Raw genomic sequence first — 55,421 nt, forward strand, 5'->3', positions numbered from 1 at the left:
CCGATGTCGATGGCGGTGACCAACGCGGCATTGGCATCGCCGCTGACGAAGGCGCGCTGGTCCTGGCGAATGGTCGCCCAGCCGGACGCCGCCGGCGCCAGTTGCGCTGGTCCGTAATTGGCAAGCTGCACCACCAGCATGCGCAGGTCCTTGCCGAACTGGTGACGCCATCCTGCCGCAAGCGCGGTGAGGCGGCGGGCATAGCCGGGGACGTCCACGTCGCTCTCGCCCTGATACCAGGCAGCGCCGCGCAGGGCGATCTGCCCCAAAGGCGCGACCATGGCATTGTGCATGACGCCCAAGCCGCCATTGCCGTCCCATGGCGGGCGCGGCGGGAAGCTGGGGACGGGGGCGATGCTGTAGCGCCAGCCTTGCGCTAGCGGGATTTCAGCGCCGCCGGCGATCGTCAGCTTCAGCCGTTCCGGGCCGGTGGTGAAACCGCCCTTGTCCCAGCTGTTGCTGATCGCGACCATGATCTCATTATCGCCCGCATGGAGAAACGCAGGCGGGACGGTATAGCGGCGCGCCTCGTCCCAGCTGAACGTATTGCCCACCGCGCGGCCGTTGACGAAGGTCATGTCCATATCGTCGATGATGCCCAGTTCCAGCGTCGCGCCGGCCTTGGCCTGTGCGCCGGTCAGCCGCACGGTGCGGCGCAGCCAGACGGTGCCGGTGGCATCCTTGGCGAGCGGCGTGCCCGCCCAGTCGTTCCAAACGCCGATGGCGGGCACATCCTGCCAGCTGAGGATATCCGGCTTACGCCAGGGCTCGCTCTTCTCGGCTTCGTCCCGATACCAGCGCTCCCATTGCGGGGCGAAGGCGGTGATGGCGCCGAGCGGATCGGTGGCATGTTGGCGCAGCATTGCCAGATCGTCCTTGCCGTCCAGCGCTTCGGCGGCATCCGGCGTGAGCCAGGGCCGCAGCCGCGAGCCGCCCCAGCTCGCATGGATGAGGCCGATCGGGATATGCTGCTGCGCCCGCAACGCCTCGCCCATGAAGTAGCAGGCAGCGGAGAATTCCGGCGTCGATTGCGGCGTCGCGGCTGTCCATGCCGTCGGGCTGCCGAAGCGCGTTGCGGGCAGGCTGGCTGTCGCCTTGGGAATTTGCATCAGGCGCAGGCCGGGGTCGCCCGACTGCATGACGACCATCGGGCCGTTCAATGCTCGCGCGACCGGGAACTCCATGTTGGACTGGCCCGAGCACAGCCACACATCGCCGACCAGTAGATCGCGCACCGTCACGGCGCTGCCATCTGCGCCCGAGAGCTGAAGCGTCAGCGGCGTTGCGCTGGCCGGGCGCGGAGGGAAGCGCAGGGTGAAGGCACCGGTGGTATCCGCCGTGGCTGCGGCCTGTTCAGTGCCGAGGGTCGCGTGGATTGTCTCGCCTCGGGCGGCGGTGCCGGCGATGACGATAGGCGCGTCGCGCTGGATGACGGCCTGATCCGTCCAGACCGGGGAAAGCTGAGGGGCGGCCAATGCGCCGCTGGCCGTAAGCAGACAGCCGAGCGCCAGAACAGGTCGGGCATATCCCAAGCCCCGCCTCGCGCCGCACACGCTCATCGTCCTCTCCCCACTCTTTGTTGGTAGCGTTATCATGATTGGCCGATCAGGATTCGGCAACCCCTTACAGTCAGATTTTCCGGCTCAATCCTCGAAGGCTTCCACCTGCACGCGTTGGCCGCGCAGGAAACTGTCGGCGACAATGCAGAGCGGCGCGGAGTCAACATCGCTGCGCCCATCGCGCACCAGTTCGGCGAATCGAGCATAGAGGCCGGGATATTCGACATCGGGGCTCTCGACCGTGCCCTTGGGCAGGGAGAGCACAGCGCCGCCCTTGGCCAGATGCACAGTGCCGGCGTCGGTCTCTATGATGATGTCCCAGCTCTGCGGCCCGGTCTGGCGCCAGTCGAGGTCCATGTGGATCGGCGTGCCGAGCGTGTCGGACAAGCGCAGATCGGCGGCGATCGGCGCAGCCCGGTTCTCGGGGAATTGCAGCGTGGCATCCTTGAGGAACACCGGGCTGGGCAGGATCTGCGTGAGGATCGACAGCGCATTGATGCCGGGATCGAATACGCCCAGGCCCCCCGGTTGCCAGATCCAGTCCTGCCCCGGATGCCACACGCGCACATCCTCGCGCCAGATGATCGACACATGCTCGATCCGCCGCTCGGCCAGCCATTGGCGCGCCGGCTCGACGCCGGCGGCATAGCGCGAATGCCAGGAGGCGAAGAGGGTGACGCCTGCCGCCTCCGCCAGACCTTGCAGCGCAATGACTTCCGACAGGGTGGCGCCGGGCGGCTTTTCCAGAAATACATGCAAACCGGCCTCGATAGCGCGGGCGGCGAGCGCATAGCGCACCTGCGGCGGTGTGCAGAGCGCGATCGCATCCACCGCCGGGCCATGGGCGATCAGCGCCTCAAGGTCGCTGAAATGGGGGATATCGTCCAAGCCGGCGGGATGGCGGCTGACGGTCGCGGTCAGCGCGAAATCGGGATTGGCGGCAATGGCGGGAAAATGCTGGTCGCGCGCGATCTTGCCCACGCCCTGCAGGGCGATGCGAATGGGGCTGGCGCTCATTACAGCACGCCCGGGCTGACGCGGGTCTCTGCCATGCGCGTGAGCGGGTTGGAGACCGGCAGCGTGAAGGGCGCCGCGCTGATCTCGAACACGTCACCTTCCTGCGCGCTCACGCCATCGCTGAAGGACAAAGTGGCCGTGCCGAAGAAATGCACGTGTAGATCACCCGGCCGGCGGAAGAGCGCATATTTGAAGTGATGATGCTCGAGATTGGCGATGCTGTGGGACATGTTCGCCTCGCCCGAGAGGAAAGGCTTCTCCCAGATCACGTCATCCCCCCGGCGGATGCGGCTGGTCCCTTCGATATGATCTGGGGAAGGGCCGAGCAGCAATTCCGGCCCGAGCGCGGCCTTGCGGAGCTTGGAGTGGGCGAGCCAGAGATAATTGTGCCGCTCGGTCACATGATCGCTGAACTCGTTGGCAAGCGCGAAGCCGAGCCGCCACGGCTTGCCGTCTGCATCGATGATGTAGATGCCGGCCAGCTCCGGTTCTTCGCCGCCATCCTGCGCGAAGGCTGGCATGTCCAGCGGCTGGTGCGGGCCGAGGAGCTGGGAGCCATCGCCCTTATAGAACCATTCCGGCTGCTGGCCGATCTGACCGGGCGCTGGCTTGCCGCCTTCCAGCCCTTCCAGGAAGATGCGCATCGAGTCTGTCAGCGTTTCGGCCTGCAGCGCCTGCTTGTGCATCTTGTCCCGCCCTTCCGCGGAGCCGAGATGGGTAAGACCGGTGCCGGTCATCAGCAGATGGGCCGGGTCTTCATGATCGATCGGCGCGAGCAATTCGCCGGCCGAGAAGGCGGCGGCGAGATCCACAGAGGCACCTTTGGCATAATGCTGCACGGTCTCCAGCAACGATTGGCGCCGGGCGAGGGCGTCCTGCGCCAGCGCTCGGATGTTGCTGCTGCCCTGCAGCAGCCAAGCCTCGTCATCCACGGCGAGAATCACGGATCGCGCGCCAGAAGGTGCCTGATGTTGCAGCAAACGCGTGGCCATTGGACGTCCTCTTCCATTCCTCATGCGCCGCGCGGGCGCCGGTTCGTGCTGTCTCGTCGGGGAGTGCCGGCCTCAGCGACCGGCGAGCACAGTGCCATCATACAGGCGCGGGATGCCATCCCCCAGCGCGGTATCGCGCAGCGGCTCTGGCAGCACCGACTGGGCGAGATTCTGGTAGCTCACCGGCCGCAGAAAGCGATCGATGGCGAGGCTCCCCACCGAGGTGGTGCGCCCGTCCGACGTGGCCGGGAAGGGGCCGCCATGGACCATGGCGTGGCAGACCTCGACGCCCGTGGGCCAGCCATTGGCGAGGATACGCCCCACCTTGCGTTCCAGCACCGGCAGCAGCCGCGCAGCAAGCGGCTCATCCTCGGCGTCCATATGGAGCGTCGCGGTGAGCTGACCTTCGAGCGCCTTGAGGATCGCCATGACCTCGGCCTCATCGGCGCAGCGCACGAGGATGCCGCTCGCGCCGAACACCTCGTCGGCGAGATCGGGATTGGCGAGGAAAGCCTGCGCGCTGGTCTGGAACAAGATGGCGCCGCCGCTCGTGCCCTCACCGGGATCGCCACTGGCCAATGTCTCGACGGCCTCATGATCGGTTAGCGCCGCAACGCCTTTCCCATAGGCATCGCGAATGCCGGTGGTGAGCATGGTCTGTGGCGCGGCCGCTGCCACGCCCTCGGTCGCGCTGGCAATGAAGGCATCGAGCCCGTCGCCCTCCATGGCGATCAGCAGGCCCGGATTGGTGCAGAACTGGCCGGCGCCCATCGTCAGCGAGCCGACGAAGGCGGTGCCCAGCGCCGCGCCGTGCGCCTTGAGGGACTGCGGGAGAAGCAGAACCGGATTGATGCTCGACATCTCCGCATAGACCGGGATCGGAACCGGGCGGGCCTGCGCCAACTTGACCAGCGCAAGGCCGCCGGCGCGTGAGCCGGTGAAGCCGACCGCCGTGATGCGGGGGTCTTGGACGAGCGCGGCGCCGAGTTCGTGCGACGGCCCCATGATCTGGCTGAACACGCCTGCCGGGAGATCGCAGGCCTTCACCGCCGCCGTCAGCGCCTGCGCCATCAGCGAGGCCGTGATCGGGTGGGCCGGGTGGCCCTTGACGACGACAGGGCATCCTGCTGCGAGCGCGGAGGCTGTGTCGCCACCGGCAGTTGAAAAGGCGAGGGGGAAGTTGGAGGCACCGAACACCGCCACCGGGCCGAGCGGGATCATCCGCATCCGCAGATCGGGGCGGGGCAGCGGCTGGCGTTCAGGCATTGCCGGATCGACGCGCAACTGCTGCCACCAGCCTTTGCGCACGACATCGGCGAACATTCGCAACTGGCCCACGGTGCGTCCACGCTCGCCTTCGAGCCGGGCGCGCGGCAGGCCGCTCTCGCGCATGGCGGTTTCGATCAGGCCATCGCCCAGCGCCATGATCTCCTCGCCGCAACGCTCCAGGAAGCGCGCACGATCTTCGCGGCTCGTCGCACGATAGACCTCGAAGGCCGCCTCGGCAGCAGCGCAGGCCGCGGCGACATCCTGCGGGCCGTGGACGGGAAGTGGATCACCATAAGGCGCACCGGTTTCGGCAGTGATCGAGCGGAATTCGGACATGAGGGACTCCCATTATTACTCCGACATATGAGGCCGGGCGCGCAAAGGCAACGGGGTGCGGCTGCGCTCGGGAAGTTTTTGTATCGCCGGATTTCCGATGCCTCCCCAGCTCGCCGGACAATCTATAGGCAGCGCGTAGCCGCGTTTTGTTGGGCCAGACGCGCCAGTTGGCCATTCACAGGCGCTGCAGTCCTCGCTTCCAATGATAACGCTACCATGGTAGCTTCTGGTCAGGCGCGGTACAAGCGGGCCATCGGGGAGGACACATGGAGCAGGGCGCGATGCAGCAATCGCTTTGGGGTGAACTGGGCCGCGTCTTGACGCCCCACGGCCCCGCCGTTCAATCCGCTGTGAGCTTCACGCCATCCGACTACAGCGTGCACTTCTTCCTACAGATCGCCGTCATCCTTGTGACCTGCCGGGTGGTTGGATGGCTCGGCCGCACCTTGTTCCGGCAACCGCAGGTGGTCGGGGAAATGATCGCCGGCGTCGTGCTGGGTCCGTCGCTCTTCGGCCTGTTCGCGCCCGATCTGCAAGCCGCGATTTTCCCCAAGGAAACCAGCAACGTCCTTTATGTCGGCGCGCAGCTTGGCGTAGGCCTCTATATGTTTCTGGTTGGATTGACGCTCCGGCTCGATCACGTCCGCTCGAAGGCGCGCGCCGCCGGCGCGGTGTCGGCGGCGGGCATCGCCGTGCCGTTCATGCTGGCGGCGGTGATCACCCCCTGGCTGTTGACGATCGACGGGCTGTTCACGGCCGGGGTGGGGCGGGGGAGCGCCACCTTGTTCCTCGGCGCGTGCATCGCGCTCACAGCCTTTCCCATGCTGGCGCGGATCATCAACGAGCGCGGCCTCGCCAACACGTCGCTGGGCACGCTCTCGCTGACGGCGGGCGCCTTTGACGATGCCGCCTCCTGGTGCGTGCTCGCGGTCGTGCTGGCGACCTTCGGCGCCGGGCCGGGGGTCGCGGTGATCGCCATTGTCGGCGCGCTGCTCTATGCGGGGTTCATGCTGATCTGGGGCCGTCGGCTGCTCGTCCCGCTCGGGCGCCTCGTGGAGGCGGAGGGCGGGCTGAGCATGACGGTACTCGCCATCGTCCTTGCGCTGTTCAGCCTCTCGGCGTTTCTCATGGATGCAATCGGCATACACGCGATCTTCGGCGGTTTCCTCCTCGGCGCCTGTATGCCGCGCGGGCTGATTGCGCTGGAAATCAAGCGCAAGATCGAGCCGCTGGTGGTGGTGTTGCTCTTGCCGATGTTTTTCACTTATTCCGGCCTCAATACGCGGATGGACATGGTGAACTCCGTGCCGCTCCTCCTGACGGCGCTGGCCATTCTGCTCGTCTCGGTGATCGCCAAATTCGGGGCCTGCTGGGCCGCCGCACGGCTGGCGGGGGAGGATCATCGCACGGCGCTGGGCATCGGCGCGCTTATGAACGCCCGGGGGCTGATGGAGCTCATCATCATCAACATCGGCCTGCAAAAGGGCATTATCGGTCCGACGCTGTTCGCGATGCTGGTGCTGATGGCCATCGTCACGACGGTGATGGCGGGCCCGCTGTTTGAGCTGGTCTACGGTCGGCAGGCACGGGCGCGCGGCGATCTGGCGGCGCTGGACAAGGCAAATGGTCCATCGCCCGCCATGGCCCCGGCGGAGTGACGGTGGCGCGACCAGTGTGATGCTGCGCTTGATAATGAGGGAAAGTCTGAGTGGTGACCCCTACGGGAATCGAACCCGTGTTTCAGCCGTGAAAGGGCCGCGTCCTAACCGCTAGACGAAGGGGCCATCCATGTCGGTCCGTTGTGGAGCCGTCATCAGGTCCGGCGCCTATGCCGTGGGATGGCCGGAGTGGCAACCCCAAAAAGGCGGACCGGTTCACAGAAAATGCGTCTTCCCACCGCGCGGCTTAAGCCGGGGAGGGAGCGATAGCGTGGCTGGAAGAAAAATCCCTGGTGGAGCTGAGCGGGATCGAACCGCTGACCTCGTCATTGCGAACGACGCGCTCTCCCAACTGAGCTACAGCCCCCAGGGAGGGCTGCCTATAGGCAAGGCCCGCGCCGATTGCAATCGGGTTTTGCGTGTTGGTGGCGCGTCGCGTTGCGATAGCGACCTGAGTGTCGGATAGCACCGAAATCGCCGGTTTGCGCACCGCCAATTGGCAGGCGTGGAGACGCGCTGCCGCGTCCCCGAGCCTCCCGTCTGTATCGTCGGCAGGTTTAGTTGTTGAAGCCTACGGAGAGGAAATCCGGCATGGGGCCGTTCCATCCGTCATCCGGCTCCTGATCCGCGCGATTGCGTTGCTGCGGGGCCTTGGGACGCTCAGCGTCAGACCGGGCATCCTGGCGCCGTGGCTGGGGCTGGCGATCCTCACGGGTCTCACCCGGCGGGCGCGCATCCTCGCGCGCGGGGCGTGCCTCGCGGGCGGGCGATTCGGTTTCACGGTCACCCTTGGCGTCGGCGCCACGTTCACGCCGAGCCGGTGCCTTCGCCGGACGCTTGGATGCGCCTTTCGCACCGCCGCGACGATCGCGTCCGCGCCCTTCGTCCTCACCATCGTCGACGGCCTGCGTGCCCATGTCGAGGCGCGGGATTTTCGTGCCGATCAGCTTCTCGATATTCTCGACAGCTTCGGCATCGCTGTTGGTGATAAAGGTGAATGCCTTGCCGGTCGCGCCGGCACGGCCAGTGCGGCCGATGCGGTGCACATAATCGTCCGGGTGCCAGGGCGCATCGAAGTTGAAGACGTGACTGACGCCCTTGATATCGAGCCCGCGCGCGGCAACGTCGGAGGCGACAAGCAAGTTGATCTCACCGGACTTAAAGCGATCCAGCTCCGCGATGCGCGCGGCCTGATCGATATCGCCGTGGATTTCGCCAGACCGGAAGCCGTGGCGCTTGAGGCTCTTGTTCAGCTCCCGCACCATCGTCTTGCGATTGCAGAAGATGATCGCGCTTTCCGCGCTCTCGCTCCGCAGCAGCGAGCGCAGCGTCTCGCGCTTGGCCCGCTCGGCGACGGGCACGAGCATCTGGGTGATGTTGGCGCTGGCGGTTGCGGGGCGCGCCACCTCGATCGACTTGGGATTGCTCAGGAAGCGATCCGAAAGCTTCTTGATCGGCGGCGGCATCGTCGCCGAGAACAGCAGCGTCTGCCGGTTCGCGGGGAGCTTGGTGCAGATATTCTCGATATCGGGGATGAATCCCATGTCGAGCATCCGGTCGGCCTCGTCGATGACTAGCAGTGAGCAGCCGGTCAGCAGGATATTGCCCCGCTCGAACAGGTCCATCAGGCGACCAGGCGTCGCGATCAGCACGTCGACGCCCTTTTCGAGCGCCTTGATCTGGTCGCCCATCGAGACGCCACCGATGAGCAACGCCATCGAGAGCTTGTGATATTTGCCGTATTTCTCGAAATTCTCAGCGACCTGCGCCGCGAGTTCGCGCGTCGGCTCGAGAATGAGGCTGCGCGGCATCCGCGCGCGGCTGCGGCCCTGCGCCAGAATGTCGATCATCGGGAGGACGAAACTGGCCGTCTTGCCGGTGCCGGTCTGGGCGATACCGATGATGTCCCGCATCATCAGGACCGAGGGAATTGCCTGCGCTTGAATCGGAGTCGGCTCTGAATACCCCGCCTCGCCGACGGCTTGCAGCAATTCGTTCGAAAGGCCGAGATCGGCAAAGGGCATCAGAATTCCGTGAATAGAGGGCGCGTGACTCTTGTGGGTCACACGGGCAACCGCTTGCGCCATGATGAAGGCGGGCGCGGATGTCAAGATTTTCTAGGGATGCGGGCGCTCGTCGAGGCTGCGTCACGGCGCGTGTCTACGCGACCTTTGCCTGTCCGAGGCGAAGGAGGGGATCTGGCACCACCGGGCTAGCAGCATCTAAAATAGCCTGATGGTGCCAGATCTGCCCGTTAAACGAGCTATAGACGGGTTCGTTCCGGCCTTCGAAAACTTTCTCGCTTAATTTGGCAGAGAATGGTTTTCGCTTATTAACCCTCTGAAGAATCGCCTGATTCTTCAGTGTCTTGCTGCGCGCGCCATGCGAGATATCCCACCGTCGCAGCGGTCAGTCCGACGGCAACGAGCAGGGCGGGGTGGCGGCGGACGAACCGGGCGGCCGGCGAAGCCGCGAGCCCTGAGGGTTTCATGCCGGGCACATGATCGCGCACATTCTCAACGAGGGATTTCGAGCCCTTCGAAACCTTGCGCGCTGTGTCCTTCCCCAACCGGGATGCCCGGCGGCCGGCCTCGTCCGCCAGCGTTGTTGCCCTGGCAAGACCACGTTCGGCAATATCCTCCGCGCGGGAGCGAAGCGTTATGATCACGTCGCGGCCGTCTTCCAGAGGCGTGGAACGGTTTGTGCGAATGTGCATGGCTTAACTCCTCGTGATAACCTTCCTGAACCCAACGGTGGTTCGGACGGATGGTTCCTCTGTTCGCCGCGCGCGTACGGGCTCAGCAGAGGAAGGACGAGAGATAATGTGGGGGTGGTTGACCGGTTTCCGCACTTTGGGGGGTGAGGAGGAGCGGAAACCGGTCAAGTGACGCTGACATTATCGGGGGCAGACTAATGTCAATGCTGATCCTCAAATGCACCTGAATCGCGTTGGTTCCCGAGGCTTGCAAAAATAAATTTCTTGTGGGGAACCCTGTCGAAACCGTACATCCCGCGCACTTTTGGTGCTCCACCGCGTCATGCGGTGTTCTTGGTTGTGAGCGCTGGCTGAAATGCAGGAGACACGTTCATATGGCTCTATCCGACCTTATCGCGCGGCAACTTCCTTATCTGCGGCGATATGCTCGAATTCTGACGGGGTCTCAGTCGCTGGGTGACAGTTTCGTGCGGGAGCTTCTGGAGGCGGCTTTGGCCGATTCCAGTCTGCGCGAGCAAATCTCCACATCGCGGACCGGGCTGTTCAGTGCCTTCTCACGCATCTACGCTTCAGCCGGTGCTGAGCTGTCGATGAGCGGCGGCCTCGGCTCGGATGAAGGCACGGCTGCCAGCAATCGCCTGGAACTGGTGACGCCACTGGCACGTCAGGCACTGCTGCTGAACGCCGTCGAAGATTTTTCGGAAAGCGAGATCGCTGAGATTCTCGACTGCCCCGAGGACGACGTTCGCGAGATGATCGACAGCGCGCTGGCGGATATCGATTCCAGCAGCCGTCTCAACGTGCTGATCATCGAGGATGAGCCGCTCATTGCCTTCCAGATCGAGGAGATCGTGACCTCCATCGGCCATGTCGCGGTGGGCACCGCTGCGACGCACGCGCAGGCGGTAGCTTTGTTCGATCAGCACCGACCGGATCTCGTGCTGGCCGATATTCAGCTGGCGGACGGCAGTTCGGGGATCGATGCGGTCAACGAGATCCTGGGCAAGTTCTCGGTCCCGGTGATCTTCATCACCGCTTTCCCGGAACGCCTGCTCACCGGCGAACGCCCCGAGCCGACCTATCTGATCACCAAGCCGTTCAGCGACGATTTCGTTCGCGCGACGATCGGGCAGGTTGCGTTCTTCGGATCAACGGCGCCGCTGCGTTAAGCGGCGCCATCCTTCCTGCGCAACTGGAACGATTTCGGTTTGCGCAGGGGGATATCGAACGTGCACATGAGGCCGCTCGACAAAAAGTCGATGCGGATCGGCGTGCCCAGCTCGTGGGCCAATGCCCGTTCGATCAGGTTCAGGCCAAAGCCGCGCTTGACCGGTTCCACAACCGGCGGACCGCCGCGCTCTTCCCACGATACCGAGATCTTCTCATCTCCCACCGACCAGTGCAGATGCACTTCGCCCTGATCGGCGGACAAGGCGCCATATCGTGTTGCGTTGGTGAGCAGCTCGTGCAGTGCCAGGCCGATGGACAGCGCATCGTTGGGCGAGATCAGCACATTGGGGCCATCGGACACAATACGACCGCGGGCGTGCCCATGCGATCCCAATTGCGTCTCGATCAACGCCTTGAGGTCCGTTGGCCCCCACTGCGCGCCATCCAGCAATGAGTGGCTGGCGGCCAACGCGCGCACTCGCTCCATCAAATTGTCGGCAAAGCTGTTGATGTCGGTCGCGTTTCGCCGGGTCAGGGCGATGATTGACGTGACGTTGGAGAGCGAGTTCTTCACCCGGTGGTTAAGTTCGCGCACGAAGGCGGCGCGTTCCGCCTCGCGCTCGGCCTGCGCATTGACGAGCGCGACGAGATCCTCGTTGCGGCGCTGCACGAGCAGAATGTAGGCGAGCAGCAACATCGAAAAGGAGACGCCGCCGACCAGTACGACCAGTGTGAGGGGGTAGAGCCAGTGCTCACCGGCCGGATAGAAGCGCACGGACCATTGCTGATCGAACAGGGAAAAGCGCTGCTCCAGCGGCCTTTCCACTCTCTCGCTATCGCCGGCGGCAAAGATGCGCTCCTGCCCATCCGGTGTGGTATCGAAAATCTCGATCCGGCCGGTTTCCAGCAGGGATGGTTTCACAGCGGCGCGAATGAATTCCTCGACCCGGATGGCGCCATAGATGAAGCCATTGACTGGGCCCTCATCATTCTGCGCGACCGGGAGCAGAACGACGATGCCGGTGTTGTGGTCGGCATTCTCGTCGACCTTCAGCTTGACCGGGTCTGTTGCGGCCATCGAGCGGGTGCGCAGAGCCCGGTCGATGGCAGCAGCGCGCCGTGCGTCGCTGTGAATATCGAAGCCGAGAACGCGGCGATTGGCCAGGGAATTGGGCTCGACGATGGTGATGATATACATCGGCTGCTTGGATTGCGCGGGGGCCGGGTTGACGGCAAAGTTCTCATATCCCGCTTCCCGCATTCTTGAGGTCAGTTCCGGCAGTTCCGCGGCTGTGGTGTGGCGCGCCCAGCCAATGGCCACGACACCCGTAAAATCATAATCCTGGCGCAGCCGGGTGATGAAGTCGCGAAAGAATTCGGGGCTGACCCCGTCTGCGCTGAGAAAGAGCGCGCTGGTGGCTTGGAAATAGGCGGAACTGGCGGCTGCCTGCCGCTGCAGAGCGGCCACGATCTCCCCAGCCTGCATAATGGCCGCCGCTCGCCGCGTCCGCTCGGACGCGACTTCGACAGACCACGCGCTGGCCCCAACAAGCGTAAGCGAAAACAGGAAGACCCCGATCGGCGTCGCCCGGGGATACTCTCTTAACCAGCTATCGAAGCGTCGCTTGGCACGTTTGCCAATATCCCAATTCACCATGAACCCAAATTACCAAAGAGGTGCCAAAGCGCCGTGATCCGTTAGATCGGAACTCTTTCCCCTTGGGATCGTTCCCCCACTCGTACGCCCCCAGCGGAGATCAGTGATGGCGAATAGCGCCCTGAATGCAAAACCGAAAGATGCGGCCTTCAACACCGGGATCGATCGGCAGAATGTCGATGCGATTGCCGAAAAGCTTGCCGATGCTCTGGCTGACAGTTTCTCGCTGTATCTCAAGACGCTGGGTGTACATTGGAACATCGTCGGGCCGAGCTTCTTTGGTCTGCACAAGCTGACCGAAGCCCAATATGAGGATCTGGCGCTGGCCATCGACGCGCTGGCGGAGCGCATTCGGGCGCTTGGCCACATCGCTCCTGCAGCCTTTGGCGACTACGCCGAGCGCAGCGTGGTGGAGAGCAGCAAGACGGTCCAGTCCTCCGCCGAGATGATTGATGCGCTGATCAAGGATAACGAAGCGGTCGCCCGGCGTCTTCGTGAGGCTGTCGCGGTCGCCGAAGAAGGCGACGATGTCTTTAGTGCAGACATGTTGACAGCTCGCATCGGAAAGCATGAGGAAAATGTCTGGATGTTGCGCGCTGTCGCGGCGTGAGTTGCGCTCCGGAATGCACATCAGTCACTTTACGAGGGGGCGGGAATTGGATTTCAGAGGTTTTGGGAACGGTTGTGCAGTCACATCTCAACAATTCTATATTCTGCGAGGCAAGTAGGGGCATGTCCAGCACGCCTGAAAAGCCCGGAAAGAACTCCGTGCAGCGCAGTGGTCGCGCAAAACCCGTTTGGGCCGAAGGCTTGAGGCGGATGTACGATGAAGTCGTCGAAGAGCAACTGCCGGACGACTTCGTGGCGCTCCTCAAGAAGCTGGATAAAAGCGGTGACAGCCAGTAACATCCCGAAAAATTATGATTTTCGTACGGAGATGACCGGCGTTCTTCCGCACCTTCGCGCTTTCGCGAGAGGCTTGTGCGGTCGCCCGGACTATGCCGACGACCTTGTTCAGGAGACGATGCTCAAGGCTTGGGCCGCGCGGGATTCCTTCCAGCCCGGCACCAGCATGCGCAGTTGGACATTCGTCATTCTGCGCAACGTCTATCTGAGCGAAGCGCGACGCAACCGGTTCCGCGGCGATTATGATCCCGACCTTGCCGAAAAGCTGCTGAGCCAGCCCGCCGGGCAGGAAGACGGCCTTCACATGGGCGATCTGCGGGCCGCAATGATGCGCCTGTCGCCCGAACGTCGCGAGGCATTGCTGCTCGTCGGGGCCGGTGGCTTCAGCTATGAGGAAGCCGCGGACATCGCCCAATGTGCGGTCGGCACGATGAAAAGCCGCGTCGCCCGCGCTCGCCGGAGCCTGGAAGACATGCTGGGCGACGAGGGTGAGAAGGGCGGGCGCTCGAAGAGCCGCGCCGTCTCCCACACGGAAATGCTGGCGGATCTCGACAAGGTCGCCAGCCTTTAATCTCGAAACAAGCGTAAAGACCCGCCCTTGGTTCGGTCCATCGCAACGCTGTGGATCGCCTCGGGCGGGTGCGCATAGTCATCCCGTCAATCCTTGCTAACAGGCTCGCCCTTGTCGCCACGCCCCCACGCCGTTCTTCTGGTCGAAGATAATCCGATCATCGCGATGAATACCGAAGCCCTGCTCGAAGACCTGGGCATCACGGATGTGCGGGTGGCCGCCAACCTCGCCGAGGCGCTGGCATTCGTGAACGAGGTAGCGTTCGATTTCGGGCTGCTCGATCTCAAGCTAGGCGATGAGGAAGACAGCCTTCCCGTCGCGGCGCGTCTCGCGGACAGGGGCATCCCGTTCGCCTTCGCCACCGGCGCGGGTGACGCCATGGACGGGGCGGAGCATCGGAACGCGGTCGCCATTCTCAAGAAGCCCTATCGCCTCGAAGACTTGCGGCGCGTGATCGAGGCGCAATTGGGCCTGTAACTTGTGTAAAGTTACGGCCGCAAGATGGGCCATGTCACAACCTGTACTCGATTCAAGATGACGGCCTTTGTTAACTATCAGTTCAGCAAGAACGGAACGAATTCCTCAGACAATTGTTTTGCCTTCAACATCACTGAGGGAGACGGAATATGGGCCTTATCATTCTTCTTATTGTCGGTGGCATTGTCGGTTGGCTTGCCAGCCTGATCATGCGCACCGATGCCCAGCAGGGCATTTTGCTGAATATCGTAGTGGGTATTGTCGGTGCGGTTCTCGCCGGCTTCCTGCTTTCCCCGATCCTCGGCGCCGCCCCGATCACGTCGGGCGTGATCAATCTGACCTCGATCATCGTTTCGCTGCTTGGCGCCATTGTGCTGCTCGCGATCGTCAATCTGGTTCGTCGCGGTTCGGTACGGTAAATAGACCGACATAAATGCCAAAAGGGCGCCGGGTCTGATGGCCCGGCGCCTTTTTCTTTGCCTGTTAGGCTGCGGAAAGGGCGCTCTTGCGGGCCCGGCTCGCAGCCTTGCGGTTCGCCGCCTGCAGATTGGCGAGAAAGTCGGGAAGCGCCACTGGCCGCCCGATGTGATAGCCCTGGATGATGTCGCATTCCATCGCGGCCAGTGCCTGCAGGACGTTCTCGTCCTCCACGCCCTCGGCAACCACCTGCATGTCCAGCTCATGGGCCAGCTTGATGGTGGAATTGATCAACACAGCATCGCTGCGGCTGGTGAGGATTTGCCGCACGAAGCTCTGATCGATCTTGAGTTCCGAGGCTGGCAAGCGCTTGAGATAGGACAGGGTCGATTGGCCGGTGCCATAGTCATCGATGGAGATATGCACGCCCATCGCCCGGAGCGACTCCAGTTCGGCGATGCCCTGTTCGTCCGCCATGCTGGCCGATTCTGTAATCTCCAGCGTAAGATTTTCGGCGGGCATTCCGTAGGTATCCAGCAGCAGGCGAAGCGGCGCCTCCAGCTTGTTCTTGCCGACCATGCGCATCGAGAGATTGACTGCGACCGAGAGATTGAGCGGCGCGAAGTCGGCAATGGCGCGTTCGAGCACATAGAGCGTCAGCCGCTCGATCCGCCCCGCGTCCTCGATGGCGCGGACGAACCGGTCCGGCCGGATGAAGCCGCGCTCGGGGTGGATCCAGCGGATCAGCGCTTCGGCGCTGGTGATGCGATTGCCGTGCAGGTCCAGCTTGGGCTGGTAGGCCACCCACACATCGCCGCGGCGCAGCGCCTGCTCGAACTCGTTGAGGATGGAGAGCTTCCAGAACAGCTCGTCCTCCTCGGTCTCGTAGCGCTCCCACAGTATGCCGCGATTGGTAGCGTTGGTCGCCGCGAGGACTGCCTTGGGAATGGCTTCGGACACGCTCATGTCCGGCTTGTCGCAAAAGCCTGCGTGCAAAGTGATGTCGACGGTGAGCTGTTCGACCTGAACCCCCGGCGCGAACAGCGCTTCCAGACCCTCGAGACTGTCGACCACCTGAGGGACATCTTCGCGGCTCCGCCAGGCAAAGCTGTGATTGTCGATCTGGTAGATCCGCTCGTGGCCTGCGGCGAGGATGAGGCGGTCGCGGATCTTGGCGAGCAGCGTCCCCTGCGCCGCCAGGCCCAGCAGCGCGGTCGTTTCCACGTAATTGCGCAGGCTGACAACGATCGTCACGCCTTCTTCGCCCTCGTTGAGAACCATGGCGGCGAGATTGGGGAGCCCCGCCTCGGCCGACTTGGTGCTGCGATCCAGCAGGGCCTGCGCGACGCTGAGGAGCGACTGGGCGACCAGCGCCGCGACCAGCGTCAGGATTGCCGGGCCGACGTCCGGCCGCCAGAGCGTCAGATGTTCCGTGTAAATCTGCGCGGGCACCAGCCCTATGGTCCCGGCCAGATAGAGCGGATAGCGAAAGCGGGGCTTGAGCAGGAAAGAGAGGCAGATCAGCGCCAGCGCGAGCACCATAGCCGGCCACGGCCCCACCTCGACCGGCAGTCCGGCGATCAGCGTTTCCGCTGCGGCTGCAAAGACATAAAGGCTGGAGAGCTTCTCATGATAGGGGACGTTGAACTGGTCGCCGAAGCCGAAGGCATCAATGCCGACCAGGACCTTCTTGCCCTTGAAAAAGTCCTTGGGGAATTTGCCGGCCAGCACGTCCGAATAGGAAATATGGTCGATCTGGTTCCACCAATAGGACCAATCGATGGGGAAGGAGCCTTCACCCGGATAGCTGGTGCCGGCAAGCGCCTGGGAAATATCGCGCAATTCCGTACCCAGGACCGGAGCATTGAGCACCAGTCGCCGATAATATTGGTCGGGATCGCTATGCAGCCACACGTTGACGGGCGTGACATAGGGCAGCAACGCCTCGGTCGGCAGCGCCTCGTAGGTTGCACGCCCATTGGAGCGATTTTCCAGTAGCGCGGCCAGATAGACATCGGCCTTAGAGGCTGCGAGTGCCTTGATGAGCCGGTCGTCCTGCGCCGGGTCCGCCGCCGGTTGGTCGAAAATGATATTGGAGACGATGCGCTCGGCGCCTGCGCGATTCAGGGCATCGATCAGCTCGCCATGGCGCCCCCGCGGCCAGGGCCACGTACCCAGCGCCTTGATGCTGGGCGTGTCGATCTTAACGATAACCAGCTCGCCGCTCGGCTGCTTGGGAAAGTGCTGGTAGCGCTCGGTGCGCGTCAAATTGTCCAGCGACGTGCCGGCGCCACTCATCATCACGATCATGCCGATGAGGCACGCCGCGGCGAGGATGAGGCTGCGAGCCGACCGGGTCAGTCTCGCAAGGAGGCGCAATCGCAACATGGGTCCACACTCGGGCGGTTCAGTCGCCAGTGGACGTCAATGTCAGGAAACTATGAACAAGTTGTTCACAAGAGATGGAAAGGCTTGTGAGAGTGGACAGGCAGCGAGTTTGTTGCGGCGGTCTTCGAGAGCTTGGGCCGACTGTTCGTCGCGACGCGCTGGTGTACCGTCTGCGGTGTGAAACCGGCGTTCTGCTTGCTCTAGCTTGTCGTCGACCGCGGCTGACTATCGCTCGTGACCACCCCGTTCTCCACCCTGATCACCCTGTTGGCGGCGGCAATCGTCTCCGGCCGATGCGCGATAATGAGCCGGGTGATGCCCAATGCAGCGACGGCGCGATTAACCATGGCCTCATGCTCCAGGTCGAGATGGGCGGTGCCTTCATCCAGCAGTAGCAGTGCCGGCTCACGATAGAGCGCGCGGGCAAGGAGGATGCGCTGTTTCTGTCCGCCGGACAGGGTTGAGCCCATATCCCCGACCAGCGTCTCGGTCCGCATCGGCATCGCCTCAATGTCCTCCAGAATGGCAGCGGCTTTGAGGCAATCCCGCAGGCGATCAGGGTCGATCTCCCCAAATGCCGCGACATTATCGGCGATGGACCCAGCATAGAGGACATCGTCCTGCAGCACCGCAGCGACATGCTGGCGAAAGGCGCGGCGGCCGAACTGCGGCAGTGGCTGGCCGTCGATCAGCACCTCCCCCTTGGTCGGGTCGATCAGGCCAAGGATGATCTTGGCTAGGGTCGTCTTGCCGCTGCCGGAAGCGCCGGTGATCGCGACATGATCGCCCGGCTCGATGACGAGATCGACGCCCCGGAGCACCGGCGGATCGTGCGGGCCATAGGAGAAATGCACATCCCGCAGCTCTACCCGACCGGAGAAGTCGGCATGATTTAGCGGTTCGGCAAAGCCTGCGTCCTCCTCGCTCTGCACGATGTCCGCGAGCTGATCGAGGTGGAGTTCGAGCAAGCGGAGCTTGACGCCTTCATCCAGAAGGGACTGGCCGGCCTGCACAAATTGCGTGCGAAAGGCGAGATAGGCGAACAGGGTGCCGAGCGTGATGGCGCCATCCAGATTGGCGCGCACGGCGACGAAAATCACGATCACCAGCTCCAGAGCAGGGATCATCGTCTTGGCGGTCTCGTGCCAGGCCTTGACGCGTTCGTGCTGGTAGCGCGCGCCGAGCGCCTCGGTCAGTCGGTTCTGCCAGTAGCTGTGGCGCATCGCTTCGCGGCCGGCGAGGCGCAGCGTGACCATGCCTCGCAAGGTCTCGATGAGCGTCCCCTGTTCGCGGGCGAGGGCCTTCACATATTCCGCCTCACGCTGTTTCTCGCGTGCGAGCAAGGCCAGCCGAACGCCGGAATAAAGGACGAGCCCGACCAGCGTGATCGGCGCAAGGTTGGGCGCAATCAGGAACATCATCACCAGGGTGAGGACCGAGAGCGTGCCATCGATCAACGCGAGCGGCGCGCTTTCGATGAGGAAGCGCTGGATCGGCAGCACGGATTGCACGCGGGTGAGAATGTCTCCCACCTTGCGTTTCTCGAACCAGGCGATGGGCAGGCGAAAGAGGTGGCGGACGATGTTGGAGGTGATGCCGAAGGACAGCAGGGCGCCTGACGACAGCAGCACATATTTCCGCAGCAGCGCCGCGCCGGCGCCGATGAGCGCGAGCGCGCCAAATCCCAGCGCCAGCGTGAGCAGCAGGCCGCCGTCCTGCGCCGGCAGAACCTCATCGATGGCGGTGCGCAGATAGAAGGGGCTGGCGAGAATGAAGGCCTGCATGACGATGGAGAGGATGACCGTCTGCGCAAAGGTGCGGCGCGCGCCGGTCATGCCGCTCCACAGATCGCGAAAGCGCAGGCGCCGCCTAGCCCGTACGGACTGGAAGTCCTGCGAGGGGCGCAGTTCCAGTGCGACACCGCTGAAATGGCGTCCAAGCTCGTCAAACTTGTACCAGCGCGCGATGCCGACCGGGTCGACGACATAGGCCCGGCCCGGCTCGACGCGTTCGAGCACGACAAAGTGGTTCAGATCCCAATGGAGGATGGCGGGCAGATGCAGAAGATGCAGGCCGGCCAGATCGAGCTTCAGCGGGCGAGGCAGTAGCTGCATGTCATCCGCAGTCTGCATCAATTGGCGCAGGGTCATGCCCCGCGCGCTCACGCCAAAGCGCTGGCGCAGGGCATTGAGATCAAGCTCATGCCCGTGCCAGTTGGCGACCATCGCCAGCGAGGCGAGGCCGCATTCCGCCGCTTCGGTCTGCAGGATCGGGCGAATGCGCCGCCGGCCCGTGAGTTTGGCAATCAGCGCGTTCATCTAGGGCTCGCTGCGCGGAAGGACCGGCGCGAACAGCCAGCGCCACAGGCGGACCCGTTCGATGAGGATGGTCGCGGTGACAGGCTGCCCGTCAATCGCCCTGACCCTGACGTTGCCCGGCTCTGCGCCTGGCGCTGTCAGATGGATCTCGACCGGCACCGTTGTTTCGCCGGGGTCCATGCGCGTCGCGATTGCCATGATCGTGCCGGTCAGCGTCGTCGCGTCGGCAGCGCTGCCGCCAGCGAGCGAGACCCGGGCTTGTTGGCCTTGATGAACATCCTTGATCTGGGCGATCGGCACGGTGACGCGGGCCGTCCACTCCGGCGAGGGGCGCGCTGCGGGTTGGGAAGGGGAGGGCGACTGCATGTCTGACATGTGCAGGCTTCCCTCGGCCTTGATGGTCCGGCTGAAGCTGCCGAACGCGAGACAGGCTACACCGGCACAGACCAGACCAAGCAACAGCCAGCCGATGGCCTGCCAGCGCAGTGGAGGGACGAGGAAAATGTCCCCATGAAGCCGGTTGTGATGATCGAGTGCTTGTCGCCTGAAGAGTGGCATCCGGTCCCCCTGAGCGGCTTTCTAGGATGCTCTGCTGTCCCGAGGCGATGAAAAAATGCCGTGTCAGGTCATGGCAAATAAAAACCGGGCGGACGATCGCTTATTCGCGCGCGCCCCCCCGGCCATAGGATCAATCTGATCGTGGTGACCAGAAGCGACTGACAAATCAGCCGCGAATGCCACCGCTCGATTCGTGGCTCGGACCACCGCCCGCAACCAGATCGACTTCCTGCTCGCTGAGTTCTTCAACGATCACTTCGTTTACCATCGACGACTCCTGTATTTGGTCGGATCACCCGACCTCGACGACAATAAACTATGGTTAACAAGACGTAAACCAAGTTTACCTTTTTGCACTTAAGGAGCCGCTTGCGTGGAAATTCCACTAAAAATCACAGAAATTTAGATACTTAACGGAATTTTGACTGGCCTCGCTAATCGTTGGGCGTCTCAGGGTGAAACAGAGGCGGCCCTGGCGGCCGATTTCATGATTCGTTCTATCGCCTTGGCCTATGCAGGGCGCCGCCGGGCGCTATGTTGTGGCTGCAAGAGGAGAGAGGCCGGATGACCCAAGCAACGCTGGACGAGCGCTTACAAAGCTTCGCAGACGAAGCTCAGCGTGGTGCCCAGGTCATCGCGCGCCTCCGCCAAGCCTTGGGCGCTGATATCGTAAAGGATGGGACGGACGGCGATTTCGCGCGCCATGTCTCTGATTTCACGAATGTCATGCCGGCGGACATTCCGCTCCCCGGCATCGCCTATCCGCGCACGACCGAGCAGGTCTCGCAGATCATGGCGATCTGCAATGAGGAGCACTGGCCGGTCGTGCCACAGGGCGGCTTGACCAGCCTGTGCGCCGGCGGCCTCGCGGATCGCCCCTGCCTGTTGCTGTCGCTGGAACGAATGCGCGGCATCGAGGAATTGGACGAGGCTGGCCGCACGATGACCGTGCTCGCGGGAACGGTGCTGGAGACCGTTCAACGCGCCGCCGATGAGGCCGGCTTTCTGTTTCCGCTCGATCTTGGCGGACGCGGAACGGCGCAGGTCGGCGGCAATGCCGCGACCAATGCCGGCGGCAACCGCGTGCTGCGCTATGGCATGATGCGCGATCTCATTCTGGGTGTGGAAGCGGTGCTGCCGGATGGCACGATCGTCTCGTCGCTCAATGTAATGATCAAAAACAATGCCGGTTACGATCTCAAGCATCTCTTCATCGGCAGCGAGGGTACGCTCGGTGTCATCACCCGGCTGGTGCTGCGGATGTTCCCCAAGCCGCGCAGCGCCTGCACCGCCGTGGTGGCGGTCGAGGATTATGCGGCCACGCTGGAGTTGCTCAAACAATGCAATTCGGCATTCGCGAGCACCTTGTCCGCCTTTGAGGTGATGTGGCCGGATTTCTACCAGATCGGCACGACGGCGCTCGGTCGCCAGCCGCCCTTGCCGCACGGTTACAGCGTCTATGCGCTAGTCGAAGTGCTTGGGACCGACCCGGAACGCGACGCCGAGCGCTTCGAGGAAGTGCTGGGCGGCATGATCGAATCCGGCCTCGTCAAGGATGCGGTGATTGCCCAGTCGGACAAGCAGCGGCAGGACATCTGGGCAGTGCGCGATTGCCCGGGCGAGTGGCACAAGGGCGTGCACTGGCCGCAAGTGGCCTTCGATGTGAGTCTGCCGACGCGCAAGATCGGCGATTTCATCCCTTATGTGCGCAATCTGCTGCTGGAGCGCTGGCCGGACTGCGTGACCGTTTTCTTCGGCCACCTTGCTGATTCCAACCTCCACCTCTCCGCGCGCGTCCCGCGCGACCCGATGCCCGAGCATGAGATGGAGGCGCTGGTTTACAAGGCGGTCGGCGAATGGGGCGGCTCGATTACCGCCGAGCATGGCATCGGCAGCATCAAGCGCGAATTTCTCCACCACTGCCGTACACCAGAGGAACTGGCGCTGATGCGCACGCTGAAGCGCGCGATGGACCCGAACAATATCCTCAACCCCGGCAAGGTGATCTAGAGCGCTGGCCCGGCTGGAGCGGCTTTGCGATTCCTTAAAGGGAGAAGCCCAGTCTATAGGCCCGTTGAGGGCCGGCGCGAGTCGCGGCCGATCATCCGTTATCCGCTCGAGAAGGACGCCGCCCGATGGTAAGCCCAACCCCCGCCGGTCGCGCTCTGCTCGATGCGTTCGATGCCATCCGGATAATCAATCTTCCTCACCGGGCCGACCGGCGCCGCGAGATGGCCGCGCAGTTCAAGCGCCTGGGGCTGGGCCTCGATCATCCGAAAATCGCGTTCTTCACGGCCAAGCGCTTTTCGGATGCCGCAGGGTTTCCGACGCCGGGCACGCGAGGATGTTTCGATAGCCATATGAGCGTGCTGCGTGAGGCGGCGGAGGCGGGGCATCGATCCGTTCTGGTGCTGGAGGATGACTTCGATTTCCATGACCGGATAGATACGGTTCTGCCGGCCGCTCTGGCCAAGCTGGGCGAGGTGGAATGGGACATCTTTTTCGGCAGCCTTCTGCCGGGGCAATATGAGGCGACCGAGCGCCCGCTTGAGCTGATCCCACCCGGCAAAGGGCTTGCCGGCTGCCATTTCTACGCGGTGCGCGGCGATACGATTGGTTTCGCGGCGCGCTACTTGGCCGCGATGCTGGACCGGCCTGCAGGCGGGCGGCACCCGGATGGCGAGCCAATGCACTATGATGGGGCGCTGTCTGTTCTGCGCAACCGCCATCCCGACCTGCGTACCTATGTGGCCAACCCGGACCTAGGGCACCAGCGCCTCTCGCGCACAGACATCCACGATGTGCGCTTTTATGACCGCCTGCCGGTCTTGCGCACCTTCGCATCCTTGCTGCGCAGGGCGATCCGCCTGAGCGGGCGGACCCGGCAAATGGGGCGAAAGTCCGTTTAAACGGCAGGGGTAGGGCGATCCTCCCGGCAACACGCCTGATAAATAGCCTTGGCGAGCTGGTGCTCGCCAAATGGTTTGCTCAGGCGATGAATCTGCCCTTCGGGCAACACGAGCCCCTCGCCATATCCACTTGCGATGATGATCGGCATGTCGCTCTGCACGGCGGTAATGGCCGCGGCGAGGTCCGTCCCGGTCATGCCGGGCATGGCCTGATCGGTGATGACCAAGTCGAAGCCGCCATCCTTGAATTTTGAAAGGGCATGAGCGCCGTTGACTGCGCTGACGACCTCGTGCCCCAGATCCTCCAGCAGCGCGACCGTGTTCATCAACACCAGTGCATCGTCATCCACCGCTAGGACACGACATTTGGCTTGCGGCGGCAGCGGCGGTTCCTTCGCAGCGGGCATGGTTGCCTGTGACTGCTCGGCGGCCTGCGGTAGCCACAATTGCGCAGATGTTCCCTTGCCCGGCGCGCTGGTGAGCGTGAACGCACCGCCGATCTGGCGTGCAAAGCCATGGATCATGGGCAGGCCAAGGCCCGTACCCTTGCCGACGCCCTTCGTCGTGAAAAAGGGTTCGGTCGCGCGCCTGAGCGTCTCGGCATCCATGCCGATGCCGCTGTCCACCACGGTCAGAACCACATAATGTCCCGCTTCCAGATCGGCGATCTCGTTGCTCCGCACGGTCTGGCGGTTCGCCTTGATGATGATCGCACCGCCGTCCGGCATGGCATCGCGCGCGTTCACGGCGAGGTTGAGGATCGCCATTTCGAGCTGATTGGCATCCGCCTTCACCGCCTGCAATCCGAGCGGAATGATCATGCTGACGGGCCATTCCGGCCCGATGGTGCGCTGGACCAGTTCGGTCATGCCGCGCAGCAATTCGGGAATATGCACGCGGCCGATGGACAGCTCCTGTCGCCGCGCGAAGGCGAGCATGCGCTGGGTCAACGTCGCGCCCCGATCGACGGCCTGCATGGCATTGTCGAGTAGGCGTTGCGTCTCGGCCTGTTCCGGGATCCGTCGGCGCAGCAGGATGAGGCTGCTGTTGATCGCCATCAGCAGATTGTTGAAGTCATGCGCCACGCCGCCGGTGAGCTGGCCAAGCGCTTCCATCTTCTGAGCCTGGCCCAAGGCCTCGCGCGCTTCGTCGAGCGCGCGCTGGGCCGCCTCCCGCTCCGTGACGTCGCGGGTGATCTTGGCGAAGCCCACCAACGCGCCGGTCTCATCGCGCAGCGCCTCGATGACGACGCTCGCGCGGAAGCGTTCGCCGCCCTTGCGGACGCGCCAGCCCTCCGCCGTGAAACGACCGTCCGACCGCGCGGTCTCCAGGGCGCGTTGCGGCTCGCCGGCCGTGCGATCTTCTTCCTGATAGAATTGCGAGAAATGCTGTCCGAGCACCTCGTCCTTGCGATAGCCCTTGATCCGCTCCGCACCGGCATTCCAGCTGGAAACCATGCCCTCTGGGTCCAGCATGTAGATGGCGTAATCGGTGACCGACTGCACGAGCAGGGCGAACTGTTCTTCGCTTTTACGCAGCGCCTGCTCTGCGAGTTTGCGCTCGGTAAGATCACGGGTGATCCCGGCATAGCCGATCAGCGCGCCGTGTGCGTCGCGAACCGGATCGATGACGACGTGGGCCCAGAAGCGCGAGCCATCCTTGCGTAGTCGCCAGCCCTCGGACTCATGTTTGCCCTGTGTCGCGGCGATCTCCAGCGCGCGCTCGGGCATGCCCTTTTCCACGTCTTCGGCCGTGTAGAAGCGCGAAAAATGCACGCCAATAATGTCTTCTGGCCGGAAGCCCTTGAGCTTTTGCGCGCCTGCGTTCCAGTTCGTGATGTGGCCCGCACGATCCAGCATGCACATGGCATAATCGGTGATGCTTTCGACCAACTGCCGATAGCTCTCCAACGATGCTGCCCTGAGGTCTTCGGATGCCTGCACGTCTCGAACCCGCCGTCTATTCCCAGTTATGCGCCACAACGCGCGAGGATCGACCCCTGTTCCTTCATTTCTGGGCGCAAGTCGAGCGTGGGGCACGCAAGACAATTGCATCCGGCGGTTCCGCAAGGCAGAGGGGAGCCGCGCCGCCGCAAGCATTTGGTCTGATCATTGCCATCCGGCCTCATGCGAGCGCGCGACACTGGTCTTGAGAGAGAGAACTGGAGGAACGCCATGGAGTTTAGCCGCAACAATCCGATGACGGGCGAGGTCGCATCCTCGGCTACTGCGATGAAGGCCGCCGATATCGCGCCGATCGCCGCCAAGGCCGCAGAGGGCTTCCAGAACTGGTCGGTCATGGGGCCGAATGCGCGACGCGCTGTGCTGATGAAAGCCGCCACCGCGCTGGAATCCAAGAAGGACGCGTTCGTCAAAGCGATGATGGGCGAAATCGGCGCGACGGCCGGCTGGGCGATGTTCAACCTCGGCCTGGCTGCCAGCATGATCCGCGAAGCGGCCGCGCTCACCACCCAGATCAATGGTGAGGTCATTCCATCGGACAAGCCCGGCTGCCTCTCCATGGCGCTGCGCGAGCCGGTTGGCGTCATCCTCGGTATCGCGCCCTGGAACGCGCCGATCATCCTCGGCGTGCGCGCCATCGCCGTGCCGCTCGCCTGCGGCAACAGCGTCATTCTCAAGGCATCGGAATCCTGCCCGCGTACGCACGCGCTGATCATCGAGGCCTTTGCCGAGGCCGGCTTCCCCGAGGGTGTGGTGAACGTCGTCACCAACGCGCCAGAAGACGCGGCCGATGTCGTCGGCGCGCTCATCGATGCGCCGCAGGTCCGCCGCATCAACTTCACCGGCTCGACCGCCGTCGGCAAGATCATCGCCAAGCGCGCTGCCGAGCATTTGAAGCCCGTTCTGCTCGAGCTGGGCGGCAAGGCACCGCTGGTCATTCTGGAAGACGCCGATCTCGATGAAGCGGTGAAGGCCGCGGCCTTCGGCGCGTTCATGAACCAGGGCCAGATCTGCATGTCGACCGAGCGGATCATCGTGGTCGATGCTGTTGCCGACGCCTTCGCCGCCAAGTTCAAGGAGAAGGTCGCCTCCATGCCCGTGGGCGATCCCCGTCAGGGCAACACCCCGCTCGGCGCGGTGGTGGACGCCAAGACCGTGGCGCACTGCCAGAGCCTGATCGAGGACGCGCTGGCCAAGGGCGCGACCCAGCTCACCGGCGGCGAGACGACGCACAATGTGCTGATGCCCGCCCATGTCATCGACAAGGTGACGCAGGACATGAAGCTGTTCCGCGATGAGAGCTTCGGGCCGGTCGTCGGCATCATTCGCGCCCGCGACACCGAGCATGCGGTCGAACTGGCCAACGACACCGAGTATGGCCTTTCGGCGTCGGTGTTCACCAAGGATATCGCCAAGGGCCTCGGCATCGCGCGGCGCATTCAGTCCGGCATCTGCCACGTCAACGGCCCGACCGTGCACGACGAAGCACAGATGCCCTTCGGCGGCGTCAAGGGTTCGGGCTATGGCCGCTTCGGCGGCAAGGCCGGCATCGAGAGCTTCACCGAGCTGCGCTGGGTAACGGTGGAAACCCAGCCGGGCCACTTCCCGATCTGATCGGGGTGCGACCATAGCGCCAAGAAGCCCGCGCCTTCCGAAGGGGAGGGCGCGGGCTTCTTTCGTTTGGGGCGCACACTTTCCCATTCTTTTATTCCAGTTCGTGTCGAGCGAAGTCGAGACACGGCAAGCACAGGTCCTGAGTGCCTCGACTTCGCTCGACATTAACGGCTCGCTTGGTGCTGCGGAATGCGGCGCCGGTCCTGCTTCCTTCAGTGCTCCTGCGCAGGCAGGAGCCTAGGGCCCAGCCGCAGTGCCCTTGCGCCCTGGGTTCCTGCCTCCGCAGGAACACGGCAGGGGTGCGCGACAAGGCAAAGCCAGTGCTCGTGAGAAGGCAGTAGCCCAGGGCCCAGCCGCTCGACCATCGCGTCCTACTTCCTATCGCGCCCACCCCCCAGCAGCCGGCATACGATTGATCCCACCACATTGCCACTGCGCCCCCACGACGGTACAGCGCTCCCTCGGGCAGATGAGGCGCCGGCGCGGGTCGGCTGGGTTAGGCTCGCACGGGAAGGGCAATATTTTGATGACGCACGACCATGTCTTGATCGCCGGTGGCGGCATTGGCGGCCTCGTCCTGGCGCTCACGCTTCATCAGATCGGCGTGCCCTGCACGGTGTTCGAGAGCGTGCGCGAATTGAAGCCGCTCGGTGTGGGCATCAACATCCAGCCCAATGCCATTCGCGAACTGGAAGACCTCGGAATAAGCGAGGCGGATCTGGACGAGGTCGGCATTCCCGCGCGGGAATGGGCGCTGGTCGGGCTGAATGGCCGCGAGATTTATTCCGAGCCGCGCGGCAAGGTCGCCGGTTATGACTGGCATCAATATGCCGTCCACCGGGGCGCCTTCCACCTGATGCTCTGCCGCAAGGTGGTCGAGCGGCTCGGCCCGGAGGCTCTGAAGCTCGGCCATAAGGTGACCGGCTATCGCAAGCGGGCGGAGGGTGGCGTCACTGCTCTGGTCGATCTCGCCACCGGCGGCAAGGCCGAGGTCGATGGCACCCTGCTGTTCGGAGCCGATGGCATCCATTCCAGCGTCCGCGCGCAGATGCACCCGGATCAACCCCCGATCCACTGGGGCGGCACGATCATGTGGCGCGGCACCGCGCGCGGCGTGCCGATCCGCACCGGCTCCTCCTTCGTGGGCCTAGGCACCAGCCGGCACCGCGTGGTGATCTACCCCATCTCGCATCCCGACGAGGAGGGGCTGGCCGATATCAACTGGATCGCCGAGAAAACCTACGACACCGATCATGACTGGCGCAAATCCGGCTGGTTCCGCCCGGTCGAGCTCGCCGAGTTCGCGCATGAGTTCGATGGGTTCGTCTATGACTGGCTGAACCTGCCGGAGCTGCTGGCCAAGTCGGATGTCGCCTATGAGAACCCGATGATCGACCGCGATCCGCTGCTGACCTGGGTCGATGGTCCCGTCGCGCTGATGGGCGATGCCGCGCATCCCATGTATCCGACCGGTTCGAACGGCGCATCGCAGGCCATCGTCGATGCGCGGGTGATCGGCCGTGAATTGCTGGCGCATGGCGTGACGCCCGCCGCGTTGCGTGCCTTTGACGAGAAGCTCTGCGGTCCCATCGGGCAGGTCGCCATGCGCAATCGCGGCTCCGGCCCCTTCGGGCTGCTGGAACTGGTCGAGGAGCGCTGCGGCGGTGCGTTTGAGGACATTGAGGATGTGCTGCCCGCCGCCGAGCGCTCTGCCTTCATGCTGGCCTATCAGCAGGCGGCAGGCTTTGCGCGCGATACGCTCAACGCCGCGCCGCCCACCATCGAGCCGGGCGCGCTGGTCGCGAAGGTCGCGGCATGACGCTGCCCGCGCCGGGCCTCTCGCACGTCTGCGATTTCGAGATCCGGCTCGATCCTCCGCATGAGATGGGCGTCACACCGGCTGGTACGCGGCGGATCATCCCGGTGGTCGGCGGCACGGTGACAGGACCGTTGCTCAATGGCACGCTGCTCAACGTCGGCGCAGACTGGCAAACCGTGCAACCCGGCGGCGTGGCGCAGCTCGATGCCCGCTACGCCATGGAAACGCACGACGGCGCGGTCATCGAGATCGTGGGCCTCGGCATCCGCCATGCCTCGCCCGAGGTTACGGCCCGCATCGCGTCCGGCGAACAGGTGCCGCCGTCCGACTATTACATGCGCTCTTTCATTCGGCTGGAGACGGGCCATGGGGGGTACGACTGGGTAAACCGCGCCCTGTTTGTCGCGACAGGCGGCAAGGTCGGCCCGACGGTGCGGCTTTCGGTTTATCGGATCGATTGAGCGCCGTCGGGATCGACGCCGTTCATAAGAGCGATCAGGTGACTGGCATGGGCCGTTCCGGCCGCCTGCACTGCGGTTTCGAGCTGCCGATAGGCTTCCAGGACCGCCCGGCCGTGATCGGTGAGGCGCGATCCGCCCCCGCTGGCGCCGCCCTTGGCGGTTTCGATTAGCGGGGCGCCCCATCCCGTGTTGAGAATATCGACCATGTCGCGGGTGCGGCGATAGCTGGTCCCGATCGCCCGGCCTGCCGCCGCGATCGACCCCGTGCGCGCGATCTCCGCGAGCAGCTGCGCCTTGCCCGGCCCGATGGCAATTACGCCACCAGCGATTACCTGCGCCTTGATCTTCAGCGTCGTTCCGCCGTCCTCACCCACGCCTTGCCGACCTCCTCCGCGCGCCTCTTGCGCATTCAGGACACTTGACACAGCGCCCCGCAGACGTCGATGTGTGCAATGTCATACATCGATCGAAGGGCGGACCTCATGACTCATCTGCTGCGCCGTTGCGCCGTGCTGCTCGGCCTGCTGGCGCTGGTCGCGTGCGGCAAGCCCGAGCCAACGCCGCAGATCGCGGCTGCTGCCGACCTGCGCCTCGCGCTGACCGATGCGGCGGCGGCGTTCGAGAAAGAGACCGGTGAGAAGGTGGTGCTCAACTTCGGTGCCTCGGGTAATCTCACGCGGCAATTACAGCAGGGCGCGCCGTTCGAGCTCTTCCTCTCCGCCGATGAAAGCTATGTGACGCAGCTCGTCAAGGCCGGCAAGACCCGTGACGAAGGCCGGCTCTATGCCATCGGGCGCCTCGCGCTGATCGCGCCCAAGGGCTCACCGCTCAGGCTCGATTCCCAGCTTGCCGGTCTGCGTGAGGCGCTGGCGCGCGGGGACATCAGCCGCTTTGCCATCGCGAACCCCGACCATGCGCCTTATGGTCGCCGCGCGCAGGAAGCGCTCGATCATGCCGGGCTGTGGAAGCCGCTTCAGGATAAGCTCGTGCTGGGGGAAAATGTGTCGCAGGCGCTGCAGTTCGCCACGGAAGGTGGGGCGCAGGGCGGCATCGTCGCGCATTCGCTGGTGCTCGATCCTGCTGTGAAGGGCAGGGCGGCCTATGTGCTGATCCCCGCCAACTGGCACACCCCGCTGCGCCAGCGCATGGTGCTGATGAAGACGGCGGGGCCGGTGGCCGAGCGCTTCTATGCTTATCTGGCCCAGCCTGCTGCCAAGGCGATCTTTGCCAAATACGGCTTCACCCTGCCGGCCGGAGCACTCTGACCGGCGATGGACTGGCAAGCGCTCAATCTCTCGCTCCTGCTCGGGGCGCTCACCGTCGCGATCCTGCTGCCGCTGGCTTTGGTGCTCGGGCGCTGGCTGGCGCTGGCGCGCTTTCGCGGGCGGGCGGTGATCGAGGCGCTGGTGACGCTGCCGCTGGTCCTGCCACCCACGGTGATTGGCTTTTACCTGCTCTCCGCCCTGGGGCCGCAAAGCTGGATCGGGCGGGTATGGAGTGCGCTATTCGGTAGCGGGCTGGCCTTCAGCTTCGAGGCGATCCTGCTTGCATCGGTGCTGGTCAATCTCCCCTTTGCCGTTCAGCCGGTGCAGCGGGCCTTCGAGAGCATCGACGCCGATCTGCGCGATGCCGCGGCGACCTGCGGCCATTCGCTCTGGCGCAGCATTTGGCGGATCGAACTGCCTCTGGCCTGGCCGGGCATTCTCACCGGGGCCGTGCTGACCTTCGCTCATACGCTGGGCGAATTCGGCGTGGTGCTGATGGTCGGCGGATCGATCCCCGGCAAGACGCGCACGCTGGCGCTCTCGCTCTATGATCGCGTGCAGGCGTTCGACATGGTCTCGGCCAACGAGATGGCGCTGCTGCTGATGGCGGTCTCGCTGGTGGCGGTCAGCCTTGTTTTTCTGCTGGGGCAGAGGGGGCGCCGACATGGCTGAGGCGAGCAGAGAGGGCGTGACCCTGCATCTGCGCCATCATGCGCCCATCGCGCTGGACGTGGCACTCACTCTGGCGCGTGGACGGACCTTGGCGCTCGTCGGTCCTTCGGGCGCGGGGAAAACCTCCATCCTGCGCGCGATTGCGGGGTTGCTGACGCCTGCTACCGGGCGGATCAGCGTCAACGGCCAGTGCTGGCTGGACACGCAGGCCGGCGTGCAGATGGGCGCGCGGGACCGACATGTCGGCGTCGTGTTCCAATCCTACGCCCTGTTCCCCCACATGAGCGCGCGGCAGAATGTGATGGAGGCGTTGCTGGACATCCCCGCGACACAGCGACAGGGGCGGGCGGATGCGCTGCTGGCGCAGGTCCATCTGGACGGGCTGGAAGGCCGGCGCCCCGGTGAACTCTCCGGCGGACAGCAACAGCGTGTCGCGCTGGCCCGGGCGCTCGCGCGCGATCCGCAGGTGCTGCTGCTCGATGAGCCATTTTCTGCCGTGGATCATCCGACCCGCCGCGCGCTCCATCGCCTGCTGGTCGAATTGCGCGCCCGCTCGGACATTCCCATCATTCTCGTCTCCCATGATGTGCGCGATGCCGCCGATGCCGCCGATGAGGTCGCGCTGGTGCTGGATGGCCGGATCGTGGAGCAGGGCGATCCGCGCGCCCTCATGAACGATGCCGGGAGCCGCTTGTCGCGCTGGCTGGCGGGCTAAGCCTCGCTCGCAACCTCCGAGAAGCCCGCCACCAGAGCGTCCAGCCCCGGCTCGAAGCTCCCCTCGAAATCGAGCATATTGTCGAGGAAGCTATGCATCGGCCCGTTCGCCTCGAAGGCGGACCAACCCAGCACGAAGGAGATGACCGAGGCCTGACGGGCCAAGGCGTCCTGCTGATGCAGCCCCAGCGCCACCAGCGGAGCGGCGATGCGCTGGGCATGGACAAGGGGATCGGCCTCCGCCGGCGGGCGTGACACGGCGCAAAGCAGCGCGCCATCGCGATGGGCAAGGAAGCTGCGCCGCAGTGCCCGCCCGAACCGCCGCAGCCAGTCGCGCCAATCCTCAGCGTGAGTAACGTCCGCATAAGCCCGGCCATGAATGCGGCGGGCCATCAGACCCAGCAACTCGGCCTTGTCCTTGACGTGCCAATAGATCGCCGGGGCTTGCACATTGAGGCGCGCGGCCAGCTTGCGCATGCTGAGCGCGTCCAGCCCGTCCGCCTCCAGCTGCGCGAATGCCGCCTGCAGCAAGCGCTCGATATCTAGCGGGACGGAGATGGGGGAAGCCATAGAGGATCATTGACTCCTTAACACCGTTAAGTCAATTTGCGTGCAGTGGATGAAGCTGGAGAGGCACCTGTCATGGCCTATGTTCGCAATGCCTGGTATGTCGCGGGATGGTCGCATGAACTGGAGGTGGAGAAACCCTTCGCCATCTCGATCCTCGGCGAGCGGATCGTCATCTGGCGCACGGCGTCCGGCGCGCTCCACGCATTGGAAGATCGCTGCGTCCACCGCCTCGCGCCGCTTTCGCTGGGCCGCTGTGAAGGCGAGCGGCTGCGCTGCATGTATCATGGCCTGCTGTTCGATGCAGACGGGCAGGTCGTCGAAATCCCCGGTCAGGCGCAGATCCCGCCGCAGGCCCGCGTGCGCCGCTATGCCTTGGTGGAGCGGCATAGCTGGCTGTGGGTCTGGATGGGCGATGTCGACGCGGCCGATGAGCGCCTGATTCCGCCCGCCGTGGGGCTGGACCATCCCGATTACATCCTCGGCCACGGCCATCTCGATTATGCGGCGGAAGCGCGGCTCATCAACGACAATCTGCTCGATTTCAGCCATTTGACCTTCGTCCATGCAGAGAGCTTCGGTTCCGGGCCGCAATTTGCCGAGACCCCGGCCCGGATCACGCCGCTGGAGCGGGGAATCCGCTATGAGCGCTGGACGGAGAACGCCATCGGATCGGCCTCGCGCCGCAGCCCAGAACCGATGGACAGCTTCATGAGCTATGATTTCCTCATTCCCGGCATCCTGTTGATGACCGGCGGTGTCTTCCCGCTCGGCACCGCCAAGGCTTGCGACTATGGCCAGCCGGATCTCTCTCAGGCGGTGAGCGGCGTCACCTTCACCAGCCAGGCCGTGACGCCGATGCGCGACAAGAGCGCACGCTATTTCTTCTCCTGGGGGCCGCATCGCAGCCATGGTGACGAGGCGCTGCGCGACGTTCTGATGCGCATGGCCGATCAGGCCTTCGCCGAGGACAAGGTCATGATCGAGGCCCAGCAGCGCGTGATCGATGACACGGAAGAGGTGCAAGTGATGCCCACCGTGCACGATCGCGGCGTGACCCTGTTCAATCGTCTGGTCGAGAAGCTGGCGCGACAGAAGAGTGGGGCGGAGCGGGCCGCCGCCTGACGCGGCAGCGCCTCACACGTTCTCGCGCCGTTTCTCCAGGCCCGGTGCCCGTCCGGTCATCCGCTTGTAGAAGCGCGAGAAGTAGGACGGGTCTTCAAAACCCAGCTCCGCCGCCACCTCGCTGCAACCGGCATTGGTAAAGCGCAGCAACCGCCGCGCCTCGAACAGCAGCCGGCGGTTGATGATCTGCAGCGGCGTCATGCCGAAACTGGCCTGTGTCTGGCGCGAGAGCGTGCGGACCGTGCAATGCAGCCGCTGCGCATAATGCTCGATCGGTCGATGCTCGCGATAAGTCGCCTCGACCATCACGCGAAACCGCTCGGCCAGGGTGGACCGCAGGGCGTCAGGGGGTGCGCCGGCAGCAAGGGTCGTGCGTAGCCAGGCTTCGGCAAGCGCATGATGCAGCCGCTGGCCATTGGGTGCGAACCGGTCCTGCTCGGCCTCGACCAGCGCGGTGCCCAGCGCCTCCAGACGCGCGGTCAGCGCTGCGTCCGGTCGCAGAATTGCCGGGGTCCGGAGATGTTGCCCCAGCGCATCCTGCCGGGTGAGACTGTCCACAAAATCCTGTGAGGCGGTCACAACAAAGCCCTCGACATCGGGCGAGAAGCCGAAACCATGCACAATTCCGCTGGGCGCGCAGACCAGTAAAGGACCGGTTTCCCGCCGATCCTCCCCCGCGAGATGCAGCCGCACCTCGCCCCGTGCAACGAACAGCATCTGCGTGAGCGAGGCATGGGTATGAGGCGCGATTTCCCAGTCGTAGCGCCGGCTGCGCACGGCAATCGTTTCGGCGTGGAAAAAGTCCTCGCGCCGTGGCGCCTTGTCCTCGCCATAGAGATCATAGGCGGGGACGATCGCTGCGCGGGAATGGCGCTCGGGGCGGGGCATGGCAGTCATGTCCGGAAAATACCAGAGCTTGTCGCAACTGTCCCTTCCCAAATGCGCGCGGTCATGCGGATATGCGGCCAAGAGTCTGCGAGGAGGATGGAATGACACAGGTGTGCATCATTGGCGCTGGGCCCGCGGGTCTGCTGCTAGGGCATCTGCTGCGGGCTGAGGGCATCGACTGTATCGTGCTGGAGCGCCAGACGCCGGACTATGTGCTCGGCCGCATCCGCGCCGGCGTGCTGGAGCGTATCACCGTCGATCTGATGGAACGCCTTGGCCTCAATGCGCGGCTGAAGGCCGAGGGTCTGGTGCACGATGGCTTCAACCTGGCCGATGGCGAGCGGCTGATTCGCATCGATATCGCCAAGCTCACCGGCGGCCATGTCGTCGTCTACGGCCAGACCGAGCTGACCAAGAATCTCATGGATGCCTGTGACGAGCGGGGGCTGGAGGTCGTCTACGGCGCTGCCGATGTCGCCCTGCACGAGATCGAGAGCGACACGCCCTATGTCACCTACAGCAAGGATGGGCGCGAACACCGGGTGGATGCGCGCATCATCGTCGGTTGCGATGGCTATCATGGCCCTAGCCGTCAGGCGATCCCGGCCAGCGCCGGCCAGTCCTATGAGCGGGAATATCCCTTCGGCTGGCTCGGCATCCTCGCAGATGTGCCGCCCTGCAATCACGAGCTGATCTACGCCAATCACGAACGCGGTTTCGCGCTGGCCTCCATGCGCAGCGAGACGCGCAGCCGCTATTATGTCGACGTGCCGCTGACCGAGAAGATCGAGGACTGGCCGGATGAGCGCGTGTGGGACGAGTTGGCGATCCGCCTCGGGCCGGATGCCGCGGCGCACATCGCCCGGGGCCCGGCGTTGGAGAAGTCCATCGCGCCACTGCGCTCCTTCGTCTTCGCGCCGATGCGCCATGGCAGCCTGCTGCTCTGCGGCGACAGCGCCCATATTGTGCCGCCCACCGGCGCCAAGGGCCTCAACCTTGCCGCCAGCGACGTGCATTATGCCGCCTCAGCGCTCAGCGCCTTCTTCAAGCGGGGCGATGCCGATGCCGTCGCTGGCTATTCGGACAAGGCTCTGGCCCGCGTCTGGAAGGCCGAGCGGTTCAGCTGGTCGCTGACGCGCCTCATGCACCGCTTCCCCGAAGACGGCCCCTTCGAGCGCGCCATGCAGGTTGCCGAACTGGACTATATCGCCGGCAGCGTCGCCGCGCAGACCAGCATCGCCGAGAATTATGTGGGGCTGCCGGTTTAATCGGTAACGGCATCATTCATGGGGGAACCACGTGGCCGCATCAGCGCACGCTCCATCGCAATCATATTGTCAACTTAAACGTTAGACATTATGCCGTGAGACGATCGGGACGTAGACCGAGCCGACTGATCTGCCCTGAGAACAGGAGTTTTGATCATGGATCATGTCACATCCACATTGTCGACCCCGCTGGTCCTCACCGTGCCGGGATTGGACGGCAGCGGCCCCGCGCATTGGCAGAGCATTTGGGAGCGTGAGAGCGACGATTGCGTCCGTGCCGACCTCGGCAATTGGGCGCGGCCCAACCGCACGCATTGGGTGAGCAAGCTCAATCTGGCGATTCGCGGTGCTGGCCGGCCGGTCATTCTAGCGGCGCACAGCCTGGGGTGCCACGCCGTCGCTGCCTGGGCTGCGATGGAGCGGCCGGACTTTGGCTATCCGGTTGTCGGCGCGCTGCTCGTTGCGCCGCCCGAACTGGATCTGGCGCCGCTGGATGAGCGGCTGGAGCCGTTCGCCCCAGCCTCGCGCGCTCCATTGCCTTTCCCCTCGATTTTGGTGGCGAGCCGCGACGATCCATACATCCAATACCACCGGGCAAGGCGTCTCGCCCAGTTCTGGGGCAGCCGCTTTGCCGATGCCGGCGCAGTCGGCCATATCAATGCGGCGTCGGGCCTGGGTCGTTGGGGGTTCGGGCGTTTTCTTCTCGCCCGGCTCCACGGGGCAGGGCGCAAAGATAGGCACGGAACAGCCGCTTCAGTCTGGCCGATGGAAAGCGCAAGCGTCGATCTCTCGGCCTGATCCTGCTCGAAGGCCTCGCTCGGGGCTAAAGCTCCACGCAGCCGCCGTCCACATACAGGTCGATGCCGGTGATGAAGCTGGCTTCGTCCGAGGCGAGGAACAGCACCGGGCGAGCGATTTCCTCCGGCGTGCCCATCCGCTTCATCGGGATGGCGTCGGTCATCATCGCGCGCATACCCGCCACGGCCTCGGGCGGGAGACCAGAGCGGTTGATGATCGGCGTTTCGGTGGGGCCGGGGCTGACCATGTTGACGCGAATGCCCCGCCCGATCAGCTCAGCAGCGAGCGTACGCGCCACCGCGCGCAGCCCCGCCTTCGCCGCCGCATACATGGCATTGCCCGGCACGGCGGCGACCGATCCGATCGAGCCGGTGATGACGATGGCGCCGCCCGGTGCCTGCCCCATCAGCGGCAGGGCCTTCTGCACGGCAAAGAAGCAACCGCGCAGATTGACGTTGTGCACCTCGTCCCACTGGGCCGGCGTCACCTCTTCCACGGGAGCGAAGGCACCGATTCCGGCATTCACGAACAATATGTCGATCCGTCCATGCGCCGCGCGGATAGCATCCAGCACGGCATCATTGCTGTCGATCTGCGCGATATCCGCCTGGAAGCCCTGCGCGCCGGGAATCGCCGCCACGGTCTCATCGATGGTCGCCTGCGACCGCCCAGTGAGGAACACATGTGCACCCTCGGCAGCAAATCCTTGCGCAGCGGCACGCCCGATCCCGCTGTTGCCGCCAATGACGAGCACAACCTTGTCCTGAAACCGCATCGCTCTCTCCCGTTGATTTTGTCCGGAGCCTAAACGGATGGGGGCGAAAGGCAAATGACGGATTTGAGGCTATTCCTCAGCGAGCACTGACCGCCTTCATTCGACGACTTTCAGCACCCGCATGCCTTTGGTCCGGCTGGTGAGGTGATATTGGCGGCAGAGGGCGCAGCGATAGGGGCGGAGCGTAATCGCTGCGCGGAGCGCCACCGCGCGGGCGTCCGCTTCGGTCGCATAGCGCTGCTTTTTCACGCAAATCCCGGCTCTTGTTCGCATTCGTCCCTCGTTCCGGGTGGCTTGCAGGCTGACGGCTACCCGACGCAATTGCCAGCGCCCAACTTCCCATGCAGTTTGGCGCGGATGAGCGAGAATCACCAGCCTGCCGCCACCAGCCTTCCCGTCAGCCAGCGCGCGCCCGACACGCTGCCCTGGTGGCAGGGCGCGACGATCTACCAGATCTATCCGCGCAGCTTCGCCGATTCCAATGATGACGGCGTCGGTGATCTCCCGGGGATCACCGCGCGTCTGGATCATGTCGCCAGCCTGGGGGTAGACGCGATCTGGCTCTCGCCCTTCTTCACCTCGCCGATGCGGGATTTCGGTTACGACGTCGCCGATTATTGCGATGTCGACCCGATCTTCGGCACCCTCGCCGATTTTGATGCCCTGCTGGCCCGCGCCCATGAGCTGGGACTGCGGCTGATCATCGATCAGGTCTTTGCCCATACCTCCGATCAGCACCCCTGGTTCCAGGCCAGCCGATCCGATCGGCAGGGCGACCATGCCGGGTGGTACGTCTGGGCGGACCCTAAGGCGGACGGCTCGCCGCCTTCCAACTGGCAGAGCGTGTTCGGCGGCCCTGCCTGGACGTGGGATGCCCGGCGGCGGCAATATTATTTCCACAATTTCCTGCGCGAGCAGCCGCAGCTCAACGGGCATCATCCGCAAGTGCAGCAGGCCTTGCTCGATGTTTCGCGCTTCTGGCTGGACCGCGGGGTGGACGGCTTCCGGCTCGATGCGCTCAACTTCCTGATGCACGATCCGCGCCTGCGCCCCAATCCGCCGCACCCGAACCAGGCCGGGCAGCGCACGCGGCCGTTCGACTATCAGCAGCGCCGCTACAATCAGGGGCACCGCCATATTCCGCGGTTCATCGAGCGGGTCCGCGCACTGATGGACAGCTATGATGGCCGGTTCACGGTCGCCGAGATCGGTGGGGACGAGGCCCTGCGCGAGATGAAGCTCTACACCAGCGGCGAGAACCGGCTGAACACCAGCTACGGCTTCGATTTTCTCTATGCCGACGCGCTGACCCCGCGTGTGGTGGCGGATGCGATCGGCCAGTGGCCGGACCGCGCCGGCATGGGCTGGCCGAGCTGGGCATTCGAGAACCATGATGCGCCCCGCGCCGTCACCCGCTGGCTGTCTGACGGCGCTGAGCCCAAGACGCGGGCGCGATTCGCGGCGATGAAGATGCTGTTGCTCACCTGCCTGCGCGGCAACATCTTCCTCTATCAGGGTGAGGAACTGGGACTGACGCAGGTGGATGTGCCGTTCGAGTATTTGCAGGATCCCGAGGCCATCGCCAACTGGCCGCTGACCCTCAGCCGCGACGGCGCCCGCACGCCGATGCCGTGGAAGGGGGACGCGCCTCATGCCGGCTTTTCAAGTGTGAAGCCATGGCTGCCGGTGGGGGCCGACCATCCGGCCTTGGCTGTCGACAAGCAGGAGGCAGAGGAGGGATCGTTGCTCCACCTCACCCGCGCGCTGTTCGCCTTCCGCAAGGGGCAGCCCGCTTTGCGCTGGGGCGCCATCCGCTTTCTGCAGGTCGATGAGCAGGTGCTGCTGTTCGAGCGGCGCTTTGGCGAGCAGCGCCGGCTTTGCCTGTTCAATCTGGGGGCTGAGCCTGCGCCTTGGCCAAAGCGGCTCGGTCGGGCGGCGCCATTGATGCAGGTCGGCGGCGCAGGACAGGGCGATCTGCCGGGCTATTCGGGCTGCGTTCTGGAGCCCTGATCGCTTGCGCTTGGGGCCGGTCCGGGGAGATCGCTTGTCCGTCAGCCGGGGCAATCCGGTATCGCTGCAGCACGAAAACGGCCGGGAAGGCCGGGCTGACGGACAAGGCCATCGCTCTCATGCATGAATTAGCTTAACCGGAGCCTAACGGGAACTTTCGCGATAGAAAAATGTGCAAAAAGGCACCGTGACTCGCAGCGACAGAGGCGGCGGCGTGCCTTCAATCCTTGCGGGAGACCATGCCGGTGTGGTCCGGCATCGCCAGCGCTGCCGCCACGCCCTGGCGAGCCTTCATCCGCGCCATCCACGCCATGGCCTGCGGCGTGCGGGTTTCGTTCCACAGATCGGGGTAGCTGCGCGGCATGGAGACGGCCATGGCGAAGACGGCAATGTCCGCCAGCGTGAACATGCCGCCGACCAGCCAGTCATGGCCTGCGAGCGCGCTTTCCACCCGGTCGGTCACGTCCTCCAGATTGGCGCGCCAGCCCTCAAGCTCCCGCTCGGAAAAGCCGCCCTTGGCCGCCAGCTCCCATTTATCCCGCTTTTCCTTGAGCGGGATGCGCTTGAGCCGCGCCTCGAACTCGCCCTCGGGCAGCGCCTTGGCCATGCCGGGGATCACCCGATGCCAGGCGAGGAAGGAGAGGGACGGGCGGAACACCTCATCGACATATTTGGTCCAGATGCGCATCTGCCCCTGCAGATAGGGATCGGCCGGCTTGAGCGGCGGGCCATCGAAGGCGTCGTCAATATATTCGTTGATGACCGTCGATTCCGTCAGCACCCGGCCGTCGTGCACCAGCGTCGGCACCTGTCCCGCGGGGTTGATCGCGACATAGGCCGGCGCATGCTGCTCGAACTTCATCAGGTTGATGTAATGGCTGGTGAAGGGCACGCCTTTCTCATGAATGGCCTGCAAGACCTTCAGGCTGTTGGAAGCCGGCTCGCCATGATAGAGGTCCACGGTCATTGGTTGTAAATCCCCATAATAAGAGTGGTAGCCATGAGGCGAGGAGAGGCATGAAGACAGTAGCAGGCACGATGGCCTTCATCACCGGCGGTGCGAGCGGCATCGGCCTTGGCATGGCGCGCGCGCTGGCGGCGCAGGGCGCCAGGATCGCGGTGTGCGATGTGCGCGCCGATCATCTGGCGCAGGCGGCGCAGGTCGCGGCGGACGAGGGCTGGGCGGATCGCTTCCGCGCGCTCCAACTCGATGTGCGCGACCGCGACGCCTTTGCCGCCGCGCTGGACGAGGCCGAGGCCGCGCTCGGCCCGCTGCAGATTCTCATCAACAATGCCGGCATCGGCATCCAGGGCCCGGTCGATGAAGCGACCTATGCGGATTGGGACTGGGCCATCGGCGTCAATCTGATGGGCGTGGTCAACGGCCTCGTTTCGGGCCTGCCACGCATCAAGGCGCATGGGCTGGGCGGGCATATCGTCAACACCGCCTCGCAGGGGGCGATCATGCAGGCGCGCGCCACGCGCGGCGTCTATGCGCCAACCAAGGCGGCGGTCATTTCCATGACCGAGCATCTCAAGCTGGAGTTGGATGCCAAGGGCAGCAGCATGGGGGGCAGCAGCATGGGGGGCAGCAGCATGGGAGGCGGCGCGATCGGCGCCACGGTGGTGTGCCCCGGCCCGGTGCGCACCAATATCGAGGAGACCGAGCAGCACCGCCCGGCGGAGTTTCAGGTGGATACGCCCTTCCGCCACCGGGACGAAACGGCGCCGCCCGGCGCCCTGCCGCCGACGGCGCCGGGTTTCTGGCTCGACCCGTTGACCGTTGGGGAGATGACGGTGGACGCGATCCTCACCGGCAAGCTCTATGTCATCACCCACCCGGCCTTCATCGGCTCGGTGAAGGCCCGTCATGCCGGCATCGAGGCGGCGATGGCGGAGGATTATCTGCCGCGCTGAGCCCCCGGCGCACGCCGGGGTGCCAAGCCGGCCGTTACCGGGCATGGCGCCAGTCAGTGTGCGGTTGAGGTCCAGACCGGCGCTCAGTGCGCCGCCTCGGCCTGGCGCCGGCGGAACTCGTAGGTGTCGCCTTCCTCGCCGCTCTCATTGAGCGTCGCGCGGCGCATGTCGCGGCGATACTGGTCGGTTTCCAGCGGCGTCGCGGCGTGCAGGGCATAGCGATTGTCCCAGATCACGATGTCGCCGACCGTCCACTGATGGCGGTGGATATATTTGGGCTGCGTTACATGAACGTACAGATCTTCCACAAAGGCATGGCCGTCATCGTCGCTCATGCCGACTACGCCCACGCAATGCCCGCCGACGAACAGCGCCTTGCGCCCCAGTGGCGCCTCACGCACCAGCGGATGATGCACCGGTGGCATCGGCATCGCGGCCTTCATTTCCTCGGTGACCTCAAGCCCGGCATATTGGCGGCCGCGCCAGAAATCGTGGATGCCGGTCATGCCATCCACCTTGTCCTTCATCGCTTGCGGCAGATCGTCATAGGCCGCGCGCAGATCGAGGAACAGCGTGTCGCCGCCGACCTCCGAAGGAGGACACTCAACGCCGCGCAGCATCGACCATTTGGAGGGCAGGGGGTTGAACGAGCTGTCCGCATGAAAGCGCTCGGCGCCCTTGGCGATGTTCGCATTGGCCGGGGTCAGCGGCTTGATATTGCCATCAGGATCGAGATTGCCGGCCGAGAACAGCTCCGGCGCGATCCGGCCGGCCGGGCGCTTGCCGTAATTGGGCGGATATTCCAGCGGCCCGAACAGCCGGGCGAAGCGGATATGCTCCTCATCCGTGATCGGCCCCTGCCGCACGACGCAGACGATGTGCTTGTCCATCGCATCCTGCACCGCCTGGCGCAGATCCTCGGTCGGCTCGGCCTTGAGGTCCGCCCCGACGATCTCGCCGAAGAACAGGGGATGAAGCTGATTGACGGTGATCATGGGCGTCCTCTCTCGTCTCTCCCGCCTGTGCTTGCTTGAGTCTGCGGCGGTTATCGGCGCGGAATGTGGGCCCGTTACAGGAGCGAGTCAATATGGTTGGATTTTGCAATCATTGTAGGGCTTGGTGTTTCGTGCACGCCCCCGTCATTCCCGCGCACGCGGGAATCCAGCAGTAACCTCGCCATGATGCGCAGCAATGACCCATGGTTTGCCAATCCAGAAGCGCCCCTCAAAAGCCCTTCCTCTTCACAGGAGGAGAAAAAAGCAGCGCTGTGAGAGACTGATAAGTTGTCGTTTTCTCATTGGGTCCAAGACCAGAAGTAGAGAGCATTCCGCTCGTAAACAGCTCCGGTTGAACCTTCGATTATCCCATTGGACCACTGGGTTTCAGCATAGCCACTTGTCTCATTGTTGAAGGTCGTCGGCCAGAAAGTTGCGCCGCACAAATGTTGGTCTGATGGAACTGGCCGGACAATCCGATCCTTTGGATCAAAGCGCCGACGTACGAAATCGTCGGCTTCCTCAGGCGACAATTCTACCCTCATGCACATGTGATAGTCGATCGCACCGATGCGGTAGATGTCCAATGGCTTGAGCAGATAGCGGGCGGGCAAGCTCCAGCGCATCGGTTCGATGGATATAACTGCCACGATAGCCAATGCTGCGGTTAACCACAGAAGCGCCCAGCAGCGATTGAAGGATCTGACGGTCACAATGCCACTCTGCCAAACGGAAGGAATGCCGGCAATGTCGTATGGGCCGCTCGCCGACTTGATGGGCGCGTCGCAGCGCGGCGGTCTCCTCTCCGCGGGATCCTCTAAGTCAATTGGCCCTCACTGATCAAAATGATCGCCGCGATTGCTGTAGCTGCTATGCCAGTCGATCCAACGACACCAATCAGTCCGACAACGCCAAATGCGGCGTGTCCGCTTTGGAAGTCTCGATGGATTTTAACGGCGCAGTAGATGGCGTTGCAGAACAGTCCCACGAGGATCAAAGGGGCAAAGACCATTTGTGTTTCTCCGGTGGATCATTTCAAAGGCCTTTCAGTATCACTCTAGGCCAATGAAATGCAGCCCTTCGACTGGATCAGGACGAACCGGTGTTAGGGGGGCAGCTTTTGATTGACGCCTGACACCGCGAACCACTGTAAGGGCCGCGCTACATTCTTCCAGACAAAGTCAACCTCTCCGCTCATCCATCACCGCTTTCCCCTTGCGCACCCGCCCGCAATCCTTAGCATCCGCGCCATCGAATCCGGCGGCGTGCAGGTCGCCAGAATCCGGGCAGTCCGCTCCCCAGAAGGCGGCGGCGCCGGGCATAAATTGAAGGAGAGAGAGCGTGGCAGGACATAATCCCGAAGGCGTGTTCGTGAAGGAGCCCGGCAAGGTCTGGATCAACGGGCAATGGCGGGCGCCCAATAGCGGGCGGTTCATCGAGCTGGTTTCGCCCAATACCGAGCAGGTCGTCGGCGCCGTGGCGGAAGCCGATGAGGCGGACATGGACGCTGCCGTTGCCGCCGCCCGCGCTGCCTTCGACCACGGTCCGTGGCCGCGCATGAGCGTTGCTGAGCGCAACGAGATCATGAAGAAGATCACCGTGCATCTGCAGAGCCGCGCGAGCGAGCTGGCCAAGGCCTGGACCGCGCAGATGGGCGGCCTCGCGAGCTTCGCGCCCGGCATGGTTGCCGGCGCAACCATGCAGTTCGATCAGACCCGCGAGGTGGGTGCCAACTTCCAATATGTCCAGCAGCGCGAGACGCAGGCCGCAGCCGCCGCCTATCTCGTCTATGAGCCGGTCGGCGTGGTCGCTTCCATCGCGCCGTGGAACGGGCCTTATGGCATCATGGCCTCCAAGGTCGCCAATGCGCTCATCACGGGCTGCACGGTCATCATGAAGCCCTCGCCGGAGACGCCGCTGGAGGCTTATATCATCGCCGAGGCGTGCGAGGCGGCGGGCGTGCCGGCAGGCGTCGTCAATCTCGTTTGCGGCCATCGCGAGGCGAGCGATCACCTCGTCTGCAATCCCGGCGTGGACAAGGTGAGCTTCACCGGCTCCACCGTGGCCGGCAAGCGCATTGCCAGCGTGTGCGGCGAGCGGATCGCGCGCTGCACGCTGGAGCTGGGCGGCAAGTCCGCTGCTATCGTGCGCGACGATTTCTCCGCCGAGGAGACGGCCAAGCTGATGACGCAGACGATCAGCCTGCTCTCCGGGCAGGTCTGCGCGATGCTCAGCCGGCTGATCGTCCCGCGCGGCCGGCAGGACGAGATTGCCGACGCCATTGCGGCGGAAATGCAGAAGGTGAAGATCGGCTATTCGGACGATCCGACGACGCAGCTCGGCCCGCTTGCCATGAAGCGCCAGCTCGAGCGCGTGGAAAGCTACATCGAGGAAGGCAAGAAGACGGCCGATCTGGTGACCGGCGGCAACCGGCCCAAGCATCTCAACCAGGGCTATTTCATCGAGCCGACGCTGTTCAAGAACGTCGATAACAAGTCGAAGATCGCCCAGGAGGAAATCTTCGGCCCGGTCCTCAGCATCATCCCGGTGGACGATGAGGAGGAGGCCATCGCCGTCGCCAATGACAGCAATTATGGCCTCTCCGGCTCAGTGCTGACCAAGGATGCGCAGGCCGCCTTCGACGTCGCCCGGCGTATCCGCACCGGCGGCATCGGCCAGAACGGGCTGAAGGTCGATTGGGGCCTGCCCTTTGGCGGCTACAAGCAGTCCGGCATCGGCCGCGAGGGCGGCGTGGACGGGCTGATGGCCTATCTGGAGATAAAGGCCATGTACATGGACGCGCCGGTCAACGCGGCGTGAGCCAAAAGGGGATGAGCCGCGCGGCGCTCTATGACGCGCTGGAGGCCTATCTCGCGGCGCTGGGGCGCAAAGACCCCGGCGCCGTGGACTGGGCGCCCGACCCGTTCATCACCGAGAATAATGTCCGCCTCCAGCCGGACGATGGCCTGTGGGGCACCATCGAGCGGCTGGGCGACTATCGCCTTATGTTCGCCGATGAGAAGACGCGACAGGTCGGCTATTTCGGTACGGCAGTCGAGCCGCTGGATGAGAGCGCATACACCGTGCGCCTCGGGCTGGACGAGGCGGGCCGGGTAGCGGAGGCCGAGACCATCGTGGTGCGGCAGGTGGACAGCTCGCCGGTGTTCGAGAACCAGCGATTTGGCGACAAGCCGATCCTCAATGCCGCCGTCGAGGCGCCCGTCTCCCGCGCGGAAATGATCGCCTTGTCAGATGGTTATTTCGAGACCTTACAGCGCAATGACGGGACGATCCGCACGAAATTCCACCCCGATTGCAACCGCGTCGAAAATGGCGTGCAGACCACCAACAATTCCGAGTTCGCCAAGCTGGTGCCGGTCGCCGGCCTGCCGTGCGAGGCGCAGTTCCGCACCGGCAATTACCGTTATGACGATCGCCTGCGCGGCCGCCGCTTTCCGCTGGTGGACGAGGAGCGGGGGCTGGTGCTGGCTTATGGCTTCATCGATCATTGCGGGCGGCTGGATCATTACACGCTGACCGACGGCACGCAGGTCCGCTCGCACATCCGCCGGCCGCATAGTTATTATCTCGCTGAGCTGTTCAAGATCGATCACGGCATGATCTGCCAGATCGAGGCCAATTTCATCACCGTGCCCTATCATATGCCCAGCCCGTGGGATGCCCGCCCGGAGGCGGGCGCCCGCGCCGCCTGATTACCCGCCGCCTGATCGCGCGCCATTTGATCGTCCAAGGAGCCGCCATGTCCTTCTCGACCCTCGACCAGCCCGTGCTTGAGTTCGCCTTCGAGTGCCGCCTCATGTTCACGCGGGTCTTCGGCGTGCCCAATGTCCACAATGGCGGCTTCCGTTCGGCGGTGCTCGTGGATGAAGGGCATTTCGAGGGGCCGCGGCTGCGGGGGCGGGCCGTGCCCAATTCCGGCGGCGATTACGCCCATTTCCGCGATGACGATACCGCCGTGTTCGATGCCCGCTATCTGCTGGAAACCGACGATGGCGAGATCATCTACATGCAGAACAAGGGCTATCTGTGGGGTCGCAAGCCGGACTCCATGGCCAGGCTGCGGGCCTGGGCCTTCGAGGGCGGCGAGCCGGTCGCGCATGAGGATTATTATCTGCGCGCGCAGCCGACCTTCGAGACGAGCAAGGGCAAATATGACTGGATGACCCGCCATGTCTTCGTAGGCGTGGGCGAGCGCAAGCCGGACGGCAATCTGGTGCGCTATTATGCGCTGACCTGATCCACGCGCGGTGCGCCGGGCCGTTGCCGGGGCGATTGCGTGCGACAGATGACACATTAGCTGCTAGGGCGGCGCCATTAGCGCGAACCCTGCTCGCAAGCTGTCGCGATAACTGAGAGACCGTCGTGCTCCCGCTTGCCGTGTCGGGAGACGCTCATGGAAGATTTCAATCGCCTTTTGCACGATCAGCAGCGCGCGCTGATCGACGCCCAGTTCGCTGGCTGCAGCCAGCGCCATCATGCCGCGCGGGAAGCTGCCTGCTCTGTATCCGCCCGCATCGAGGCGCATCCCTATCCCTACCGTCTGCGCTCGACCACGGCGATGCGCGCGGTGTTTGCGCAGCAGGGGAGCCTTGCCGCATGAGCCGCGTCGTCATCCTCGCCGCCCCGGAAGCGGATGTGCTGGCTTATTGTGCCAAGGCTGGCATCGGCCTTTCGGTGGTTGAGCCGCTGCCGAGCGGCCAGACCCGCGCGGTTCTCAACAATGTCATCGATGCCGACAAGGTGCGCAAGGGCATGAAGGCGATGGTCGTCAGCGGCCCGGTCGCACGCTCGCCGCTTTATGTGAGCCGCACGCAGTCGCCCTATCGCTAAAGCAGCTCGCCGCGCCGGTCAGCCGGTCGGCGGCGCCAGCGCGCAGGCGACGTCCACAATCAGCCCGTCGCGCAGGGTGTAGAAGATGAACTGCCGCATCTCCTGCACCTCGCCGGCCTTGATCGGGAACAACCCGCCCGCGCCATTGGCATCGAGCGTCGCCCGGTCGAGGTCGCGATAGGCCTCGATGCGCACGATGGCGTCGACGGCCGTCAGGGTGTCGCTCGACGCGAAATTGAGCACCCGTACGCTCTCATGAACATGGGCGTGGAGAAAGCTGTAGAAGCGCTTCATGTCCTCGCGGGATTGCAGTGCGACGCCGAAGAAGCGCATGTCCATCGGCTCTGCGTAAAAGTCGCAGACCGCGTCATAATCCTTGGCATTGAACGCCGCGAGATAGCGCTCGTAATCGGCGCGGTTCATGCCGGTTGCGCCGCTGCCGCGCCACGGGCGGCCTCGACCAGCATCGCGCGATTTTCCTCGATCATCTGGCGGACGGAGCGGGCGGGGCGGCCGGTCAACGTCTGCACGTCATCGGTGCGCAATTCCAGATAGCCTTCGCGGATCGCGCGGCCGAAGGTGACCATATCATCGCTGTTCCAGGGAATGCCGCTCACATATTGGTCATCGACCGGGCGCCGGGGAATGCCCATGCTGTCGAAGATGGCATATTGCCGCCCGTCGTCGACGGGAATGTGCTCCACCGGGCAGCCGGTGATCTGCGTGATGAGCGCGGCGACCTCGCCAAAGGTCTGCAACTCTGGCCCGGTGATGTTGTAGACCTTGTTCTCATGGCCCGGCGTGGTCATCGCGGCGACGGCACAGTCCACGCAATCGTCGCGCCATACCATCGCTTCGCGCCCCTCACCGGCATTGCTGAACCATTGGCCGGTGGCCAGCACATTCGGCCCGGCCATCAGGATCATGGCGTCCGCATAATGTGCGTCGCGCAGCGCCGTCCACGCCATGCCGGAGGCGCGCATGGCCTGTTCCGTCTCGATATGGTCGTGGCGCACTTCCGCCGGGTTGTTCGGGTCATCGATGCCGATGAAGCTGGTGTAGAGAATGTGGCGGACGCCGGCGGTCGCTGCCGCATTGATCGCCGCCTTGTGCTGGACGACGCGGGCCCCGACCCGCGTGCCGGAGATAAGCAGCATTTTTTCCGCGCCCTGCACGGCGGCGGCCAGCGTTTCGGGCTTGTCATAATCGCCATAGCGCACGTCGCAGCCCTGCGCGGTGCGGTCCGCCAGTCTGTCCGGCGAGCGGCTGATGAGGATGAGCCGGTCTGCCAGCCCTTTCTCGATCAGCCGATCCGTGGCGGCCCGGCCATATTGGCCTGAGGCACCGGTAATGACGATCTTGCCTGACATGCGTGTAGCCTCTCCTTATCCGGTCCTGCTTGTTGGGACCGATTCAGGCCAGTCTAGCGATCCTGTGGGGTAGGGCAACGGGTCGCCGGGCCGGCATCGAGATCGAGGCAGCGGCCATCGATCCGGTCAGCGGGCACGGTGACGCCGATCTGCGCCGCGAGGGTCGGGAGGATATCCACCGTCTCGACTGCCTGGGGCTGTTCCATGTGCATCAGGCCCTTGCGCCAGAACAGCATCGGCACCCGGCGATCATAGCCCCATGGGCTGCCATGGGTGGAAACATAGCCCGGCGCCGGCGTGGCAATGGGCATGATGCGCGGCTTGAGCAGAAGGACGAGATCGCCCGACCGCTCGGGGTCGTAGCTCGCCTTGGCGATCGTCGCGAGTGACCAGCTTTCCGGCGATCCGGCGGGGGCCGGCGCGGCCTCGATATCCTTGCGGGTGAAGACGGCCTCCACTTGCCGGTGGCTGGCGTAGAAGGCCTTGGCCTCGGCAATGACGCGGGTGCGCTGGGCGGCGGTCAGCGCGGCATTCACATAGATGTCGCCAAAGGGATTGGTGCCGAGCAGCAGCGTGCCCTGCGCGACGGTAATGCCGGTGCGCGCGCTGATCGCGGCGCTTACGGCACTCGGGTACAGGGCCGGGTCCGCGCGCTCGGCATCCGCGATGGCCTGCTCGCGCAGGCGCTCGGGGATGTCCGGCCCGCCATGGTCGGCGGTGAGCATGACCATATAATCGAGGCCGGTCGCGTCCAGCCGATCCAGGAAGCTGGCGAGGGCATCGTCCAGCGCGAACATCTGGATGCACATTTCCGCGCCGCGATTGCCATAGCTATGGCCGATATAGTCGGTGGCTGAGAGGCCGACGATCAGCAGGTCGGTGGTGTTGCCGCGCCCGAGCTGCTGCGCCTCCAATTGCTTGACGGCGAGCGCCAGCACGGCGGCATCGGCTTCCGGCGAGGTGCGGAAGGCGCGGACGTCGCCACCGGCGCGAGCGAAATGCCCGTCACCGACGCTGAGCGTGTCGGTCAGGCGGACGGCGCGGTCATTGGCCTTGCAGAAGGCGGGGACGTCCATCGCCGGGCGGGGCTGGTCGAAGGTCTTGCGCACGCCGGCATTCACCTGCTCGATCAGCGGCGTCAGCGGCGTTCCCCGATAGCTGGTGAAGCCGTTGCCGCCCCACCACCAGATCTGATCGACCACCGGCCCGCCCATCATGATCGCCGAGCGATCCTTGCCGGAAACGGACACCACCTTGGCCGCCGGATTCTGCGCCTTCATATAGCCGCCCAGCGTCGGCACGCGGAGCATCTTAACGGACGGCGCATAATCCCGCGAGCTCGTGCCCGGTACGTCGGGGTCTTCGGCGCAGTAGACGGTCTTGTCGGCACGGGCGATCTTCTGGTCGATCCAGTCATTGCCGATGATGCCGGTGCGCGCGGGGCGGCTGCCAGTCAGGATCGTCGAGTGACCGGGGCAGGTTTCCGTGGCAGCGTGGCCCTGATAGCCATTGGGGAAGACGACGCCCTGCTGCAGGCGGGCCAAGCCGCCGGTGAAGGCGCTGCGATAGGCGCCGAACAGGTCCGTGGAAAACTGATCGACGGAGATGACCACCAGCAGCTTGGGCGGGCTCTGCGGCGCCTCAGCTGCGGGCGCAGCGGGCGCGGCTGGAGTCTGCGCGGGCTGGGCCAGCGCCGGGCCACTCAGGGCCAGCGTTGCGGCAAGGCACAGGCAAGCAGGGAAACGCATAGATTCTCCTTGGGGTCGGGGCGGCGCGCGCTTACAGAACGGCCAATGATCCGTTTCATGGCTTTTCCTGTGCGCCGGCTCAATGGCGTTTTGATGACGCTATGGGTTCTTCTGGCAGCATTGCTGGTCGGTCCAGCCGCTTTTGCGCAATCTGCGGCCCCATCCGCTGGCGGCGCGTTCGGACAGCGCGGGGCACCGAATATCACCGCGAGCCTTATCGCCGAGACGGATCGCCCGGCGGCCGGGAGCACCGTCACCCTCGCTATCGTGATGAAACCCAAAGCCGGCTGGCATGGCTATTGGGGCAATCCGGGCGATGCCGGGCAGGGCATGCAGGTCGCCTGGGATTTGCCGGCGGGCGGCGGCCTGAAGATCGGCGATTTCCGCTATCCGGTGCCGGACCGGCTGCTGATCGCCGGGCTGATGAACCATGTCTACGAGCATGACTATGCCGTGCTGGTCGATCTTGCCGTGCCCGCGGGCCTGTCGGCTGGCACCGTCTTGCCGGTGCGCGGCACGGCGCGCTGGCTCGCCTGCACGGAGGCGATCTGCGTGCCGGAGCAGGGCGAGATCGCGACCACGCTGACCATTGGCGATGGTGCTACGACGGCAGCCTCCCGCAAGATCTTCGACGGATTTCGCGCGGCTCTCCCCCGTCCGCTCGATCAGCCTGCGCGATATGCTGTGGCCGGCGGGACGCTGAGCATCGCGGTGCCCTATCCGCAGGCGGCGCCGATGGGCGCGCCATGGTTCTTTGCGACCACGCCGGATGTCGTGCGCTACGCGCAACCGCAGACCGTGCGTCGGGCAGGTGACTGGCTGGTGATGGAGGTGGGGCTGGCGGAGGACGCGTCCGTGCCCGGCACGGTCGATGGCGTGCTGGCGGTTTCGTCGGGCGTCGCGCTGGCGATCAGGGCCACGCCCGGTGCTGTGCCCGAGCGGGGTGAGCGGCTGACGGTGGCGCCGGATGGCGCAACAACGGCCGAGCCAGCCGCGCAGACCGGGCTTGGCGCGGTGCTGCTGATCCTCGGCGGCGCCTTTCTGGGCGGGCTGATTCTCAATGTGATGCCGTGCGTTTTCCCGATTCTCAGCCTCAAGGCGATCAGCCTTGCCAAGGCGGGCGGGGATGAGCGGCAGGCCAGGCGCGACGCGCTGGCTTACACCGCCGGCATTCTCGTCACCTGCCTCGCGCTCGGGGCGCTGATGCTGGCGATCCGGGCCGGCGGTACGCAGGTCGGCTGGGCCTTCCAGTTGCAGGACCCGCGCGTGATCGCGGTGCTGCTGATGCTGATGGTGGCGATCACGCTCAATCTTCTCGGCGGTTTCGAGATCGCCTCGCTTTCGGTCGGGCAGGGCCGGGCCGGGCAAGGCGGGCAGGCGGGCGCTTTCTGGACTGGCGCGCTGGCCGCTTTCGTGGCGACGCCCTGCACCGGGCCGTTCATGGGCGCGGCCATGGGCGCCGCGCTGGTGCTGCCCTGGCCGCTGGCTCTGGCGGTGTTCGCAGGCCTCGGCCTCGGGCTGGCCTCGCCGTTCATCGCCATTGCCTGGGTTCCGGCACTGCGCCGGCTGATGCCCCGTCCCGGCGCCTGGATGACCCGCTTTAGGCGCATCATGGCAGTGCCGATGGGGCTGACGGCGCTCGCACTGCTCTGGCTGCTCTCCCGGCAGCTTGGTGCCGGTGGCGTGGTGCTGGGCGTGCTGCTGGCGGGCGGCGTGATCCTGGCCCTCCTGCTGCTGGGGCGTCGCCAGCGCGCCGGCGCTGGCGTCAACTGGGCCTTGGGCGGACTCGTAGCCCTGCTGCTGAGCGGCGCTGCAATCGCGGCGCCTGCGCTGGTCCGTGGGGATCGCCCGGTTGCGGGCGAGGGGCTGGTGGGCGAGCCGTTCAGCGAGGCCCGGCTGGCCGCGCTGCGGGCGCAGAACAAGCCGGTTTTCCTCTATTTCACAGCCGACTGGTGCCTGACCTGCAAGGTCAATGAGGCCAATGCGATCGATACGCAGGCGGTGCGCGATGCCTTCGAGGCGGACGGAGTCACAGCGATGGTCGGCGACTGGACCAATGCCGACCCGGCGATCAGTCGCTTCCTCGAAGCGCATGGCCGCTCCGGCGTGCCGCTCTATCTCTTCTACGCACCCGGCGCCGCGACGCCACAGGTTCTCCCGCAAGTGCTGACATCCGGCACGCTCACCGCTTTGGCGAAACGCTGAGGATGGCCAAGAAGCGCCTCGATCAATTGCTCGTCGAGCGCGGCCTTGCCGAGAGCCGCACCCGCGCGCAGGCCCTCATCATGAGCGGCAATGTGCTGGTCGGCGACAAGCCGGTCGACAAGGCGGGGCAGGCGGTGCCGGAGGAGGCGGAGATCGTCCTCAAGGGGCGCGATCATCCCTGGGTCTCGCGTGGCGGACTCAAGCTGGCGCACGCGCTGGAGGCGTTCGCCATCGATGTGACCGGACTGGTGGCAATGGACGTCGGCAGTTCCACGGGCGGCTTTACGGACGTGCTGCTGACCAACGGCGCGGCGCGGGTCTATGCCATCGATAGCGGCACCAACCAGCTTGCGTGGAAGCTGCGGCAAGACCCCCGCGTCATCGTTCACGAGCAGACCAGCGCGCGTATTCTGACTGCCACGCATGTGCCTGAGCCGGTCGACATCATCGTCTGCGATGCCAGCTTCATCAGCCTCGCCAAGGTGCTGGAGCGCCCGCTGACCTTCGCGGCGCCCGCCGCCCGGCTCGTCGCGCTCATCAAGCCGCAGTTCGAGGCGGGGCGCGAAGAGGTCGGCAAGGGCGGCGTGGTGCGCGATCCGGAGGTCCACGCCCGCGTCTGCGCGGAGGTGGAGGCCTGGCTGGCCGCGCAACCGGGATGGCAGGTCACCGGCCTCACCACCAGCCCGATCACCGGGCCGGAGGGCAATGTGGAGTTCCTGATTGCCGGCGCGCGCGTGCCAGGATGAAGCAGGCGCGATCCTCTCCCGTGCAATCGGCATGCGGGAAGGGCTGGCGCGGCGCAACGCCATCGTTAAAGTCATGTCAACGCTGTGGGGATTCGGCATGAAGTGGGAGTGCGCGTGAACCAGATTGCATCGCGAAGTCAGTTGCGGATGTCCTTCCTCCGCTGGGCGCTTGTCACCATCCCCGCCATCGAGTTTCTCGGCTTTGTGTCGGGCTATCTGTCCAATAGCGGTTATGACAACCGCTGGTTCGATGCGCTGAGCAAGCCGGCATTGGTACCGCCCGGCTGGGTGTTCGGGACGGTGTGGCCCACCCTCTATCTGCTCATGGCCCTGGCGCTGGCAATGATCCTGCACGCGCGCGGCGCGAGGGGGCGGGGGCTCGCCATCACGCTGTTCATCGTCCAGCTCTGCATCAACCTCGTCTGGTCGCCCTTGTTCTTCGGCGCACATCAGGCGACTCTGGCCTTCTATCTGATCCTCGTCATTCTCGCGCTGGCGACGATCACCACCATCCTCTTCGGGCGGATTCGGTCTGTCGCGGCGTGGCTGATGGTGCCCTATCTTTGCTGGTTGGGCTTTGCGAGCGGGCTCGCCTTCGATATCGACCGGATGAACCCGGATGCCGAAACCCTTGTTCCGGCAGCCGTGCGTACCCAAATCTAGTCGATGGCCGCCATCGGTGGCGGCGAAGGATCAGACCCATGCAAAGTGAAAACCGCTTTTTCGACGACCTGTCCAAGATCATCAACGGCGCCGCCGGCACCGTGGCCGGGGTGGGGCGCGAGTTTGAAAGCAACGCCCGGGAGCGCGCGCGCGAGTGGATCGGCGGGCTCGATTTCGTAAGCCGCGAGGAGTTCGAGGCGGTCAAGGCCATGGCGGCGCAGGCGCGCGAGCAGGTCGAAGCGCTCGAGGTGCGGCTGGCTGCGCTGGAGGGCGGTGCGTCCAAGGCCGGCAAGCCGTCGGACAAGGCCGCAAGCTGAGTTTTCGACCGGCTATCCCGCATTTATCCACAACTTATTCACAGCAACATATCGCATTCCGGACAGGTTGGGCGCGGCTTCGCCGCCGCCTGCCTTTCCGCTTGCGCTGTGTCGTGCTACGAAGGGCTGTCCAGCAGGGGCAGGACGGCGCTGGCCGTTACAGGAAGTGGACTGACGGTTTTTGAGTATGATCGACCGGGATGAATTTACAGGCGGCGAGCAGGAAGCCGAGCCGATCGACATGCTGGCGGCCTATTTCGAGGCGCATGACTGGCCCTTCGAGCATGTCGGCGAGGACGAGCTGGTCGCGCGCCATCGTGGCAGCTGGACCGAATATGAGGTCCGGGCGATCTGGCGTGACGATGACATGGTGCTGCAGCTTCTCGTGCTGCCGGACATTCGCGTCGCCGATGATAAGCGTCTGGCGATCTGCGAAACAATCGCGCTCATCAACGAGCAGCTCTGGCTCGGCCATTTCGAGCTGTGGTCGGCGAGTAGCACGCTGCTGTTCCGTCATGGCGCCTTGCTCGGCCCCAGCGGATCGCTGACGCTCGATCAGGCGCAGTTGCTGGTGGAAAGCGCGATCGACGAATGCGAGCGCTTCTACCCTGTATTCCAGTTCGTGCTGTGGGGCGGAAAAAATCCCGCTGAGGCCATGGCCGCCAGCTTGATCGAGACGCATGGCGAAGCCTGAGGCTGGCCCGATGTGGCCTTCGCACCTTCTTCTGCTGGGTTGCGGTAACATGGCCGGGGCCATGTTGCTGCGCTGGCTCGACGAGGGCCTGCCTGCCGAGCGGGTGACGGTGGTGCGCCCCAGCGGCAATGCGGTCGCGCCGGGCGTGCGGGTGCTGACAGCGCTCGAAGGGCCGGTAGAGGGTGACACGCTGGTGATGCTCGGCTGCAAGCCACAGCAGCTGGCGGACGTTGCCGGGACAACGGCGCCGCTTCTCGGCCCCGAGACGACCATGCTTTCGATCCTTGCCGGCGTCCCAATCGCCCGCATTCGGGATGCTTTCCCCGCCATCCACTCGATTGTCCGTTGCATGCCCAATCTGCCCGTTCGGGTCGGCAAGGGTGTCAGCATTCTCAAGGTGGAAGACGCGGCTGACGAACGCGCGCGCGATCTGGTCGACGCCATGTGCAGTCGCCTCGGTCTGGTCGAATGGCTGGACGATGAGCAACTGTTCGATGCCGCGACGGCGCTCGCAGGCTGCGGCCCGGCCTTCGTCTATCGCTTCATCGATGCGTTGGCTGCCGCCGGCGCCGAACTCGGCCTCGCGCCGGATGCGGCCGCGCGCATGGCGCTCAAGACCGTGGAAGGCGCCGCGTTGAGCGCAGCGGCGGCGGATCGCCCGCCTGCCGATCTGGCGGATGCAGTCGCCAGCAAGGGCGGCATGACCCGCGAAGGGCTGGACGTGCTGGATCGGTCCGACGGCCTCGCCCCGCTCGTCATGGAGACGCTGAAGGCTGCGCGGGACCGGGGTGCAGTTCTCGCTGCCTTGTCTACCAAGGCCAGCTGAACCGTCAGCGCGCGATTTGCAGGGCGGCGACCAGTCGCTGGGTTTCCGGATCCAGCAGGCTCTCCAGCACCCGCCAGAAGCCGGTGACGGACGATTGCCCCGCTGCCGAATAGGCCGCCGCGAACCGCTCACGCACGGCATCGAAAAACGCCTGCTCGATGGCCTGCCCGGCAGGCGTCAGCCTCAGCAGCTTCTGCCGGCGGTCGCGGTCGCCCTTGTGGACCGCGAGCAACT

The 55,421-nt window shown here is 64.7% G+C and carries 54 protein-coding genes and 2 tRNA genes (2 of these 56 only partly in view); 31 read left to right on the forward strand and 25 right to left on the reverse strand.

Annotation, left to right across the window (positions count from 1 at the left end; all coding sequences use genetic code 11):
- The 4 genes from M2331_RS04755 to M2331_RS04770 form a co-directional block, all read right to left on the reverse strand.
- On the reverse strand, positions 1 to 1,559 hold the 5' portion of the coding sequence (locus tag M2331_RS04755; RefSeq protein ID WP_181559211.1) for a sialate O-acetylesterase. Its footprint begins 388 nt before the window's first position; only the first 1,559 of its 1,947 coding nucleotides appear in the window; the start codon lies at positions 1,557 to 1,559; the stop codon falls past the left edge of the window.
- Positions 1,560 to 1,643: 84 nt separating this feature from the next.
- Positions 1,644 to 2,576, reverse strand: coding sequence for a Gfo/Idh/MocA family protein (locus M2331_RS04760; protein WP_181559212.1), 933 nt, complete (start codon positions 2,574 to 2,576; stop codon positions 1,644 to 1,646).
- Positions 2,576 to 3,568 carry an AraD1 family protein gene (gene araD1 / locus M2331_RS04765; protein ID WP_181559213.1) on the reverse strand — a complete coding sequence of 331 codons (993 nt, stop codon included), beginning with the start codon at positions 3,566 to 3,568 and terminating at the stop codon, positions 2,576 to 2,578. Before araD1 ends, M2331_RS04760 begins: the two co-directional genes overlap by 1 nt.
- Before the next feature lie 72 nt (positions 3,569 to 3,640).
- Complete coding sequence (locus M2331_RS04770) at positions 3,641 to 5,173, reverse strand: aldehyde dehydrogenase (NADP(+)) (protein WP_181559214.1); 1,533 nt, start codon at positions 5,171 to 5,173, stop codon at positions 3,641 to 3,643.
- A gap of 281 nt (positions 5,174 to 5,454) precedes the next feature.
- On the opposite strand from M2331_RS04770, the gene M2331_RS04775 reads away from it, so the two are divergent.
- Entirely contained in the window at positions 5,455 to 6,831 is a 1,377-nt protein-coding gene (locus M2331_RS04775; protein WP_181559215.1) for a cation:proton antiporter, read from the forward strand.
- Positions 6,832 to 6,882: 51 nt separating this feature from the next.
- Here M2331_RS04775 and M2331_RS04780 read toward each other — a convergent pair.
- The 4 genes from M2331_RS04780 to M2331_RS04795 all read right to left on the reverse strand — a co-directional run bounded on the left by M2331_RS04780 (position 6,883) and on the right by M2331_RS04795 (position 9,547).
- Positions 6,883 to 6,957 (reverse strand) — tRNA-Glu (locus M2331_RS04780).
- A 165-nt stretch (positions 6,958 to 7,122) separates the two neighbouring features.
- A tRNA-Ala gene (locus tag M2331_RS04785) sits at positions 7,123 to 7,198 on the reverse strand.
- Positions 7,199 to 7,388: 190 nt separating this feature from the next.
- Positions 7,389 to 8,855 carry a DEAD/DEAH box helicase gene (locus M2331_RS04790; protein WP_181559216.1) on the reverse strand — a complete coding sequence of 489 codons (1,467 nt, stop codon included), beginning with the start codon at positions 8,853 to 8,855 and terminating at the stop codon, positions 7,389 to 7,391.
- A gap of 308 nt (positions 8,856 to 9,163) precedes the next feature.
- A complete protein-coding gene (locus M2331_RS04795; protein ID WP_181559217.1) occupies positions 9,164 to 9,547 on the reverse strand; it encodes a hypothetical protein in 384 nt (127 codons plus the stop codon).
- Between the two features lie 374 nt (positions 9,548 to 9,921).
- On the opposite strand from M2331_RS04795, the gene M2331_RS04800 reads away from it, so the two are divergent.
- A complete protein-coding gene (locus M2331_RS04800; protein ID WP_181559218.1) occupies positions 9,922 to 10,716 on the forward strand; it encodes a response regulator in 795 nt (264 codons plus the stop codon).
- Here the strand turns inward: M2331_RS04800 and M2331_RS04805 are convergent.
- Positions 10,713 to 12,185: a CHASE domain-containing protein gene (locus M2331_RS04805; protein ID WP_181559219.1), complete on the reverse strand. Its 1,473-nt coding sequence runs from the start codon at positions 12,183 to 12,185 to the stop codon at positions 10,713 to 10,715. The genes M2331_RS04800 and M2331_RS04805 overlap by 4 nt on opposite strands.
- A 295-nt stretch (positions 12,186 to 12,480) precedes the next feature.
- Between M2331_RS04805 and M2331_RS04810 the strand changes: the two genes are divergently transcribed.
- The 5 genes from M2331_RS04810 to M2331_RS04830 all read left to right on the forward strand — a co-directional run bounded on the left by M2331_RS04810 (position 12,481) and on the right by M2331_RS04830 (position 14,747).
- Positions 12,481 to 12,984, forward strand: coding sequence for a Dps family protein (locus tag M2331_RS04810; protein ID WP_181559220.1), 504 nt, complete (start codon positions 12,481 to 12,483; stop codon positions 12,982 to 12,984).
- 122 nt (positions 12,985 to 13,106) lie between these two features.
- A complete protein-coding gene (locus M2331_RS04815) occupies positions 13,107 to 13,280 on the forward strand; it encodes a NepR family anti-sigma factor (RefSeq protein ID WP_181559221.1) in 174 nt (57 codons plus the stop codon).
- Positions 13,281 to 13,311: 31 nt separating this feature from the next.
- On the forward strand, positions 13,312 to 13,851 hold the full coding sequence (locus M2331_RS04820) for a sigma-70 family RNA polymerase sigma factor (protein ID WP_264572220.1): 540 nt from the start codon (positions 13,312 to 13,314) through the stop codon (positions 13,849 to 13,851).
- A 111-nt stretch (positions 13,852 to 13,962) separates the two neighbouring features.
- Positions 13,963 to 14,328: a response regulator gene (locus tag M2331_RS04825; RefSeq protein WP_181559223.1), complete on the forward strand. Its 366-nt coding sequence runs from the start codon at positions 13,963 to 13,965 to the stop codon at positions 14,326 to 14,328.
- 149 nt (positions 14,329 to 14,477) lie between these two features.
- A complete protein-coding gene (locus M2331_RS04830) occupies positions 14,478 to 14,747 on the forward strand; it encodes a GlsB/YeaQ/YmgE family stress response membrane protein (RefSeq protein ID WP_181559224.1) in 270 nt (89 codons plus the stop codon).
- 64 nt (positions 14,748 to 14,811) lie between these two features.
- On the opposite strand, the gene M2331_RS04835 is transcribed toward M2331_RS04830, so the two are convergent.
- The 3 genes from M2331_RS04835 to M2331_RS04845 form a co-directional block, all read right to left on the reverse strand.
- Positions 14,812 to 17,133 (reverse strand): EAL domain-containing protein, encoded by a 2,322-nt coding sequence (locus tag M2331_RS04835; RefSeq protein ID WP_181559225.1) that lies wholly within the window; start codon positions 17,131 to 17,133, stop codon positions 14,812 to 14,814.
- Positions 17,134 to 17,333: 200 nt separating this feature from the next.
- The gene (locus M2331_RS04840) at positions 17,334 to 19,451 is read right to left on the reverse strand and encodes a peptidase domain-containing ABC transporter (RefSeq protein WP_181559226.1); all 2,118 of its coding nucleotides are present in this window, start codon (positions 19,449 to 19,451) and stop codon (positions 17,334 to 17,336) included.
- Positions 19,452 to 20,009, reverse strand: a complete 558-nt coding sequence (locus M2331_RS04845) for an HlyD family efflux transporter periplasmic adaptor subunit (protein WP_181559227.1) — start codon at positions 20,007 to 20,009, stop codon at positions 19,452 to 19,454.
- A gap of 564 nt (positions 20,010 to 20,573) precedes the next feature.
- On the opposite strand from M2331_RS04845, the gene M2331_RS04850 reads away from it, so the two are divergent.
- Together M2331_RS04850 and M2331_RS04855 are read left to right on the forward strand one after the other, a co-directional pair.
- Entirely contained in the window at positions 20,574 to 22,019 is a 1,446-nt protein-coding gene (locus M2331_RS04850) for an FAD-binding oxidoreductase (protein WP_181559228.1), read from the forward strand.
- A gap of 125 nt (positions 22,020 to 22,144) precedes the next feature.
- Positions 22,145 to 22,918, forward strand: coding sequence for a glycosyltransferase family 25 protein (locus tag M2331_RS04855; protein ID WP_181559229.1), 774 nt, complete (start codon positions 22,145 to 22,147; stop codon positions 22,916 to 22,918).
- Here the strand turns inward: M2331_RS04855 and M2331_RS04860 are convergent.
- A complete protein-coding gene (locus M2331_RS04860; RefSeq protein WP_264592296.1) occupies positions 22,915 to 24,861 on the reverse strand; it encodes a PAS domain-containing sensor histidine kinase in 1,947 nt (648 codons plus the stop codon). The two genes, M2331_RS04855 and M2331_RS04860, sit on opposite strands and share 4 nt — an antisense overlap.
- 231 nt (positions 24,862 to 25,092) lie before the next feature.
- On the opposite strand from M2331_RS04860, the gene M2331_RS04865 reads away from it, so the two are divergent.
- From M2331_RS04865 to M2331_RS04875, 3 genes are all read left to right on the forward strand, one after another.
- Entirely contained in the window at positions 25,093 to 26,493 is a 1,401-nt protein-coding gene (locus tag M2331_RS04865) for an aldehyde dehydrogenase (RefSeq protein WP_181559231.1), read from the forward strand.
- A 526-nt stretch (positions 26,494 to 27,019) separates the two neighbouring features.
- Positions 27,020 to 28,312, forward strand: coding sequence for a flavin-dependent oxidoreductase (locus M2331_RS04870; protein ID WP_181559232.1), 1,293 nt, complete (start codon positions 27,020 to 27,022; stop codon positions 28,310 to 28,312).
- On the forward strand, positions 28,309 to 28,773 hold the full coding sequence (locus M2331_RS04875) for a DUF3237 domain-containing protein (RefSeq protein ID WP_181559233.1): 465 nt from the start codon (positions 28,309 to 28,311) through the stop codon (positions 28,771 to 28,773). The genes M2331_RS04870 and M2331_RS04875 overlap by 4 nt, the downstream gene beginning before the upstream one ends.
- On the opposite strand, the gene M2331_RS04880 is transcribed toward M2331_RS04875, so the two are convergent.
- Positions 28,758 to 29,147, reverse strand: a complete 390-nt coding sequence (locus tag M2331_RS04880; RefSeq protein ID WP_264592297.1) for a winged helix-turn-helix domain-containing protein — start codon at positions 29,145 to 29,147, stop codon at positions 28,758 to 28,760. The genes M2331_RS04875 and M2331_RS04880 overlap by 16 nt on opposite strands.
- A 108-nt stretch (positions 29,148 to 29,255) precedes the next feature.
- Here M2331_RS04880 and modA point away from each other — a divergent pair, with 108 nt between their 5' ends.
- The 3 genes from modA to M2331_RS04895 are packed head-to-tail and all read left to right on the forward strand — an operon-like array spanning position 29,256 to position 31,425.
- Positions 29,256 to 30,038, forward strand: a complete 783-nt coding sequence (gene modA / locus M2331_RS04885) for a molybdate ABC transporter substrate-binding protein (RefSeq protein ID WP_181559234.1) — start codon at positions 29,256 to 29,258, stop codon at positions 30,036 to 30,038.
- Positions 30,039 to 30,044: 6 nt separating this feature from the next.
- Complete coding sequence (gene modB / locus M2331_RS04890) at positions 30,045 to 30,710, forward strand: molybdate ABC transporter permease subunit (RefSeq protein WP_181559235.1); 666 nt, start codon at positions 30,045 to 30,047, stop codon at positions 30,708 to 30,710.
- The gene (locus M2331_RS04895) at positions 30,703 to 31,425 is read left to right on the forward strand and encodes an ABC transporter ATP-binding protein (RefSeq protein ID WP_181559236.1); all 723 of its coding nucleotides are present in this window, start codon (positions 30,703 to 30,705) and stop codon (positions 31,423 to 31,425) included. The genes modB and M2331_RS04895 overlap by 8 nt, the downstream gene beginning before the upstream one ends.
- Here the strand turns inward: M2331_RS04895 and M2331_RS04900 are convergent.
- Positions 31,422 to 31,994, reverse strand: coding sequence for a TetR/AcrR family transcriptional regulator C-terminal domain-containing protein (locus tag M2331_RS04900; protein WP_181559237.1), 573 nt, complete (start codon positions 31,992 to 31,994; stop codon positions 31,422 to 31,424). The genes M2331_RS04895 and M2331_RS04900 overlap by 4 nt on opposite strands.
- A 72-nt stretch (positions 31,995 to 32,066) precedes the next feature.
- Between M2331_RS04900 and M2331_RS04905 the strand changes: the two genes are divergently transcribed.
- Entirely contained in the window at positions 32,067 to 33,116 is a 1,050-nt protein-coding gene (locus M2331_RS04905) for an aromatic ring-hydroxylating dioxygenase subunit alpha (protein ID WP_181559238.1), read from the forward strand.
- Positions 33,117 to 33,128: 12 nt separating this feature from the next.
- Here the strand turns inward: M2331_RS04905 and M2331_RS04910 are convergent, their stop codons facing one another.
- Positions 33,129 to 34,013 carry a helix-turn-helix domain-containing protein gene (locus tag M2331_RS04910; RefSeq protein ID WP_181559239.1) on the reverse strand — a complete coding sequence of 295 codons (885 nt, stop codon included), beginning with the start codon at positions 34,011 to 34,013 and terminating at the stop codon, positions 33,129 to 33,131.
- 92 nt (positions 34,014 to 34,105) lie between these two features.
- Here M2331_RS04910 and pobA point away from each other — a divergent pair, with 92 nt between their 5' ends.
- Both pobA and M2331_RS04920 read left to right on the forward strand, forming a co-directional pair.
- Positions 34,106 to 35,272, forward strand: a complete 1,167-nt coding sequence (gene pobA / locus M2331_RS04915; RefSeq protein ID WP_181559240.1) for a 4-hydroxybenzoate 3-monooxygenase — start codon at positions 34,106 to 34,108, stop codon at positions 35,270 to 35,272.
- 156 nt (positions 35,273 to 35,428) lie between these two features.
- Positions 35,429 to 36,070: an RBBP9/YdeN family alpha/beta hydrolase gene (locus M2331_RS04920; protein ID WP_181559241.1), complete on the forward strand. Its 642-nt coding sequence runs from the start codon at positions 35,429 to 35,431 to the stop codon at positions 36,068 to 36,070.
- Positions 36,071 to 36,095: 25 nt separating this feature from the next.
- Here M2331_RS04920 and M2331_RS04925 read toward each other — a convergent pair whose 3' ends face one another.
- Both M2331_RS04925 and M2331_RS04930 read right to left on the reverse strand, forming a co-directional pair.
- On the reverse strand, positions 36,096 to 36,845 hold the full coding sequence (locus M2331_RS04925) for an SDR family NAD(P)-dependent oxidoreductase (protein WP_181559242.1): 750 nt from the start codon (positions 36,843 to 36,845) through the stop codon (positions 36,096 to 36,098).
- A 96-nt stretch (positions 36,846 to 36,941) separates the two neighbouring features.
- Positions 36,942 to 37,094, reverse strand: a complete 153-nt coding sequence (locus M2331_RS04930; RefSeq protein ID WP_181561596.1) for a hypothetical protein — start codon at positions 37,092 to 37,094, stop codon at positions 36,942 to 36,944.
- Between the two features lie 108 nt (positions 37,095 to 37,202).
- Here M2331_RS04930 and M2331_RS04935 point away from each other — a divergent pair, with 108 nt between their 5' ends.
- Positions 37,203 to 38,855 carry an alpha-amylase family glycosyl hydrolase gene (locus tag M2331_RS04935; RefSeq protein WP_181559243.1) on the forward strand — a complete coding sequence of 551 codons (1,653 nt, stop codon included), beginning with the start codon at positions 37,203 to 37,205 and terminating at the stop codon, positions 38,853 to 38,855.
- A gap of 220 nt (positions 38,856 to 39,075) precedes the next feature.
- On the opposite strand, the gene M2331_RS04940 is transcribed toward M2331_RS04935, so the two are convergent.
- Positions 39,076 to 39,822 carry a glutathione S-transferase family protein gene (locus M2331_RS04940; RefSeq protein WP_181559244.1) on the reverse strand — a complete coding sequence of 249 codons (747 nt, stop codon included), beginning with the start codon at positions 39,820 to 39,822 and terminating at the stop codon, positions 39,076 to 39,078.
- 50 nt (positions 39,823 to 39,872) lie between these two features.
- On the opposite strand from M2331_RS04940, the gene M2331_RS04945 reads away from it, so the two are divergent.
- On the forward strand, positions 39,873 to 40,772 hold the full coding sequence (locus M2331_RS04945; protein WP_181559245.1) for an SDR family NAD(P)-dependent oxidoreductase: 900 nt from the start codon (positions 39,873 to 39,875) through the stop codon (positions 40,770 to 40,772).
- An 83-nt stretch (positions 40,773 to 40,855) separates the two neighbouring features.
- Here the strand turns inward: M2331_RS04945 and M2331_RS04950 are convergent, their stop codons facing one another.
- Together M2331_RS04950 and M2331_RS04955 are read right to left on the reverse strand one after the other, a co-directional pair.
- Positions 40,856 to 41,767, reverse strand: a complete 912-nt coding sequence (locus tag M2331_RS04950) for a TauD/TfdA dioxygenase family protein (protein ID WP_181559246.1) — start codon at positions 41,765 to 41,767, stop codon at positions 40,856 to 40,858.
- 299 nt (positions 41,768 to 42,066) lie between these two features.
- Positions 42,067 to 42,480 carry a hypothetical protein gene (locus M2331_RS04955; RefSeq protein WP_181559247.1) on the reverse strand — a complete coding sequence of 138 codons (414 nt, stop codon included), beginning with the start codon at positions 42,478 to 42,480 and terminating at the stop codon, positions 42,067 to 42,069.
- Positions 42,481 to 43,108: 628 nt separating this feature from the next.
- On the opposite strand from M2331_RS04955, the gene M2331_RS04960 reads away from it, so the two are divergent.
- From M2331_RS04960 to M2331_RS04980, 5 genes are all read left to right on the forward strand, one after another.
- Positions 43,109 to 44,587, forward strand: a complete 1,479-nt coding sequence (locus M2331_RS04960) for an aldehyde dehydrogenase (RefSeq protein ID WP_181559248.1) — start codon at positions 43,109 to 43,111, stop codon at positions 44,585 to 44,587.
- Positions 44,588 to 44,598: 11 nt separating this feature from the next.
- The gene (locus M2331_RS04965) at positions 44,599 to 45,480 is read left to right on the forward strand and encodes a hypothetical protein (RefSeq protein WP_181559249.1); all 882 of its coding nucleotides are present in this window, start codon (positions 44,599 to 44,601) and stop codon (positions 45,478 to 45,480) included.
- Positions 45,481 to 45,527: 47 nt separating this feature from the next.
- Complete coding sequence (locus tag M2331_RS04970) at positions 45,528 to 46,025, forward strand: DUF3237 domain-containing protein (protein WP_181559250.1); 498 nt, start codon at positions 45,528 to 45,530, stop codon at positions 46,023 to 46,025.
- Positions 46,026 to 46,181: 156 nt separating this feature from the next.
- Positions 46,182 to 46,388, forward strand: a complete 207-nt coding sequence (locus M2331_RS04975) for a hypothetical protein (RefSeq protein WP_181559251.1) — start codon at positions 46,182 to 46,184, stop codon at positions 46,386 to 46,388.
- Positions 46,385 to 46,618, forward strand: a complete 234-nt coding sequence (locus M2331_RS04980; protein WP_181559252.1) for a hypothetical protein — start codon at positions 46,385 to 46,387, stop codon at positions 46,616 to 46,618. Before M2331_RS04975 ends, M2331_RS04980 begins: the two co-directional genes overlap by 4 nt.
- A gap of 18 nt (positions 46,619 to 46,636) precedes the next feature.
- Here the strand turns inward: M2331_RS04980 and M2331_RS04985 are convergent, their stop codons facing one another.
- Genes M2331_RS04985 through M2331_RS04995 form a run of 3 tightly spaced genes read right to left on the reverse strand, consistent with a single transcriptional unit; the run spans position 46,637 to position 49,736 of the window.
- A complete protein-coding gene (locus M2331_RS04985) occupies positions 46,637 to 47,041 on the reverse strand; it encodes a nuclear transport factor 2 family protein (RefSeq protein ID WP_181559253.1) in 405 nt (134 codons plus the stop codon).
- Positions 47,038 to 47,988 (reverse strand): SDR family oxidoreductase, encoded by a 951-nt coding sequence (locus M2331_RS04990; protein WP_181559254.1) that lies wholly within the window; start codon positions 47,986 to 47,988, stop codon positions 47,038 to 47,040. The genes M2331_RS04985 and M2331_RS04990 overlap by 4 nt, the downstream gene beginning before the upstream one ends.
- Positions 47,989 to 48,041: 53 nt before the next feature.
- Positions 48,042 to 49,736, reverse strand: coding sequence for an alkaline phosphatase family protein (locus tag M2331_RS04995; RefSeq protein WP_181559255.1), 1,695 nt, complete (start codon positions 49,734 to 49,736; stop codon positions 48,042 to 48,044).
- Between the two features lie 57 nt (positions 49,737 to 49,793).
- Between M2331_RS04995 and M2331_RS05000 the strand changes: the two genes are divergently transcribed.
- The 6 genes from M2331_RS05000 to M2331_RS05025 all read left to right on the forward strand — a co-directional run bounded on the left by M2331_RS05000 (position 49,794) and on the right by M2331_RS05025 (position 55,187).
- The gene (locus M2331_RS05000) at positions 49,794 to 51,941 is read left to right on the forward strand and encodes a protein-disulfide reductase DsbD family protein (protein WP_264592298.1); all 2,148 of its coding nucleotides are present in this window, start codon (positions 49,794 to 49,796) and stop codon (positions 51,939 to 51,941) included.
- 2 nt (positions 51,942 to 51,943) lie between these two features.
- Complete coding sequence (locus M2331_RS05005) at positions 51,944 to 52,687, forward strand: TlyA family RNA methyltransferase (RefSeq protein ID WP_181559257.1); 744 nt, start codon at positions 51,944 to 51,946, stop codon at positions 52,685 to 52,687.
- 114 nt (positions 52,688 to 52,801) lie between these two features.
- Complete coding sequence (locus M2331_RS05010) at positions 52,802 to 53,350, forward strand: TspO/MBR family protein (RefSeq protein ID WP_181559258.1); 549 nt, start codon at positions 52,802 to 52,804, stop codon at positions 53,348 to 53,350.
- 38 nt (positions 53,351 to 53,388) lie between these two features.
- Entirely contained in the window at positions 53,389 to 53,667 is a 279-nt protein-coding gene (locus M2331_RS05015; RefSeq protein WP_181559259.1) for an accessory factor UbiK family protein, read from the forward strand.
- 187 nt (positions 53,668 to 53,854) lie between these two features.
- Positions 53,855 to 54,361, forward strand: a complete 507-nt coding sequence (locus tag M2331_RS05020) for a YbjN domain-containing protein (RefSeq protein ID WP_181559260.1) — start codon at positions 53,855 to 53,857, stop codon at positions 54,359 to 54,361.
- Positions 54,348 to 55,187, forward strand: a complete 840-nt coding sequence (locus M2331_RS05025) for a pyrroline-5-carboxylate reductase family protein (RefSeq protein WP_181559261.1) — start codon at positions 54,348 to 54,350, stop codon at positions 55,185 to 55,187. The genes M2331_RS05020 and M2331_RS05025 overlap by 14 nt, the downstream gene beginning before the upstream one ends.
- 4 nt (positions 55,188 to 55,191) lie before the next feature.
- Here the strand turns inward: M2331_RS05025 and M2331_RS05030 are convergent, their stop codons facing one another.
- On the reverse strand, positions 55,192 to 55,421 hold the 3' end of the coding sequence (locus tag M2331_RS05030; RefSeq protein ID WP_181559262.1) for a MarR family winged helix-turn-helix transcriptional regulator. Its footprint extends 271 nt past the window's final position; the window shows 230 of its 501 coding nt (coding positions 272-501); its start codon lies beyond the right edge, outside the window; it ends in the stop codon at positions 55,192 to 55,194.

It is taken from the genome of Sphingobium sp. B10D7B (assembly GCF_025961955.1).
Lineage (GTDB): Bacteria > Pseudomonadota > Alphaproteobacteria > Sphingomonadales > Sphingomonadaceae > Sphingobium.

Bases quoted from the DNA above. Each gene is read 5' to 3' on its own strand.
- M2331_RS04760 (WP_181559212.1), bottom strand. From the start codon at position 2,576: ATGAGCGCCAGCCCCATTCGCATCGCCCTGCAGGGCGTGGGCAAGATC.
- araD1 (WP_181559213.1), bottom strand. From the start codon at position 3,568: ATGGCCACGCGTTTGCTGCAACATCAGGCACCTTCTGGCGCGCGATCC.
- M2331_RS04770 (WP_181559214.1), bottom strand. From the start codon at position 5,173: ATGTCCGAATTCCGCTCGATCACTGCCGAAACCGGTGCGCCTTATGGT.
- M2331_RS04775 (WP_181559215.1), top strand. From the start codon at position 5,455: ATGCAGCAATCGCTTTGGGGTGAACTGGGCCGCGTCTTGACGCCCCAC.
- M2331_RS04790 (WP_181559216.1), bottom strand. From the start codon at position 8,855: ATGCCCTTTGCCGATCTCGGCCTTTCGAACGAATTGCTGCAAGCCGTC.
- M2331_RS04795 (WP_181559217.1), bottom strand. From the start codon at position 9,547: ATGCACATTCGCACAAACCGTTCCACGCCTCTGGAAGACGGCCGCGAC.
- M2331_RS04800 (WP_181559218.1), top strand. From the start codon at position 9,922: ATGGCTCTATCCGACCTTATCGCGCGGCAACTTCCTTATCTGCGGCGA.
- M2331_RS04810 (WP_181559220.1), top strand. From the start codon at position 12,481: ATGGCGAATAGCGCCCTGAATGCAAAACCGAAAGATGCGGCCTTCAAC.
- M2331_RS04815 (WP_181559221.1), top strand. From the start codon at position 13,107: ATGTCCAGCACGCCTGAAAAGCCCGGAAAGAACTCCGTGCAGCGCAGT.
- M2331_RS04820 (WP_264572220.1), top strand. From the start codon at position 13,312: ATGACCGGCGTTCTTCCGCACCTTCGCGCTTTCGCGAGAGGCTTGTGC.
- M2331_RS04830 (WP_181559224.1), top strand. From the start codon at position 14,478: ATGGGCCTTATCATTCTTCTTATTGTCGGTGGCATTGTCGGTTGGCTT.
- M2331_RS04835 (WP_181559225.1), bottom strand. From the start codon at position 17,133: ATGTTGCGATTGCGCCTCCTTGCGAGACTGACCCGGTCGGCTCGCAGC.
- M2331_RS04840 (WP_181559226.1), bottom strand. From the start codon at position 19,451: ATGAACGCGCTGATTGCCAAACTCACGGGCCGGCGGCGCATTCGCCCG.
- M2331_RS04845 (WP_181559227.1), bottom strand. From the start codon at position 20,009: ATGCCACTCTTCAGGCGACAAGCACTCGATCATCACAACCGGCTTCAT.
- M2331_RS04850 (WP_181559228.1), top strand. From the start codon at position 20,574: ATGACCCAAGCAACGCTGGACGAGCGCTTACAAAGCTTCGCAGACGAA.
- M2331_RS04855 (WP_181559229.1), top strand. From the start codon at position 22,145: ATGGTAAGCCCAACCCCCGCCGGTCGCGCTCTGCTCGATGCGTTCGAT.
- M2331_RS04865 (WP_181559231.1), top strand. From the start codon at position 25,093: ATGGAGTTTAGCCGCAACAATCCGATGACGGGCGAGGTCGCATCCTCG.
- M2331_RS04870 (WP_181559232.1), top strand. From the start codon at position 27,020: ATGACGCACGACCATGTCTTGATCGCCGGTGGCGGCATTGGCGGCCTC.
- M2331_RS04875 (WP_181559233.1), top strand. From the start codon at position 28,309: ATGACGCTGCCCGCGCCGGGCCTCTCGCACGTCTGCGATTTCGAGATC.
- modA (WP_181559234.1), top strand. From the start codon at position 29,256: ATGACTCATCTGCTGCGCCGTTGCGCCGTGCTGCTCGGCCTGCTGGCG.
- modB (WP_181559235.1), top strand. From the start codon at position 30,045: ATGGACTGGCAAGCGCTCAATCTCTCGCTCCTGCTCGGGGCGCTCACC.
- M2331_RS04895 (WP_181559236.1), top strand. From the start codon at position 30,703: ATGGCTGAGGCGAGCAGAGAGGGCGTGACCCTGCATCTGCGCCATCAT.
- M2331_RS04900 (WP_181559237.1), bottom strand. From the start codon at position 31,994: ATGGCTTCCCCCATCTCCGTCCCGCTAGATATCGAGCGCTTGCTGCAG.
- M2331_RS04905 (WP_181559238.1), top strand. From the start codon at position 32,067: ATGGCCTATGTTCGCAATGCCTGGTATGTCGCGGGATGGTCGCATGAA.
- M2331_RS04910 (WP_181559239.1), bottom strand. From the start codon at position 34,013: ATGACTGCCATGCCCCGCCCCGAGCGCCATTCCCGCGCAGCGATCGTC.
- pobA (WP_181559240.1), top strand. From the start codon at position 34,106: ATGACACAGGTGTGCATCATTGGCGCTGGGCCCGCGGGTCTGCTGCTA.
- M2331_RS04920 (WP_181559241.1), top strand. From the start codon at position 35,429: ATGGATCATGTCACATCCACATTGTCGACCCCGCTGGTCCTCACCGTG.
- M2331_RS04925 (WP_181559242.1), bottom strand. From the start codon at position 36,845: ATGCGGTTTCAGGACAAGGTTGTGCTCGTCATTGGCGGCAACAGCGGG.
- M2331_RS04935 (WP_181559243.1), top strand. From the start codon at position 37,203: ATGAGCGAGAATCACCAGCCTGCCGCCACCAGCCTTCCCGTCAGCCAG.
- M2331_RS04940 (WP_181559244.1), bottom strand. From the start codon at position 39,822: ATGACCGTGGACCTCTATCATGGCGAGCCGGCTTCCAACAGCCTGAAG.
- M2331_RS04945 (WP_181559245.1), top strand. From the start codon at position 39,873: ATGAAGACAGTAGCAGGCACGATGGCCTTCATCACCGGCGGTGCGAGC.
- M2331_RS04950 (WP_181559246.1), bottom strand. From the start codon at position 41,767: ATGATCACCGTCAATCAGCTTCATCCCCTGTTCTTCGGCGAGATCGTC.
- M2331_RS04965 (WP_181559249.1), top strand. From the start codon at position 44,599: ATGAGCCGCGCGGCGCTCTATGACGCGCTGGAGGCCTATCTCGCGGCG.
- M2331_RS04970 (WP_181559250.1), top strand. From the start codon at position 45,528: ATGTCCTTCTCGACCCTCGACCAGCCCGTGCTTGAGTTCGCCTTCGAG.
- M2331_RS04975 (WP_181559251.1), top strand. From the start codon at position 46,182: ATGGAAGATTTCAATCGCCTTTTGCACGATCAGCAGCGCGCGCTGATC.
- M2331_RS04980 (WP_181559252.1), top strand. From the start codon at position 46,385: ATGAGCCGCGTCGTCATCCTCGCCGCCCCGGAAGCGGATGTGCTGGCT.
- M2331_RS04985 (WP_181559253.1), bottom strand. From the start codon at position 47,041: ATGAACCGCGCCGATTACGAGCGCTATCTCGCGGCGTTCAATGCCAAG.
- M2331_RS04990 (WP_181559254.1), bottom strand. From the start codon at position 47,988: ATGTCAGGCAAGATCGTCATTACCGGTGCCTCAGGCCAATATGGCCGG.
- M2331_RS04995 (WP_181559255.1), bottom strand. From the start codon at position 49,736: ATGCGTTTCCCTGCTTGCCTGTGCCTTGCCGCAACGCTGGCCCTGAGT.
- M2331_RS05000 (WP_264592298.1), top strand. From the start codon at position 49,794: ATGGCTTTTCCTGTGCGCCGGCTCAATGGCGTTTTGATGACGCTATGG.
- M2331_RS05005 (WP_181559257.1), top strand. From the start codon at position 51,944: ATGGCCAAGAAGCGCCTCGATCAATTGCTCGTCGAGCGCGGCCTTGCC.
- M2331_RS05015 (WP_181559259.1), top strand. From the start codon at position 53,389: ATGCAAAGTGAAAACCGCTTTTTCGACGACCTGTCCAAGATCATCAAC.
- M2331_RS05020 (WP_181559260.1), top strand. From the start codon at position 53,855: ATGATCGACCGGGATGAATTTACAGGCGGCGAGCAGGAAGCCGAGCCG.
- M2331_RS05025 (WP_181559261.1), top strand. From the start codon at position 54,348: ATGGCGAAGCCTGAGGCTGGCCCGATGTGGCCTTCGCACCTTCTTCTG.